Annotated in this window: 39 protein-coding genes, 1 other RNA gene and 3 pseudogenes (1 of these 43 running past the window's edge); 25 read left to right on the top strand and 18 right to left on the bottom strand. The window is 59.3% G+C overall.

Features of this window, described 5'->3' with window-relative positions; translation table 11 throughout:
- On the top strand, window positions 1-214 hold a 214-nt coding region (locus tag M5B99_RS16380), incomplete at its 5' end, for a hypothetical protein (protein ID WP_248805018.1).
- Window positions 215-536: 322 nt separating this feature from the next.
- Here the strand turns inward: M5B99_RS16380 and M5B99_RS16375 are convergent.
- On the bottom strand, window positions 537-1,901 hold the full coding sequence (locus M5B99_RS16375) for a Fic family protein (protein ID WP_248805017.1): 1,365 nt from the start codon (window positions 1,899-1,901) through the stop codon (window positions 537-539).
- Between the two features lie 199 nt (window positions 1,902-2,100).
- Window positions 2,101-2,676, bottom strand: a complete 576-nt coding sequence (locus M5B99_RS16370; protein WP_248805016.1) for a Fic family protein — start codon at window positions 2,674-2,676, stop codon at window positions 2,101-2,103.
- Window positions 2,677-2,743: 67 nt separating this feature from the next.
- Here M5B99_RS16370 and M5B99_RS16365 point away from each other — a divergent pair.
- The 8 genes and pseudogenes from M5B99_RS16365 to M5B99_RS16335 all read left to right on the top strand — a co-directional run bounded on the left by M5B99_RS16365 (window position 2,744) and on the right by M5B99_RS16335 (window position 10,372).
- Window positions 2,744-3,770, top strand: a pseudogene (locus tag M5B99_RS16365) (IS30 family transposase).
- A 28-nt stretch (window positions 3,771-3,798) separates the two neighbouring features.
- A pseudogene (locus tag M5B99_RS16360) lies at window positions 3,799-4,094 on the top strand (YqaJ viral recombinase family protein); the annotation flags it as partial.
- A gap of 344 nt (window positions 4,095-4,438) precedes the next feature.
- Window positions 4,439-4,582: pseudogene (locus M5B99_RS30275) on the top strand (Tn3 family transposase); the annotation flags it as partial.
- A 291-nt stretch (window positions 4,583-4,873) separates the two neighbouring features.
- The gene (locus M5B99_RS16355; protein WP_318654572.1) at window positions 4,874-5,095 is read left to right on the top strand and encodes a CopG family transcriptional regulator; all 222 of its coding nucleotides are present in this window, start codon (window positions 4,874-4,876) and stop codon (window positions 5,093-5,095) included.
- Entirely contained in the window at window positions 5,025-6,587 is a 1,563-nt protein-coding gene (locus M5B99_RS16350) for a DNA cytosine methyltransferase (protein WP_248805014.1), read from the top strand. Before M5B99_RS16355 ends, M5B99_RS16350 begins: the two co-directional genes overlap by 71 nt.
- On the top strand, window positions 6,553-8,232 hold the full coding sequence (locus tag M5B99_RS16345) for an McrB family protein (RefSeq protein WP_248805013.1): 1,680 nt from the start codon (window positions 6,553-6,555) through the stop codon (window positions 8,230-8,232). The genes M5B99_RS16350 and M5B99_RS16345 overlap by 35 nt, the downstream gene beginning before the upstream one ends.
- Before the next feature lie 2 nt (window positions 8,233-8,234).
- Window positions 8,235-9,890, top strand: a complete 1,656-nt coding sequence (locus tag M5B99_RS16340; protein ID WP_248805012.1) for a DUF2357 domain-containing protein — start codon at window positions 8,235-8,237, stop codon at window positions 9,888-9,890.
- Window positions 9,891-9,901: 11 nt separating this feature from the next.
- Entirely contained in the window at window positions 9,902-10,372 is a 471-nt protein-coding gene (locus M5B99_RS16335) for a very short patch repair endonuclease (RefSeq protein ID WP_248805011.1), read from the top strand.
- A gap of 254 nt (window positions 10,373-10,626) precedes the next feature.
- Here the strand turns inward: M5B99_RS16335 and drmB are convergent, their stop codons facing one another.
- The 5 genes from drmB to M5B99_RS16310 are packed head-to-tail and all read right to left on the bottom strand — an operon-like array spanning window position 10,627 to window position 20,613.
- Window positions 10,627-12,564 (bottom strand): DUF1998 domain-containing protein, encoded by a 1,938-nt coding sequence (gene drmB, locus M5B99_RS16330; RefSeq protein ID WP_248805010.1) that lies wholly within the window; start codon window positions 12,562-12,564, stop codon window positions 10,627-10,629.
- On the bottom strand, window positions 12,554-16,267 hold the full coding sequence (locus M5B99_RS16325; protein ID WP_248805009.1) for a helicase-related protein: 3,714 nt from the start codon (window positions 16,265-16,267) through the stop codon (window positions 12,554-12,556). Before M5B99_RS16325 ends, drmB begins: the two co-directional genes overlap by 11 nt.
- A complete protein-coding gene (locus M5B99_RS16320) occupies window positions 16,260-17,975 on the bottom strand; it encodes a nuclease-related domain-containing DEAD/DEAH box helicase (RefSeq protein WP_248805019.1) in 1,716 nt (571 codons plus the stop codon). The genes M5B99_RS16325 and M5B99_RS16320 overlap by 8 nt, the downstream gene beginning before the upstream one ends.
- The gene (locus M5B99_RS16315; protein WP_248805008.1) at window positions 17,972-19,579 is read right to left on the bottom strand and encodes a hypothetical protein; all 1,608 of its coding nucleotides are present in this window, start codon (window positions 19,577-19,579) and stop codon (window positions 17,972-17,974) included. Before M5B99_RS16315 ends, M5B99_RS16320 begins: the two co-directional genes overlap by 4 nt.
- A gap of 2 nt (window positions 19,580-19,581) precedes the next feature.
- Window positions 19,582-20,613: a hypothetical protein gene (locus tag M5B99_RS16310; RefSeq protein ID WP_248805007.1), complete on the bottom strand. Its 1,032-nt coding sequence runs from the start codon at window positions 20,611-20,613 to the stop codon at window positions 19,582-19,584.
- 659 nt (window positions 20,614-21,272) lie between these two features.
- On the opposite strand from M5B99_RS16310, the gene M5B99_RS16305 reads away from it, so the two are divergent.
- A complete protein-coding gene (locus tag M5B99_RS16305; protein WP_248805006.1) occupies window positions 21,273-21,986 on the top strand; it encodes a hypothetical protein in 714 nt (237 codons plus the stop codon).
- Between the two features lie 147 nt (window positions 21,987-22,133).
- On the opposite strand, the gene M5B99_RS16300 is transcribed toward M5B99_RS16305, so the two are convergent.
- The 7 genes from M5B99_RS16300 to M5B99_RS16270 all read right to left on the bottom strand — a co-directional run bounded on the left by M5B99_RS16300 (window position 22,134) and on the right by M5B99_RS16270 (window position 30,006).
- A complete protein-coding gene (locus M5B99_RS16300; RefSeq protein ID WP_248805005.1) occupies window positions 22,134-22,331 on the bottom strand; it encodes a hypothetical protein in 198 nt (65 codons plus the stop codon).
- A gap of 111 nt (window positions 22,332-22,442) precedes the next feature.
- The gene (locus tag M5B99_RS16295) at window positions 22,443-22,790 is read right to left on the bottom strand and encodes a DUF6124 family protein (protein ID WP_248805004.1); all 348 of its coding nucleotides are present in this window, start codon (window positions 22,788-22,790) and stop codon (window positions 22,443-22,445) included.
- Between the two features lie 531 nt (window positions 22,791-23,321).
- Window positions 23,322-23,713: a transfer-messenger RNA gene (gene ssrA / locus M5B99_RS16290) on the bottom strand.
- Window positions 23,714-23,792: 79 nt separating this feature from the next.
- Window positions 23,793-24,071 (bottom strand): hypothetical protein, encoded by a 279-nt coding sequence (locus M5B99_RS16285; RefSeq protein WP_248805003.1) that lies wholly within the window; start codon window positions 24,069-24,071, stop codon window positions 23,793-23,795.
- A 126-nt stretch (window positions 24,072-24,197) separates the two neighbouring features.
- Window positions 24,198-27,014, bottom strand: a complete 2,817-nt coding sequence (locus M5B99_RS16280; protein WP_248805002.1) for an FAD-binding and (Fe-S)-binding domain-containing protein — start codon at window positions 27,012-27,014, stop codon at window positions 24,198-24,200.
- 80 nt (window positions 27,015-27,094) lie between these two features.
- Window positions 27,095-28,240, bottom strand: coding sequence for an FMN-dependent L-lactate dehydrogenase LldD (lldD, locus tag M5B99_RS16275; protein ID WP_248805001.1), 1,146 nt, complete (start codon window positions 28,238-28,240; stop codon window positions 27,095-27,097).
- Window positions 28,241-28,311: 71 nt separating this feature from the next.
- The gene (locus tag M5B99_RS16270) at window positions 28,312-30,006 is read right to left on the bottom strand and encodes a lactate permease LctP family transporter (protein ID WP_248805000.1); all 1,695 of its coding nucleotides are present in this window, start codon (window positions 30,004-30,006) and stop codon (window positions 28,312-28,314) included.
- 260 nt (window positions 30,007-30,266) lie between these two features.
- On the opposite strand from M5B99_RS16270, the gene M5B99_RS16265 reads away from it, so the two are divergent.
- Window positions 30,267-31,034 (top strand): GntR family transcriptional regulator, encoded by a 768-nt coding sequence (locus M5B99_RS16265; protein WP_248796119.1) that lies wholly within the window; start codon window positions 30,267-30,269, stop codon window positions 31,032-31,034.
- Between the two features lie 213 nt (window positions 31,035-31,247).
- On the opposite strand, the gene smpB is transcribed toward M5B99_RS16265, so the two are convergent.
- A complete protein-coding gene (gene smpB / locus M5B99_RS16260; RefSeq protein WP_100939616.1) occupies window positions 31,248-31,730 on the bottom strand; it encodes an SsrA-binding protein SmpB in 483 nt (160 codons plus the stop codon).
- Window positions 31,731-31,857: 127 nt separating this feature from the next.
- On the opposite strand from smpB, the gene M5B99_RS16255 reads away from it, so the two are divergent.
- Both M5B99_RS16255 and M5B99_RS16250 read left to right on the top strand, forming a co-directional pair.
- Window positions 31,858-32,292, top strand: a complete 435-nt coding sequence (locus M5B99_RS16255; RefSeq protein ID WP_248804999.1) for a type II toxin-antitoxin system RatA family toxin — start codon at window positions 31,858-31,860, stop codon at window positions 32,290-32,292.
- Entirely contained in the window at window positions 32,285-32,599 is a 315-nt protein-coding gene (locus tag M5B99_RS16250) for an RnfH family protein (protein ID WP_248804998.1), read from the top strand. Before M5B99_RS16255 ends, M5B99_RS16250 begins: the two co-directional genes overlap by 8 nt.
- 182 nt (window positions 32,600-32,781) lie before the next feature.
- Here the strand turns inward: M5B99_RS16250 and M5B99_RS16245 are convergent, their stop codons facing one another.
- Complete coding sequence (locus M5B99_RS16245; protein WP_248804997.1) at window positions 32,782-33,309, bottom strand: outer membrane protein assembly factor BamE; 528 nt, start codon at window positions 33,307-33,309, stop codon at window positions 32,782-32,784.
- Between the two features lie 97 nt (window positions 33,310-33,406).
- On the opposite strand from M5B99_RS16245, the gene fur reads away from it, so the two are divergent.
- The gene (gene fur / locus M5B99_RS16240) at window positions 33,407-33,814 is read left to right on the top strand and encodes a ferric iron uptake transcriptional regulator (RefSeq protein WP_248804996.1); all 408 of its coding nucleotides are present in this window, start codon (window positions 33,407-33,409) and stop codon (window positions 33,812-33,814) included.
- A 98-nt stretch (window positions 33,815-33,912) separates the two neighbouring features.
- On the opposite strand, the gene recN is transcribed toward fur, so the two are convergent.
- A complete protein-coding gene (recN, locus tag M5B99_RS16235; protein WP_248804995.1) occupies window positions 33,913-35,586 on the bottom strand; it encodes a DNA repair protein RecN in 1,674 nt (557 codons plus the stop codon).
- Window positions 35,587-35,828: 242 nt separating this feature from the next.
- On the opposite strand from recN, the gene grpE reads away from it, so the two are divergent.
- The 8 genes from grpE (at window position 35,829) to M5B99_RS16195 (ending at window position 46,268) form a co-directional block, all read left to right on the top strand.
- Window positions 35,829-36,395, top strand: a complete 567-nt coding sequence (gene grpE, locus M5B99_RS16230) for a nucleotide exchange factor GrpE (RefSeq protein WP_248804994.1) — start codon at window positions 35,829-35,831, stop codon at window positions 36,393-36,395.
- Window positions 36,396-36,496: 101 nt separating this feature from the next.
- Window positions 36,497-38,416, top strand: a complete 1,920-nt coding sequence (dnaK, locus tag M5B99_RS16225) for a molecular chaperone DnaK (RefSeq protein ID WP_248804993.1) — start codon at window positions 36,497-36,499, stop codon at window positions 38,414-38,416.
- Window positions 38,417-38,610: 194 nt separating this feature from the next.
- Window positions 38,611-39,735: a molecular chaperone DnaJ gene (dnaJ, locus tag M5B99_RS16220; protein ID WP_248804992.1), complete on the top strand. Its 1,125-nt coding sequence runs from the start codon at window positions 38,611-38,613 to the stop codon at window positions 39,733-39,735.
- Between the two features lie 10 nt (window positions 39,736-39,745).
- Window positions 39,746-40,552: a 4-hydroxy-tetrahydrodipicolinate reductase gene (gene dapB / locus M5B99_RS16215; RefSeq protein ID WP_248804991.1), complete on the top strand. Its 807-nt coding sequence runs from the start codon at window positions 39,746-39,748 to the stop codon at window positions 40,550-40,552.
- A gap of 346 nt (window positions 40,553-40,898) precedes the next feature.
- Complete coding sequence (gene carA, locus M5B99_RS16210; protein WP_248804990.1) at window positions 40,899-42,035, top strand: glutamine-hydrolyzing carbamoyl-phosphate synthase small subunit; 1,137 nt, start codon at window positions 40,899-40,901, stop codon at window positions 42,033-42,035.
- Window positions 42,036-42,140: 105 nt separating this feature from the next.
- Window positions 42,141-45,362, top strand: a complete 3,222-nt coding sequence (carB, locus tag M5B99_RS16205) for a carbamoyl-phosphate synthase large subunit (RefSeq protein WP_248804989.1) — start codon at window positions 42,141-42,143, stop codon at window positions 45,360-45,362.
- Window positions 45,359-45,835, top strand: a complete 477-nt coding sequence (gene greA, locus M5B99_RS16200) for a transcription elongation factor GreA (protein WP_248804988.1) — start codon at window positions 45,359-45,361, stop codon at window positions 45,833-45,835. The genes carB and greA overlap by 4 nt, the downstream gene beginning before the upstream one ends.
- 28 nt (window positions 45,836-45,863) lie before the next feature.
- On the top strand, window positions 45,864-46,268 hold the full coding sequence (locus tag M5B99_RS16195) for an MFS transporter (RefSeq protein WP_248804987.1): 405 nt from the start codon (window positions 45,864-45,866) through the stop codon (window positions 46,266-46,268).
- 12 nt (window positions 46,269-46,280) lie between these two features.
- Here the strand turns inward: M5B99_RS16195 and yhbY are convergent, their stop codons facing one another.
- The gene (yhbY, locus tag M5B99_RS16190) at window positions 46,281-46,589 is read right to left on the bottom strand and encodes a ribosome assembly RNA-binding protein YhbY (protein WP_100939603.1); all 309 of its coding nucleotides are present in this window, start codon (window positions 46,587-46,589) and stop codon (window positions 46,281-46,283) included.
- Between the two features lie 105 nt (window positions 46,590-46,694).
- On the opposite strand from yhbY, the gene rlmE reads away from it, so the two are divergent.
- The 3 genes from rlmE to folP all read left to right on the top strand — a co-directional run.
- On the top strand, window positions 46,695-47,324 hold the full coding sequence (gene rlmE, locus M5B99_RS16185; RefSeq protein WP_248804986.1) for a 23S rRNA (uridine(2552)-2'-O)-methyltransferase RlmE: 630 nt from the start codon (window positions 46,695-46,697) through the stop codon (window positions 47,322-47,324).
- Between the two features lie 203 nt (window positions 47,325-47,527).
- Window positions 47,528-49,438, top strand: a complete 1,911-nt coding sequence (ftsH, locus tag M5B99_RS16180) for an ATP-dependent zinc metalloprotease FtsH (RefSeq protein WP_248804985.1) — start codon at window positions 47,528-47,530, stop codon at window positions 49,436-49,438.
- 8 nt (window positions 49,439-49,446) lie between these two features.
- Window positions 49,447-49,591 carry the start of a dihydropteroate synthase gene (gene folP / locus M5B99_RS16175; protein ID WP_248804984.1) on the top strand. Its footprint extends 707 nt past the window's final position, so only the first 145 of its 852 coding nucleotides appear in the window; its start codon is at window positions 49,447-49,449; its stop codon lies off the right edge, out of view.

Genomic DNA, 49,591 nt, shown 5'->3' with positions numbered 1-49,591 from the left:
AGGGCTACGTATTAATAGGGAGTTTCCTCGGCTCGAGATCGCGCGGGCTTATCGGGCCGCGTTGGGCGGCGAGAGCCAGAATGGTGTGATGCGAGGTTTCCATGTCGCCATGATGTTGCATTACGTCGGCAGTTATAAATATCTACCGACAAAACACAACGGCGTCGTTATGTGCGAGCGAGTGATCCAGAGCTACCACGAAGGACAGCTTTAACCCGAGCCGCCATCTCAAGAGCCTGGGAAGTAGCGACAGATCCCACTGATCAAGCAACCAGCGCTGGATGACTAGCGCTCCACGCGGCGCGCGCAGTTGTCTCCCTGTACCTGTGGCGAAAATGTGCCAAGCGTCGCATTGTGCTGGCGCAAAGGCGTGGTTGCCCGGGCTCAGTCGTCCGAGGGGCGTTGTTCAGCCTTTAGCGCTTGGCCGGCGGCGGTCAGGCGATAGCGTTGCTTGCTGCTGTTGTGAGTGAAAACGGGACGATTTATTTAGGGAGGGCGTGCAGATGGGGTGGTGTGATCGAGATCCACAGTGCTCATCAATGCCCACGCGTCGCTTTCCAAGTGCTGTACTCAGACGGTCGCAAGCCATAACGTGCCAGCATTCCCTCATGCAGACGCCGAAGTTCTTCAATGAGCAGAGCCTTGACGCTGGGCTGTTCGGGTTCCGGAACACTATCGCTCACGACTTGCTGAATCACGGTGAGTGGGTCAAGTTCCGGATGTTGGATAACGCTACGGATCGCGTGCTTGATGAGGTCGCGCCAAGCCAGTCGCAAAGGGTCTGGTTCGGCCAGGTCCTGTTTGATGGCCAGATACTCCTGCGTCGAGCGCTCATAGGCCCACACATACAGGTCTCGCAGCAATTCCACTCGGGTCATTTCATACACGCCGAGTGTGGCCCGGCTGTAGGCTTGCTCCGGTACGTCCAGAAATGTCAGTGGGCACAGGTTGGCGTGGAACAGCGGCAGGTTCGCGGCCAGTCGGGAGGTCCGTTTGTTGATGTCAGCGAAGGGTTGCAGATAGGGCAAGTGCACCATCATGAAAAAGGATTGTTCGAACGGGTCACGAATCTGGTTGGCCTTGCCGAGCAGTACGTCCAGGGCATCTTGGATTTGCTGGGGGGTAGACAGCGGGCGATAGACACTTTGGCCGATATCGACGGCATGTTGGCGAACCCGTCCTTCATCCGAAGGGTTGGGTAACAGGTTTTCCGCCAGGGCACTGTGCAGGTTCATTACGGTGTAGCGGTTGAACTCGGCACTGTCGATATTTTCCACCAACAGTTCGATTGCCGTCTTATGGTTCAGAATCATCTGCGTTTCGAGGGCCGCTTTGCCTGGCGCCGTCTTGCCATGCTCGATGAGTTCACGCGTATCGAGACGTGAATAGGTGTTGCCTTCCAGGTGGCTGGATGCCCAAGACAAATCGACGAGCAAGCGATTGAGAATGGCGCGGCTGTAGGTGCCGGCAGGCTCATTGAGATCGGCGGTTTTGCCCATCTTGTGCAATTGGCGGCGCAGCGATTCGGACAAATACCACGTCTCATTGGGATGGTAGGCGTCCAGAAAGTCACGCTGGTAGCCCACGGGCTTGCGCGCTTGCGGGGGCAGGTTGATGTAGGCAAGCACTTCTTGGCTGTCGGCCGAGAGGGGGATGGCGCTCGGAAAACTATCGAGTGGGGCGTTCAGTGGCTCAGTCGTGGCTGCTGGGGAGCCAGCGCTGAAATAGCGGCGCGCCCGGCCATCACCTTGTGCGGTGACTTGACCGCTCTCGATCAGCTTCGCGATCAGACGCTGGGCAGTGCGCCTGGCAATGCCGTCGTGTTGTGCAAGTAGCTCGGCCAACGTCAATCCGTGGCTGGATGCCTGAATGCTGCTCAGTAATTCGATGCTGGATGACATGGCTGTGTTGGCGCAGTTTGAGAAGGGGATGGCGCGATTGTGGCGCGGTTTGTAGAACTGCGCCAGTTATGTTGGCGCAGGTGGCGCGGTTCTAGACTGATCCGCGTGCTTCGAGATGCTGATCCGGTACACCCTGTACCTGTGGCGAAAATGTGCAAAGCGCCGCATTGTGCTGGCGCAAAGGCGTGGTTGTCTGGGCTCAGTCGTCTGAGGAGCGTTGCTCAGCCTTTAGCGCTCGGCCGGCCGCAGTCAGGCGATAGCGTTGCTTGCTGCTGTTGGGCTTGTCTGGAATGGTCATCTCGACCACGCCAAGCGCCAGCAGCGGGGCCAAAACCTGTTCGCGGAACTTGCTGCGGTTGCTGCGCCCGACGAAGGTCATCAGCTCGGGCGCGGCGTGGTCGCCAGTCATCCTGCACAGCAGCGTAACCTGCTCTTGCTGCAAGGGCGGGCCTGTTTCGGCTTCTTTTCCTTCGGCGGTGGACTCGATTCCTGCTTGGTCCCTACTTGGTCCCGAAAGAGGCCCGCTTTCTACGGCCCGCTGAATCACCACCCTGAACTGGTTACCCTGCCGGTCGTAGTCCAGCCTGATCATTGGCCAGGCGTCGATCGCACGCGGGATGCCCGTGCCCAAACCGCGATAGGGGAAGATGTGCACAGCATGGGAGGTGAGCGTCGGGTTACGACGGTTGGACAGGTCGAATCGAATTTTCTCGGTATCGAGCACGTCAGGCAGGTGTCCGGGGCTGATCAGTTCGATGCGATCGGCGAAGATCATGATCCGGATCGAGGCGCTGAGCGAACGTCTGAAAGCCAAAGGCAAGGCTCCCGGCGGTGTCGTCGCTATGTCCTATCACGAACTCAGCATTGAAGAACGCGTCACGATCCAACTGGGCCTGGAACAAGGCTTCAGCCAGAGAAAGATCGCCCGCTTGATCAACCGAGCCCCCTCGACCATCAGCCGAGAACTGCGACGCAATCGAGAGGACGGTAGTCGCTATGGGGTACAAACCGCTCAGCAACGCATGCAGGTCCGCCGTCGCCGCTGTCGACCCCCGCGCAAGCTGTTGCCCGGCAGTGAACGTTTCGATTTGGTGGTCCTGATGTTGCGCGAACGTTTGTCTCCCGAACAAATTAGCGGCAAGCTTCGCCACATGAACATACCCAGCCTCAAAGAAGCCTACATCTGCCGTGAGACGATCTACAGCGCGATCTACGCCCTGCCGGTCGGTGAGCTGCGCAAGGCTGATCATCTGCTTGCGCCAGGGCAAAACCGCCCGTCGGCCACGTTCCGGTGGCGTGGACCGACGTGGGCAGATCCCCGAGATGCTCAGTATTCACGTACGCCCGCCCGAGGTTAACGACCGGCTGACGCCGGGACATTGGGAGGGCGACCTGATCAAGGGCAAGGCCAATGCCTCGTCGGTAGGCACCTTGGTGGAGCGCACCAGTGGTCATCTGATGCTGGTGAAAATGCACGATGCGACGGCGACCTCGGCGATGGAGGGCTTCAGTGCGGCGCTCAATCGCATGCCTCTGGCGATACGCAAAAGCATGACCTACGACCAAGGTCGAGAGATGACGCGACATGCCGAGATCACCCAGAAGACAGGTGTGGCGATTTATTTCTGCGACCCGCACAGCCCTTGGCAGCGTGGCAGTAACGAGAACATCAACGGACTGATCCGCCAATACCTGCCCAAGGGAACGGACTTGTCGGTACACAGCCAGGAAGAGCTCGACGCCATTGCCTTGCAACTGAACATGCGCCCCCGCAAGCGCTTCGATTTCAAGTGTCCGATCGAAGTCATGAGCGAAGTGATGCAAAAGGCCGTGGTCATGCGTCATGATGCCCCGGCTTCAATTCAATAACTGTGTTGCACTCAGCTCCTGCAACCGCCCTTACAAATCCCAGTTGGAGCGGTGGCTGAAAAAACCGGCTGTGACACCTCACTGCCCAAGCTCGATCCGCAAGATGAGGAAAGCCCAGCTTACCGGGGCAACATCCTAGAGCCTATTGTCGCAACACATTACACCCGGCGCAGTGGTCATAGGGTCCGCTAGGTCAATGCGGTGCTGCAACATCCTGATCTCAAACTGGCCTACATGCTGGCCAACATCGACCGTGAAGTGATCGGCGCGCCAGAAGTGCAGATTCTCGAATGCAAAACCGCCGGCATAAATGGCGCACGCCTCTGAAAAGAGGGTGTGCTCGAGTATGTACAGTTGCAAGTCATGCACCAGGACAAACAATCAGGGTACCCTCGAAAGCCAGACGCCTCACTGCACGACCCGTCCCCGGCCTACCTGCGAGGCCTTCTGGAGACAGCAGGTATCACCCAAGAAGCAGCAGCGACCGCACTCGGCATCACTGACCGGGTTATGCGCTACTACTTGAGCAGCCCAGAGTCGGCTACCTACCGACCAGCGCCCTATGCAATCCAGTACGCGCTTGAGCAGCTGGCGGCATACGCTGCGAAGAAGCGAAGCGTTAAACACGCCTGAGTTCCTGGGTGGAAAACCGACCACCACATACCCGGGCCATGCGCGAGCTCGGCGGGATCGAGCGCACGCTGTTCATCCTAGACTGGCTGCAAAGCGTCGAGCTGCGCCACCGTGTACATGCAGGGCTGAACGAGGGCGAGGCCCGCAACTCCCTGACTAGGGCGGTGTTCTTCACCCAGCCCGCCAACACCCACCTGCCAATAAGACTCCCCCCACGAGCAAGGAAATGCTATCTTTATCACTGTATGAAAAAACAGTACAATGCAAAGCATTCATGGACAGGACTTCCACCTGATCTCGATCAGTAGCGCTGATAAAAAATCTCAAACCGCTCCAGTAAGCCAACCGGCCAACTGGCTGCAGTCAGCTCCCGGCCCCTAACAACCAAGCCAGAACACCTCTTCTAATGATGTAAGAATATGCATAATGGTGCACAATCGCACCATACAATCAAACGATGAAAACCGTATATGGCACCTAGCCCCGCTACCACCGGCCGTAAGACCGTTAGGACTTCCGTCATGCTGCCTGAAGATGCTCACCTTCAGGTCCAAGCGCTGGCAGACGCTAACAACGTCTCATCCGCATGGGTCATCCGCATGGCCATCCAACGCTTTCTAAATGAATACCAAGGTCAGCTGGAATTGCCTCTACGGCTGTCCACACGATCAGGATCTGACTCAAATGACTGAAGACGTCATTCTCCGCAAGCTAGCGCGCCTGAAAACCGGAGCAAAGCCACGTGTTTTGGACCTTTTTTCCGGTTGCGGAGGAATTTCCCTCGGATTCGAGGCCGCTGGCTTCGATATGCGTGCCGCTGTCGAATTTGAACCAAATGCAGCCAAATCTCATGGACTGAATTTCCATGATGGCGCCGAAGTTCATAGTCAGCCTATCGACATCACCCAGACTTCCCCTGCAGAACTTTGCTCCCGCCTTGGCGTTGGCGAGGTGGCAGATGCTTTTGACGTTGTGGTTGGCGGACCTCCGTGCCAAGCATTTGCACGGGTAGGTCGCTCTAAACTGCGAGAAATAGAGGCTCATCCCGAAGCATTCATCCATGACCCCAGAGCACAGCTTTACAAGAAGTACCTGGAGTTTGTTGACGCGTTTCAACCTCTTGCCGTTCTAATGGAAAACGTACCCGATATCCTGAACCATGGCGGACAGAACATCGCAGAAGAAACGTGTGAAGTGCTGGAAGCCAAAGACTATGTCTGCGGCTATACGCTTCTGAATGCGGCCTTTTATGGCGTCCCCCAAATGCGTGAGCGGATGTTCCTGATTGGTTATCGCCGGGAGCTTAGACAACAGGTATCGTTTCCCTCACCAAGCCACTGGCTGGTGCTGCCGCCAGGATATGAGGGGTCACGCTCAGTGGCGCTGAAGTCGCTTCGTGGTCTCCTTGACGAAGCACACTCCTATATCGAGCCACCGGCCGCCACCCCTGACCTGCCTCCGGCGATAACTGCCGAGGACGCGTTGAGTGATCTACCAGCGATCTACGCCAGGGAGCTCCTGGCCGAAGGGAAAATTGCCCGAGGTGCCCGGCGCTTCGATACGCCAGCGGGCTACAACCGCAAGAACCCTTCTACTTACGCAACGCTTATGCGTACGTGGCCCGGTCACGAGGCTGCTAAAGAAGGCCCGAAGGATCACGTCATACGTTATCTCCCACGAGACTACGAACTGTTTTCTCGCATGAGCCCGGGCGACCAGTATCCCCAGGCGTACGCACATGCAGTAGCGATGTTCGAGGAGCGTCTCGTTGCTGCGCGAGCGAAGGGCGAAATTCTCACAGAAGGCTCTGCTAAATACAAAGCTCTCTGGGATTCAATTGTACCGCCGTACGACGCCAGTAAGTTTCCAAATAAGTGGCGAAAAATGTGGCGCAACCAACCTGCCCGTACGCTGATGGCACATCTTGGCAAAGACGGGTACAGCCATATCCACTATGACAGCAAACAGTCGCGGACGATCTCTGTACGCGAAGCTGCCCGGCTGCAGTCCTTCCCAGATGGATTCTTATTCAGCGGTACAATGAACCCTGCGTTCAAGCAAATTGGTAATGCGGTTCCACCGCTGCTGGCGAAAGCTATCGCCACACAAATGATGACTGCGCTCACACAAAAGGAAAGGGAGACCGGGGATGAACCTAGAAGAGCGGCAGCGACAGTTTCTTGAGGCAACGCATAAGTATTTCGGGGGTACCAAAACCACTCGCACGAGTAAACTTTTCGGAGTCTCGAACAGCGCGAAAATCGTAGAAGGCGGAGTGCAGATCGGGGTACCGAACCTCAAAGCCGTCCGTGAGGATGCAGATGCAGATGCTTTCACCTTTGCTTGCGTGATGAAGTTCCCCCCAGAGGACGAAGTCTATTTCTCGGTGCTGATCCGGAAAGACAAAGCGAACTTCCTAAAGCGCCTCGCTGAAATGATGCGTCTGGGTGCGGCCGCAAAAAAGACCTCCGGAGAAAAATGCGACGAGGAGATCGAGGAAGAAGCCGATGAGCCAGAGAAACCAGAGAAGCCGTTCAAGTACAGTCATTCCAACAACCTCGTAGCTATCTACTTAGCAGGGGACGGCCGGCTGTGGATGCGTAACTCTGGCTTCTGGAACAGCATGAAATTTGATTTAACTCCGTTCGGACCTGGAGTTGAGCCAGATGAGATCGTTGTAGCGCTGTATCCACCAACAGCGTCGGCACGTCGGAGTCTATTGGCCCGCGAATTCATTGGTTGGCTCGGAGCTCTTGCTGGACAGGAGAAGATTCACGAGCTTTCGGTCTGGGCCGATACAGCGACTCTCAAGCCCTCTATGTACCGGATGCCGTCGAGTATCCCCGTAGCGGACATTGAAGCCGCAGTCAAATCGCAGGGCGGTCACTATCCGAACGGAGAAGTGCGCCGCTTCCATGCTGCGCTGAACTTTCTGAGTCACAAACACTTCGTCATCCTCTCTGGCCTGTCGGGGACAGGTAAAACGCAGCTCGCGTTGAAGTACGCCCGTGCGGTCCATGGACTGACAATGGAGACAGAATCCGATCCTCTGATTTTTGAATGCCCAGTACGCCCCGAGTGGACCGATCCAACCGGACTGACGGGCTATTACGACGTGCTGACTAACCGGTACGTCGTCCCGCCTTTCCTTGAGGCTGTACTGGTGGCCACTGCACACCGCGAATCACCTGTGTTTGTTGTGCTCGATGAAATGAACTTAGCTCGGGTCGAATATTACCTTTCCGATGTTCTGTCGTGCATGGAGACCAAGGGAGCGCTACAACTTCACTCCAACGGTATACCTTTGGAAGGTACCACGGGAGCCAGTATTCGCGCCGAGCTGCCATTGCCCCCGAACTTGTTCATCATCGGCACTATTAATGTTGATGAAACGACCAATCCAGTCAGCGATAAGGTGCTCGACCGGGCATCGGTAATCGATATGTCGATGGTGGATGTACCTGGGTTCCTCACATCTCTTGAGGCTCAGCACCCAGATCTCAAAAATGCACGCGTAGCAACCGAAGCGAAGCTGACGGAAATTCACCAACTAATGCAGCCACATGGACTGGGGTTCGGTTACCGGCTCATTGAAGAGTGCGTGCGTTATCACGCCTTCGATGCGGAACACCTCAAAACCCCTTCGGCAGAGGTAACCGACCAGCTGTTGGTGCAAAAAGTCTTAGTCAAGTTGCGCGGTGCCGAGCGGCAGCGCTCACTACTCACCAGCCTCGAAAAGGCCTGTCAAGGCCTGCCTAGAGCAGAGTCTTATGTCCGAAAACTACTGACGGATCTAGACGATTTCGGTTCCTTCCAGGCGATGCGCTAACTGTGACGGAGCTCTATATCCAGGCCCAAGGTGTCGGGCCAGCTTGGCAGGTCTGGCCGATACCGGATTTAATCCCCCCGGGAGTAGTGCGGGAAGGTACCTTTTATCTTTTTGAACTGAGAGACAGCGACGACGCCCTGAACGCTGATCTACTGATAGACGACGTACCGGCTGAAGCGCTGCGGTCTCGTCAACCGAACGTGGCGCGCTGGCGCTGGGAGCCGGGCTTTCACGCCGGCGTTGTAGAGGCGGTGCTCCGTCTCCCTGGTACAGGCACACGCCGCTTTGAAATTACAACCGACCCTGATCTGCGTAAGCTCACAAGGGACGACTTCGATACAATGGTGCGCGAAGTGCTGGAAGACACCTTCGCACTGTTCTCACTCAGCGCATTCCGCAAAAGCATAGCTCGCCAGCGCGGTAACAAACCTCCTCCACTCGCACGACTCGAATTCCTGCGCTCGCGCGTGGAAAAGATCGCTGAAGCGATTGCCGCAATTGCCCGCTCGCCGCGCCACTTCCTACGCTCCGAGGAGGTCACCGTGCCAGCGCACCGAGCAACGCGTGCGACGGGACCTGAAATCATCAAATCGTTCCGGTCCGGCGCAATCCGTACCGAAACGGTTCGACCTTCACGACTGCCTGCCGCACTGAAAGGTCGCTTGCCTGCTCAAATCATGTTACGGCAGAGCCGAAACAGTGTGGACATACAGGAGCATAGGCAGATCAAAGCATGCCTCAAGTCATGGTCAGCATGGCTTGCAAGTGTTGCCGAAGTCCTCGCAAAAACCGATACATCTTACGATTCGGATGTCAGAACGACCGCGAGTAACTGGGCACTCCGCACGCGAAAAATTGCCCGCCGTCTCAACGACCTCTCTGGCTCGGGCTTCATGACTGACGTTGGAGAGGGGCCAGCGCTACTGCGCATGAGTTCACTGTTTCGTAACGATCCAGTCTACCAACGCTTTTACCTGCTTTGGCAGGATATGAACCTAGGGCTTGCTGCGCTCTTCGGCGACTTCTTGCAGATGCCATTGGCGAGAACATATGAGCTATACGAGCTCTGGTGCTTCCTGCGACTTCTGCGCGCAGCTGTTGAGGTGTATGGGCCTACCGGCGTGGATCTGAGCAGTCTATTTATTTCCACCGCCGAGGGGAGCGTGACAATTGCAGCCGGCGCTGTAATAGTCCCGATCGGGGCAGGCAAGGTACTGTGTTTTCAGCGGAAGTATTCCGAATACTGGATAGAGTCCGATGGGGAAGGAAGTTTCAGCCGTTCGATGATTCCAGATATCGTTCTCGCCGGCACGGGTCTCGGCAGCAGCCCGGAGCGGCGCGTCATTGTCCTGGATGCTAAGTACCGCATAAACAGCGGATTAAACGAGGCGCTAAACTCGATCCATACCTATCGCGATGCATTGGTTCAAGAAACCTCAAGCGGGCAGGTCGAAGGTGTCGTGACGGCGGCTTACCTGCTCACGCCACATGTGCCAACTCTGAACACCGACTTCCGTACCACGCCTGTACCAGGTCGTCTTTTTCATCCGCAGTATCGCAAAAAGTTTCGCTTCGGCGCGGTTAAGTTAAGACCCGGCATGAGCCAGAGTGAGCTGAAGGACTGCCTAAAATCCATAGTCGAGGATGCTGCCTCGTAGAGGAGTAATGAATGGCTGACGTACTTACTGCCAAACAGCGCCAACTCAACATGAGCCGCATCCGTAGCCGTGATACCAAACCAGAAATGCTGATTCGGTGTGGACTGCACGCGAGAGGGCTGAGGTATCGACTATATGACAGAACCCTGCCCGGACGTCCCGATCTTGTTTTTCCGCGATATCGCACAGCAGCATTCATCCATGGCTGCTTCTGGCATTTCCACAGGTGCGCACTTTCAAAACTGCCAGAAACACGAAAGGACTTCTGGCGCCAAAAGCTTGAACTTAATGAAGCCAGAGACCAAAAAGCAGTAAGCGACCTTTTGGCCGCAGGTTGGCGCGTCCTTGTGATTTGGGAATGCGCACTGCGAGGGCAGCAGCGCATGTCTCAGATCGATCTACTTGATCGTGCGTCTAGATTCATTCGTGACACAGAGCCTGCGATGCTGATCATTTCATCACTAAACGAACCATCTACTTGAAACCAAGTATTACAACCACTGCTAAAATCTATAGTCAGACTGTAGCCGTTTTCCTGACTGTTCGACCGCGTCGGTTTGGGTAAAGATCTTGGATGAGCAGTCAGGGTCCTTCCTTACCAGCTAAACAAAAAAAGCGGCATTTCGACGGCGAGGCGGTGAGTAAAAAAATGGGCAATCGTCGGGCCAAGTTCAAAAATCGTAGCCCCCACCTCGAGCAGACATCATGACTGCCATGTCTACCCCTCAGACAATCACTAGTCGTATGGAGCTCCCTGAATCAAATCGGACAAGAACCCATACTTCGGAACCTGCGGGGTCCCGATGACCATGGCACGATCCAATCCACTATTGACCGTCTCGCAGGCAGTCTCTGGCAGCAACACGCAGGCATGACAGGCGGCCTTGTTCACCCGCCGCGAACCCGTACCACCCAGATCCTCCGAGCACACAGGATCGGCGGAACACCAAGACGCACGCGAGAGAGCCCTGTGCACCAAGGGCCCGAACAGCTCAGGCCGGCCAATGCGGACCAGTCCGCCCAGACTCCCTTCCGAATCCCCGGCGGCCGTAAAGATGAGAAATGCGGCCATTGGGGCCTTCGGATCGCTCGACACGAAGATTCGTTCTTTCAGCGCGGCTGACGAGTAACCGCACTCGAACACCATTTGGTTAATCATGATGTGCGCCAGAGTATGAACCAGTAGGTAGCGGGCGGCCCATTGCGGCGTCCAGGCGTTGCTCTGGAGAGGCGGCAGGAGATTCAGTTCGTTGCCCATGCGGTCTACAAACGCTTGGTCGAGTCGCTCCTCTAGCCAAGTCGCGTTATCAATGAGCCATTGTTCTACGGCGAACTCGTTCAGCTCAATATAAATTCCTTCGCCGTAGTTCTTGACTGCGGGTAGCCACTGAATTGCAGATTCTGGCGGATGCAAGAAAAGTTGGTTCATGGCGGATGTCGGCATGCCCGCGAGTGGGTCTCGCGCCCGTATCAAGCGCTCGAACCCGCAAAACACTCGGGTCTCGCGCAATCGCTCAACCAAGTTCACCCGTCCAAACCACTGTTTCAGCTCATCCGGAACCAAGCTCTTGATGACTCGGAGTTCCTCGTCCACGCCAAGTTCGACTTCATGACGCAGTACGTTGTACTCGGCCCGCCTGAATGTCAAAGTTTGGGATTCAGACGAAACAGGCTGGGGAGCATCGCTGGATAGAGAAGTCCCTCGGCTGAGGGATTCGATAGCCTGCATGATCGACTCGTCATCAGGAAGGCTTTGGTAATGTGGTTTCAGTATTTCTTTAAGCTTCATTAGGGCAGTCGAGCGATCTCCCATCTGGAGGAGGAGTTTGGCCGAGGACAGATCCATGTCATCCCGCCGCAGAACCTTCTGTATGTCTGCGACAGTTCGTTCGCTGGTCATATCAGGCAGGTAGATCGAGGACAGGGTCTTGCCGAAATAGATGTTCGACTGGTTGATCAGCACGGCCACCGGAAGTGCGCCACAAGGCTGAACTGACTGGCCTAGCCACGGGCGTTCACCGCCGCAGTTGATGTCTGCGGAACGAAGTCCAGACTTCACAACTTGATCCCGTTGCGGATTAAGCTCCATTCCCATAGAGCCCGCCAGTGTTCTTGACTTTTCGCAACGCTTGCAGGAGACCCTTACGGACCGCAGATCCGGGCCGCCCGTATCGCTCAGAACCAAATCACTGTCACTTGGGCATTCGCACCCACACCAAGCCTTCCACGGAAAATCCGCGATATGTCCTTCGCTGCAAACGCTGATGAAGCGAACCGGACGCCAGCGAGCCTGTTTTTCACCCTTTTCTAAAGGGGCCAACTTCTGCGTGTCGAGACTGACCCGGCGCATTTTCCCGCTCAAAATGTCGACATACCAGGTGGGAAAGCGGTGTGTCTGAACCTCCAGTCTGGAGAGACCCGGGTTCTGGTCGTCGAAGCAGTACTCCGGCGGCTGACGGAATTGAGGAACATGGAGTAGCGCGGAAAGTCGGGGCTCGTCGATCACATGCTTGCGCACGGCGGACTCGTCTGCCTTCCAGCCGTGCCGCTCATCCCTCTGCATATGCCAGAAATCCAAGCCACAGACGATGTTGGGAGTGCCGTTCTTGTCGGTGTAGATGCTTCCCGAGCCAAAGGGAGCGATCAGTTGCCCCAGCCGAATCTCACTGGCCATGTTCTGTATGCTCCTCCGCGAAATAGAAATAGTTGCTGCTGATTGCCGCTCGGGCAGTACCATCGACGTTGCGCATGCTGCTGAGAACCCGTGTCCCCTTCAGCTTCTGTTCGCGGGTCGCAAACACGCCGGACCAAAGCATCAAATACTCACCGTCTTTTTTTTGCGGGTACGACCACCATTCCTGTGGGCTGGCCTGCCATTTTCTGCGGAGGTCGCTGTATACCTTGCACATGGCTTTTTGCACGCGAGCCGATTCCGCCGGCTGCTTTTCCATAATGGTTTCGCAGCGCTCGAGTAGTAGGTCAAACGCGTCATCCAGATAGCCGACGTAGTCGCCATAGGACTCGCCGGGGGATTTAGCGTCATGGCACTGCCTAGCCCAGACCAAGAGGACGCCGGCCAGGGCACGCTCCACTGCCTCGACCGAGAACGGAGTGGCCGAGGTGGGCTCGACACGTTCATACAGGCGGCGGTGATAGCTGTGGAACTGCTCGAAATGCGAACGGTCACGACTCTTGCTCGGATTGAACATGCTCAGAATCAGTCCTGGTCGGTTATCCCACTTCCGGCCGACTCGGCCCGTGACCTGGATGTATTGCGCGGTTGACTTGGGCTGGCCGACAACAGCCATTAACGCCAGTCGGTCGATGTCGACCCCTACCTCAATGATGTTGGATGCGAGGCAGGCATCGATGGATTTTTTGTCACTCCAATCCAGCGCCAGCCGGTCCATAAGCTCTACTAGTTGGGCCTGACTCTGGCGGCTGGTCAGTTCTTCCACTTTATTGAGGTAGCGTTGCGTGCTGCCTTTAAGTCCATAGCGAACCGAGTAGTCTTTCATGCGCGCGGCAATGTCAGACTGGAACAAGGTCTGAGCACCACCTAGTTCGCGAAGGCTATTGTAAAACGCCAGAAGCGTCCACCAAGCGTCCTTTCGCTCCTCGAACATCCCAGCCCTGAACATCGCTGCCGAAAACGTGCGGACCTGCGCAGTCAGGAAGGACCGGTAACCACTGGCATGAATGCCAAGGTAGAGGCGTCCCTCTGAAAGCTGGTCATTGTCACCCTTGGCGTAACGGCCAAAAAACGAGTCCCCCATCGCCAGCCCCGGATTGGGAAATAGCTGCAGACTCTCGCGAGCATAGACAGTGCGTACCTGTTCCGTTGCGCCGCGAATGGTGGCCGTCGAGGCAATGATTTTTGGCCGGATCAGGTGCCGGCCTTCCTCTGCAGTGCAAAACCGTTCGATCACGCCTTCATACAGGCCGTAGATCGTACCTAGTGGTCCGGAAATTAGATGAAACTCATCTTGGATGATCAGCCCAGGTGGCTGTCTGACGGGGGAAACATTTCCTTTGCCATCACGACGAAAACCAAACAGTGCGCCTGTTTCCGGCTTCCAAGCCATCATCGCAAACTTATCTGCCGTACCGATAAACATGGACGGCGGCTCGTTATAGATCGCCTCGTCAATCACCTCGACAGGAAGCCTGTCACGCTCGCCACCATATTCACAGTTGACGTCGGAACACTTCAGGTACGGGCGTTTTTCGGAAAAAGCCAGTCCAGCTAGGTTGCTGCCGTTGCCTCTGTTTTTGACGGGGCGGCCGGCGGCATCCTGCTCCAGCCGGCCGATTGTGCTTCGGCACCAAGGACATTCGGTAAGCACCAACGGATTGCCTGCCACGTCGTTGCGGTTGTATTTCTGGATGGCAGTGCTAGCGTCTGCCCAAGTGTTCGGCGAGCCACTAGCTCCAACCCACAACCCAAGCGTAATTCTGGCTTCCCCAATCAGAGGGCGGGCGAACTCCGCATTGCGGCGTAAGCGGATCTGCTCCATCGCGCAGATTAGGCTGGCGGCGCGCTGAAACTGCTGTGTGGTCAACATGCGCAGGGTATAACGCATGAATACGTTGGTGCCGTCGCGACGAAGTTTGTCGTCGGGGCGCGCAATCAGGCGCTGGTGAAACATGTAAAAGGCTGCGACCGCGAGATAGGCTTCGGTCTTACCCCCCCCTGTGGGGAACCAGATCAGGTCAACGATTTCTCGGTCGTCACTACGCCCGTCTATAAGACCGACAATACTCATCAACAGAAAGGCCGCTTGGAAGGCGCGCCAATTGCCGATGTGAGGTTTCTCTGAACTGTCGACCCAGACTTTCCACGGAGTGCGGGGCTGACCTTCCAGTACGTCAGCTGCTACCACGTGGCCGTCGAAACGGACCAAGGGGCGGCGTGAAATCTGTTTGGAGGCTATCTGTTGCAGCATCATCGCCTGATTCGCCAAGCGGAACGCCTCTAGTGCCGTTTCATCTTCCTGCAAAACGGCGATACCTTTGCCTATGCGCACGAGGCACTGCCGACAGCCCTCAAGATGGCGTGCGGCTACCTCATGCAAATGGGGCTCCAATCCTACGCATTCCGCCTCACGCGCCTCGATCCAGGCCGCATACTCTCCGGCGAGACGGTCGAGCGCCTCCCAGCCTGCGCCGCCCCCGGCAAAGGACGATAGGCCTGCCAACTCACGCATTGACAGGGTAACCGGCTTGCCGTCCCGGTCCCTGATGTCGGGCGTCATACTCGGCAGTTCCACAGCCGGCATCACATCGGCGAAAACCGCTTCCGGTGTCGCACCTTCAACACGATCCCATCCCGCAGCACAACCATGCCCGATTGCCCAAGTAGCCTCGTCACGGTAAAGCAGGGAGAGCGTCTGCTCGTCATCGTCGAGCTGCCGAAACGGTCTTACGCCCTCAGGGTAACGGCTGAAGGCCGCGCCGCCTTGCACGCGTACCTCGAAGCAAGCCTGGAAGAGTATGCCCCGCCCTCGTTCCACCCGGCTATTCATGACGCTAGCGTCCAGTTGGTTGCGCAGCACGCAGGTAATGATCCACTTGCCATGCATGCGCCGCGGAAATACCTGAATCTGCAAGGCCAGCCCCCCCGACAGAACAAGGTTCCTCGATACTGTTTTACCAGGCTCCAAGCTGGACAGCGGAAACCGTTCGCACGTGTCGACAGTGGTCGCCGGAACGCGCCGCCAAGCCTCGGCCCGGTGTTCACTAGCTTCCTTGGGGGTGATCTTGATACAAGGCTCATAACGTCCGTTGACCTGGAACGGCGCCGCCTCCGGCAGCTGCCAGAAGAACTTTTTCATTGGGGGCAGCGACACCACAAATTCGCCGTCCCCCTCCTCAAGGCAGAAGCTGATGCCCATTACCGACGGCTGGAACATGTCGGCGCTGCCGACCTCGAAATCATCGTCATCCGCCTCCTCCCCACCACCGTCTAAGACACCGGCGTCAGCGTTTTCGAACACCGTAGACGAGGGTGGCTCATCCGGATCGGAGACCACTGCCTGTACAGTTTCAGCCGAAGCGTCGTTGTCCGGTTCGCGGCCGGATGGTTCGGCACCAACTGGTTCGTCAATCACTACCCCGCGCACATCGTTGCGTGGGTGCAACAGACCTGCTCCATACCGCTGCATGGGTGTTTCGCCACGATGGTGGACAAGCTCCTGAGGAATGTTGCTTCCATCGCATAGGTAGTACAGGGTCCCGTCGGTATCCTCGGTCAGCCGAAAGCAGCCCTGCGCATCCAAGGTCACCGTTGTGCCAGGGCGAACCGCTTCCAATGGACGCGCAGGGCCTACCAGCTCACCGCGCAGGAATTCAATTTCGGCAGACCGTTCTTTATTCATATTCCTTCCCTGCGTTTTTGACCCATTCGGCCAACTGTGAGGAGCCCGACGCGTGACAAAAAAGATGGAGCCTCTCCTGCGCCCGGGTAATGCCCGTGTAGAAACGGCTGCGGTCGAACCCGCTGTCTGAAGGAGTCACATCAGTGATGATGATGACTTTGTTCTCAAGGCCTTTGTAGGCGGGAACAGTGGAGCAACGGATCCCCTTGACACCCTTTGGCCCCGAAGTGACAAAGGGGCGCCGGCACGTCTCATAAAGCAGAGGCAGCACCGATTGGTGTTCAGCCCCAAAGGAGAGCACTGTGATGTCCTCTGCACTAAATCCGCTGGCCAAGGCCGAATCAATGCACGTGATGATTTGACGGACCTGATCTGTCGCATCTTGGTACAGCCCTAGGTTCCATGCATGTAGGCCTCCGCCCTGACGCAGGTACCCGGAGTACGTACTGCGGTCAGCCTTCGAGAGCTTCATCGCGATCTGACCAATGGCCTTGTAGTTCCGACAATTTTCCGTGAGAACCCAGCGGGCGGCATAGCACCGCATCGCTGCAAGGGTTGTCTCGAGCGCCGCAGCGCCAGTCAGCACTTGGTTGCGGAAGTCGCCCAGCATCAAATAGCGGCCGCCGTCCAGGCCTCCGTCTAGCAGCAGACGGATGCAATCCAGCAGGTCCGGACGCCCAATTATGTCCTGCGCCTCGTCGATGATTAAGTAGTCAAACTGTGCATCATGGGCACACGACGGATCCGTGAGGCGGTCCTGAATAGCCAGAGGCAGGTCGGACCAGAAATCATCGTTGGGATTATCTGGCACACTGATCCCAGTCAGGGACATCAGCACGCTCAGGGCGGAGCCGCCGACCAGGAGCGGATGGTGGTCGCACTCAAGCTGACTGGCAGCCCATTGGCCGATCAGCCTGTTGAAGCACAGATAGCCCACACGGAGCCCTTGGGCGGCCTTACGCCGGGCGACCTCGATACCAATCAGCGACTTGCCGGTGCCGGCCCCACCTTCCACAAGCACCCGGGGGTTGTACTCCGTCAAATGAAGCACAGGACGCTGCTGTTCTCGCAGGAGTTGCTCGAGCTCCTCCTCGCGGTAGCAGATTTCGGCATTCTTTTCGGGCCGACGAGTGCGGATGGGAAAACAAAAATTGACGAAGTCCGTCACTTGCGGCGCTGACAGCGGCGCCTTTAGCGGGGTGATCGTCGGATCTGCATCGATGATCCGAAGGACCATGGTTTTCAGCCCATCACACAGTGCCTCGCCCGTGGCACAGGCCTCGAACCGGCCACGGTCCATCACCTCGAAAGGCTGAATCGACAGGTTGGGCGCTACGGCAAAGTCTGCCCGGGGGAATATGCAACAGTGCACCACCGGGACTTGTGAGAAGGACGCTAACCGGTCTAACAGCCGGCGACGTAGGGCAAAGCGCGCATCCTGCGCTTGGCGGAACGGTGATTTGGTGATGCTTTCCGGGTACCAGTGATCACCGTCGAAGCCGATCTCGCGGTGCGACTTGACCTCTATGCAGAGAATGCCGACGTCAGGTATCAAGATCACAAAGTCAAGCTCGGTACGTCTGTTGTGGTTGCTCGGGGCCAAGTCCAGCGAGTGGATAACGGTCCAGCCGTACTGCGCACTTTCAAGTTTGCGGTATAGATCCACCTCGCCGGGCGGGGCCGACTCATCGATAAATCCGGGAATCATGCGCACAGATGATCGCCTCCATGGTTCACTCGATACTGTTCAGAAACCAGCAACTTCAGCGGTTTTTCCAACTGCTCTGCCGGCGCAGCGAAGTCCGGCGAGATGCTTAGCACAGGCTTAAATGCCACGCTGCCAGTTAGTCCAGTTTCTGGCTTGAGCAGGTGACGATAGACTTCATCTAGTGAGATCATGTGACGGATGGCCGGCAATTCCTTGCGTAGCTCTGCGACAAGTTGTTCGTTGACGATGGCATTCTCCACAGCCCCGTGCTGTATCGCGTTTACCCGCGTCGACTCGACCTCCGCCCAAGCCCGGCGCCAGCCTGGAACCGTCCTGCCATCCGCCACCATCGGGGGAATAAGCTCCGGATCAAGCACCTTTGTCAGCAGTGCCTCGAAATGTTTCTTACGCAGGGGGGCGCGAATCACCGTGCCATTCATTGCCGTCCATTTCTGAACTGCACGAGACAGGTCCTGTAGTCCGATGCCGGCTTGCTGCATTCTCTGAGCGCACACACCGGGGTGTCGCTTCCAAGCGTCAGCCAGCGCCTTTTTCCACAAGACAGCCAGCGGCGCCTTGGCGGCATCGACGCTGACCTCGCCGAGGTCAGCATCAGCGTCATGGACGAGAAGGTAATCGCCGGCATCAAAGTCGCCGATATGTCGGTAGCCAATGGCCTCCGCATCGGTGCAATGGGGACTGAATACCAGCAAGCGGGAACCAGGACGCAGAAGCACACTGTACTCGGAGGGAAACTCTACCAGCACACAACCAAGCAGGGATTTGCCGACGGGCGTTTTCTGGTCAAGGAACACAAGATCATCCCCAGGTTCCGTCTCCGCCGACACAGGCACCGCCCCCAGATTTCCGATTACTGTGGTTCGGAGCGAGCGAAGTGTGGCCAGATAATTGTGGGTAGGCAGCACCGGATCGTCGGCAAATCCTTCCTCATCCGCCAGTCCCGTCCAGATAAGGCGGACCAGCCGGCGATATATCGGTGAAGTGATCAGCGCCTCCGGCGCATTACCGAAACCGCGCGTGCGTAACGGTCCGAATCGGATCAGTACATCGGTCGGAGGGCTCTTGCGATACTCTGCAAGCGTGCTTACGAATACTCCGTCATCAAGCTCGGTCAAACCTTCCAGCAGGTCGCGAAAGAGATCGCGTTCCTTGTGGTGGCACCAGATTTTTATGCGGTCTTCCTCGTACTCGCACGCAAGGTCGATGAACAGCCGGACGAACTCTGTGTTGAGCACGGAGCCCTCCTCCGCGTAGCAGGTGATCAGGTCTTTCAGCAGCTCGACGGTATGCGCGGCCTGCCCTCCCCACTGCCGGCGGGTCCGCCCGTCATCGGAAAGACCGCAGCGCATGAACAGGCCGATATCGGGCATCAAGGGGGACGTCAGCCACTTCTGCATCTCGAACCGAAGCATCAGTGCCGATTCGTTATGGTAAGCATCTCCTTCCGGCTGGGAGAGCGCAGAATACAGCGCCCGCATATGGTGGCGGATCGCAGAAAAAAGCGGAGATTCGCCGATGTAGAGTTCTTGGACCGGCGGATTGCTCTCTAGAAACTGCAAACGAGCGGTTGTCGCGACAGGCATGTTCATGTCCTTCGTTGCAGCACGCGCAGCATCATGCCGCTTGGCATCTCGCCTGCCATGCAGTGATTGGCGTCCATATCGGTGTAATAGCGACTGATATCGTTCAGCCAGTCCTTTAGCTGGATGATGGCCTCGACAGACGCATCGCGGTTGCAGACACCGATGATGTCGCTGGTAGGAAACAGCTTCTCCGCACAGAGCAGCGCGGATATACCATCTGCCACCACCAGCCAGGCAGCGTGTGCTGCTTCGTCCTGAAGTGCGCGCTCGTTGAGGAAACGCAGACGCCGTATATATTTCCGCTCGCTGTGATGCAGGGTCAGCAGATCGCCCAGCGGAAGCCGATGGTCAGCGGACGCGAAGCCCGCCGTATAAAACTTCTGCATATAGGTGGAGTCACGCGCGGCCCCCTGTCCGACCAGCACCAGACCGTCATAGGACCGGCGAAGGTTTGCCTCCAAGATAGGGCCGACGCAGCCTGGCAGGCTGCTGTACGCGGAGGGCTCCAGCGCCTTCCCGTCCGGAGGCAGCTGCGGTAAAGGACAATTGCGCAACTGCCAGCCGATGGCATTGTCCCGCATGATGTAGCGGCTGCAGGCCCCGTTCGGGTTTGGGATGCTTTTGCCCTTGCGTTTGATGACCGGCCGGTGTGTGGCGATCTCGAGAACAATGATATCCAAGTCGCCATCGTAGGCAACAAAACGCCAACGGGTATCGTCAACGGTATTACGCACATCCCACGAGAGCTCCTCTGAAGAGTTCTCGCGGTGCATATGGACTGCCACACGCTCGCGGCACGCCCGCGATAGAAGATCGAAGTGCGTATCCACGTGGTTTGATGTCGTGCGTTCAAGGTCGCGCCGCAGCGCGCCCAGCGCGATGATACCTGCAGCCTCCGAGTCGCACGGCATCGACAACAGGCCGATCCGACGAGCACTACTGACACTCAGGCGCCATCGGTAACCCAGACCAAGCGCGGCAGATGCCCATGTAGGGACAGCGTCATGTACCGTATGCGCTTCAAAATACTGCATCCAAGCATCCTGAGGTTCTCTAGCATCCTAAGCAGCTGTGATAGCTCCATCCAGTCGCATCAATGGGAATTCACCACCACGCGTTCTATAAGCTGCGCCATCATCAGCTTTTTCTCACGTAAACACGAGATCCCTGGGAACTATTGTCACCGGCGTACCGCTTGAATCCAATCTACACGGCGCACAAGAGCAGCAAGGCGACACCGGGTCCGCTGTGCACCGCACCTGGCTTCCAATCTTTACCCTTAAAAAGGTTTAACCGACTACGATGTCTCTTTGCAGGACCTCTCCCATATGCTTTCTATCTACAAGGAACGCCGACTCCGCCCTCCCATACGCCACCCCCCCCCCCGGAATGGTCAGGTGTTGCACTCAGTTTTTGCGGCCGCCCTGTTAAAGAAAGGATCGATTTGTTGGAGGCGATACTCAGAGAAGGGGCTGAGTTAGTCTAATGTCCGAGTTCTCATTGAATTTTGATGATTTTTCCAGCGAGCTCGATGCTCTGTCTGAGGTGGTCATAGGTCCTACTGAAGGGGTATCCATTACTCTTTCGCCGAAGGCTAGGATCTCCGCGGGTGAACGAGCCCCATGAAAGACAGGACACCGGGCCGATTAAAGTATGCCGCGTCCAATACAGACCCTACAGAAATGAGAATGCAATGACCATTTACATAAAAACAATGCCCAGAGAGCGCTACCGTGCGGGCCTGATTCACAGCACCAATAGCTACAACTACTCAAAGTCGGCCGGCATCGAAAATCTGGCTGATCGAAGCCTTTTCAACCTGCTCTTCGATATCTCCAGAACGACGGATACGGGATTCGGCCTTCTCGTCGCCTTTGCCATAAATGCCTATCATCAACGCCTATCTCGCCAGGTACTTGATGCAATCGCAGAAGGTAGCCCTGTCGACCTATTACACAACGAATCGGCAGGAGCTCAGGCCTCTGGTCGGATGGTCGAGGCCGAACGGTTACGTGCCGTTCTAAATGTCGCGCTGCGCGCTGATCTTAGCGCTCCAACGCACACTATCGCCTGCCGATTCTGGGAGCACCTCTATGAGACAGTCCGGGCAGAGGAATTTCCTGACAAGCCAAAGCGACTGAAGTCATTTTTTGTTTTCAAAGACGAAGAGACAGCCGCTTGGTACCGGAACACCCATAATCAGGGCGAGTTAGTTTGCAAGGTCGAGTTGACTCAGCGTCGAGTAGCCTTTGAGGCGGACATGACCATCTTGGATGACATAGACGAAACCAAGAACTATGCAGAGGCATTACCGGAGATCCGTCGTTACTGGCGGCAAGAAATGAATGAAGCACCACGGATTGAGGTCCTCATCCAAGGTCAAGTCAAGTTGCTGGGTACCCTCTGATTGCCTTAGGTTCCGATCACGAAAAGGGCCCCGTAAGTCCTTCCAGCAAGAAAGACTTTTCATCCGCGACACAGTGAAATGCTGTCGCGGATGGCTGCGCCGACCAAGGCCATCGTTAGGGCTGGCGCTGCATGAGTGTGGCGCCGGTTACGCCAAGGAAATGTTCAGGCCTGCCTTCCTCAGGTTATCGGCGAGTTCCTGCGTCTCCGTATCGCCTAGGGTGTTATCGCGCAGCCACGGCACCGGCGCGTCGTATATCTCAATACTGGTGGTGCTGCGCTGGACCTTGTGGCTGCGCGGAACGGCGAAATCTGCGCTTCGGATCTTCTTGAGAATTCCGCTCACCAGGTACTCACCAGCGCCAAGCGCAGATAGTACGTGGCGAAATGGGGACGGATCTATTTGTTGTCGGGCAATGACGGGGAGGCTTAGCCTCCCCTGGTGCAGAAGTCCTCGTTAGCTTGTTACTCCCGTCGGTATCTCCTCTATCACCGAGTCCACCAACCCAAGCGCCAGTTCGATCAGATGAACCACACCCATACCCACCTTGCGGTTGGCACCCGTGAGGTTATCGGCGTTTTCATAAGCAGTGGCCGCAGCGGATTCCAGAATTGAGCTGGCGTTCAGCAGCGCTTCTTCACGATTTTGAGCGGTAGTTATCTGGTGTCGTGCTGCCGTGACGCTTGCACGTTTCAACGTGCTGCCTTCCGGCAAATTATAGTGAGCCAGCGCCCGGTCGGCGGCTTGCGGGTCGATGATGCCTGGGTCGAATGAGACAGGCGGATTGGGTGTGATCTTGAACATCGCGGTAACTCCTAACGTAAATGAGAGCCGCCAATATCACTGCTAAATGATGGGTGGCGGCCGTACGCAGGTTAGCAGACCGGTACGTTAGGAAACCGGCGCACCCGAAGATGCCCTGCGCACAGCCACCATAAAACTCCGGGCATGAAAAAGCGCCGGCTAGATGAGGTGGCGCTGTGCGCCTAACGGTTTCCGGGCTGCTAAACCCGATCACTGATTTGCAGTGACGGGTCGAAGACTAGTCAGCGGAATTGGCAGGCGCAAGCGAACGGGAGTTTCTAGGAAATTTCAGGCAAGGGAAAGGGAGCTGTCTTGCAGGTTGTGAAAAATTGAGCAGAAAGGGCGGGGTTTTTGGCTGGTTTGGGGGCAGGGAGAGATCGTGCGGAAGGGGGATTGAGGTTGTTGCGGCTGGCCTCTTCGCGGGCAAGCCCTGCTCCTACAAGGGGGGGCGAGTGGCGGCAGGGATGGCTCGAAAAGCCAGGGGCCAGATGCAACAAAGCCCGCACAAGGCGGGCTTTGTTTTGCTTCGTTTGGTGGAGCCGGGGGGATTTGAACCCCCGTCCGCCAGTACTCCGCTGTCGGTACTACATGCGTAGCCGTGTCTATTAAGTTAACCCGCAGCGACCCGACGGGCAGGGTGCTTTGGGCGAGTTGTGTAAGTTTTAGCCGCTTCGTCCACAACGTACTGCACGGCGATTCTGTTCTATATGACAATCATTTTGGGTTTACAGACATCCCCTGATGATTGCTGGCACCGAAGTAGCCAGGAGGAAGGCTAGCGCCGCTTACGCAGCGAGAGCTTGTTCCCCGTAATGGTCGTCATTGGCAACTATAAGTAGTTGCAACAGTGGATTTACGAGTTCTGTTACCAACTCGGCATGCACCTAGAGTTTCGCGACCGGCGTCGAATCCTAAACGGCCCCGTGCCTGCTGTACGTAACCAGCAGGCATGCACAGTGTACGCCAATCTGGCTCGCAAGGCCATCCCGATGCGGGCCAGGTTTACGGGGTGCTTTTCGGGCTGCTCTGGATTTCCTGGAGCGTCCGGTCGGCGATGGCGATGCACTCCCTGGCGCCGTCAAGGGTGTTTTTATCCCCGGCGGCCCTGGCTTGCTGGATGTTGGTGTCGAAGTTGGCCTGCTGATTGGGGGCCAACTGGGTTCTGGCAGTGTCGAGCGCCTGCAGTTTGATCGCGCAAAGATCCTTCTCCGCCGAGGCAAACGCAGGCGCGGCCAGGACGCAAGCGCTGACGAACAGACCCAGCAGCACAGAACGATTCATGCATGACTCCTTGAACTGAGTAGCCCGACGTCATCGGCCATCAGCACAGACTGTCGAGTAGGGGAGGAAGTCCCGCTTTCGCGAGACTTGGTCTATAGACTGCCGCCGGCAGCCAAGGTTCTGTTTCTATCCGTGCGCCGACCTGGCCCGGGTCACCCGATCCACCAGGTACACCAGCCCGTGGTAGTCGATCCCGCCATGCTGGCTCAGGCCGATCTCGCAGGTGCGGCTGGTGGAGATGCCCTCTTCGCAATACTGCACGGCATCCTTCAAGGTCCGCAGCGAGTGGGCATTGAGCTCCGGGGTGGTGAAACCCTTGTCGCCGGCAAAACCACAGCAGTGAATGCCTTCCGGAATCACCACGTTATGGCTGCAACGCCGCGCCAGGTCGATCAGCGCCTGGCTCTCGCCCAGGTGCTGGGTGCTGCAGGTCACGTGCACCGCAATCGGCGCGTCCTGCGGCGTGAATTCCAGCCGCTCTACTAAATGCGTGCGAATGAAACGCACCGGATCGTAGAGATCGAGGCGGGTCTCGCCCAGGTCCTGCACCAGGCGCAAGGTGCACGGGCTGGTGTCGCAGTAGATCGGGTCGAGGCCGCCACGGCTGGCGTGCAGCAGCGCGCCGATCAGTTCCTGGCGCTTGTGTTCGGCCTGCTCGGCATAACCCTTGGAGGCAAATGGTTGGCCGCAGCAAAGCTGGTCGGTGTTGTCCGGGAACACCACCTGGTAACCGGCTTTTTCCAGCAGGCCCCGGGTCTTGTCCAGTAGCGACATCTGTTCCTTGTCACCGGCCGCCGGCCCCATTACCCGCGAGACGCAGGCGGCCAGATAGACCACCCGTGGGCGTGCATCGCTGACCGCCGGACTGAAGCGCACCGCCCGTTCCGGCTGCGGCATGGCACTGGTCCATTGCGGCACGCGGCCCTTGGACAGGCGCGTCAGGCTTGACGACAGTTTCGCCAGGCGCGGCGCCCCGAGCAGCATGCGCGCGCCATTGGCGACATGCAGGGTAAAGCGCGCGCCCTGCAATACCGTATCGAAATGCGTGCCGAGCCAGTCGGCGGTTTTGCCATGGCTGGCTTGCTCGCCCCGGAGCTTTTTCACCAGCTCACCGGTATTGATCCCCACCGGGCAACGTTGCGCGCACAATCCGGTCGCGGCGCAGGTATCGATGCCCTGGTACTGATAGGCCGCTTCCAGTTCCGTGGTGTCCATTCCGGCGCGTTTTTTCGCCTGGATATCGCGCCAGATCACGATCCGCTGGCGCGGGCTCAAGGTCAGTCCCTTCGACGGGCAGACCGGTTCGCAGAAGCCGCACTCGATGCATTTGTCGACGATCTCGTCGGCGGCCGGCAACGGCTTGAGGTGCTTGAGGTGTATCTGCGGGTCGTCGCTGAGCACCACGTCCGGGTTGAGAATGCCCTGGGGGTCGAGCAGGCGCTTGATCGCCCACATCAACTGGTAGGCATCCTGGCCCCATTCCAGTTCGACAAACGGCGCCATGTTGCGCCCGGTGCCGTGCTCGGCCTTGAGCGAACCGCCGAACTCGACGGCCACCAGATGCGCGACGTCATCCATGAACGCCTGGTAACGGGCCACTTCGGCGGCGCTGTTGAAACCCTGGGTGAAGACGAAGTGCAGGTTGCCCTCCAGGGCATGGCCGAACAGGATCGCTTCGTCGTAGTGGTGCTTGTCGAACAGCGCGATCAGGCGGTTGACGCCGATGGCCAGCTGTTCGACCGGGAAGGTCACGTCCTCGATGATCACCGTGGTGCCGGTCTTGCGCACGGCGCCGACGGCGGGGAAGGTATCCTTGCGGATCGCCCAGAGCCGGGCGTTTTCGCTCGGGTCTTCGGTAAAGTCGACCTGCTTTTCCACCGGGAACGACGCCAGCGATTCCATGATCTGCAGCAATTGCTCCTGCAACAGCGACGAGGAGGCCGCGCGGGACTCGATCAGCAGGGCGCAGGCGCCGTCGGACAGTTCACGCACGAACGCCGGCATGCCCGGCTTGTCCTGCACCGAGCGCAGGCTGCGGCGGTCGAGCAGTTCCACGGCGGACACCGGCTGGCTTTTCAGTACGGTCACGGCGGTGCAGCAGGTCTCCACATCGGGGAAGACGATCAGCGCCGAGGCCTTGTTCGGGTGGTCTATCACCGTGTCGTAGGTCACCGCGCTGATAAACCCGAGGGTGCCTTCGGAGCCCACCAGCAGATGGCTGAGAATCTCCAGCGGTTCATCGAAGTCCACCAGGGCGTTGAGGGACAGGCCGGTGGTGTTTTTCAGCCGGTATTTGTGCCGGATCTTGGCCGCCAGTTCGGTGTTGGCGCGGGTTTCCCGGGCTAACACCGAAAGTTGATGGAGCAGCGGGCCATGGCTCTGGCGAAAGGCCGCGACACTGGTCGCGTCCTCGGTATCCAGGCGGCTGCCGTCGGCCAGGATCAGGCGCATTCCGGCCAGGGTGTGGTAGGTGTTCTGCGCGGTGCCGCAGCACATGCCGCTGGCGTTGTTGGCAACGATGCCACCGATCTTGCAGGCGTTGATCGACGCCGGGTCCGGACCGATCTTGCGCCCGAACGGCGCCAGCCAGGCGTTGGCCTGGGCGCCGATGACGCCGGGTTGCAGGCGGATCTGCGCGCCCTGGTGACGAATCTCCCGGGCATTCCAGTGGTCGCCGAGTACGATCAGTACCGAGTCGCTGATGGCCTGGCCCGACAGGCTGGTGCCGGCGGCGCGGAACGTCACCGCGACCTGGTCGCGGCTTGCCAGCTTGAGCAGGGCCACCACTTCGTCTTCGGATTCGACGCGGATCACCAGTTTGGGGATCAGCCGGTAGAAGCTGGCGTCGGTGCCGAAGGCCAGGGTCGAGAGCGGGTCGTCGAAACGACGCTCGCCGGGGATCAGGCGTTCGACCGCGTGGAGGAACGGTTGGGGCAGGCTCATGCAAACTCCTCACGGGGTCGCGGCGTCGGGTGCGCTACGTGCCCCGTTCAATCAGGCGGTGATTCGTCTCGGCGCGATGTTCAGGCGCCCAGTTCACGAACCAGCGAATCACGGTTGATCTCGCTGATGGATTTGGCGCCGGTGAGCACCATGGCCACGCGCATTTCCTTCTCGAACAGCTCCAGCAGATTCTTCACGCCGGCTTCGCCAGCGACGGCGAGGGCGTAGAGGAACGCGCGGCCGATCAGCACGGTGTCCGCGCCCAGGGCGATCATGCGTACCACGTCCAGGCCGCTGCGGATGCCGGAGTCGGCGAGGATCTTCAGGTCGCCTTTCACCGCATCGGCGATGGCCGGCAGTGCGCGGGCGCTGGACAGCACGCCGTCGAGCTGGCGACCGCCATGGTTGGAAACCACGATGCCGTCGGCACCGAACTTCACCGCGTCCCTGGCATCCTGCGGGTCGAGAATGCCCTTGATGACCATCGGCCCCTCCCAGAACTCGCGGATCCACTCCAGGTCCTTCCAGGAAATCGACGGGTCAAAGTTGTTGCCCAGCCAGCCGATGTAGTCGCCCAGGCCGGTCGGGTTGCCGCGATACTTCGAGATATTGCCGAGGTCGTGGGGCTTGCCCATCAGGCCCACGTCCCAGGCCCACTGCGGGTGAGTCATGGCTTGCCAGACACGCCGCAGTGGCGCGTTCGGGCCGCTCATCCCGGAATGCGCATCACGGTAGCGGGCGCCGGGCACCGGCATGTCCACGGTAAAGACCAGGGTGGTGACCCCCGCGGCCTTGGCGCGCTCCAGGGCGTTGCGCATGAAGCCGCGGTCCTTGAGCACGTAAAGCTGGAACCACATGGGTCGGTCGATGGCGGGGGCGACTTCCTCGATCGGACAGACCGACACGGTCGACATCGTAAAGGGAATGCCCTTGGCCGCCGCCGCGCGGGCCGCCTGGACCTCGCCGCGCCGGGCATACATGCCGGTCAGGCCGACCGGCGCGAGGGCCACCGGCATGCTCAAGGTCTCATTGAACAGGCGGGTTTCCAGGCTCAGCTCGGACATGTTCTTCAGTACGCGTTGACGCAGGGCAATGTTCGCCAGGTCCTCGACGTTATGGCGCAGGGTGTGCTCGGCGTAGGCACCGCCGTCGGCATAGTGGAACAGGAACGGCGGCAGCTTGCGTTGGGCGGCTGCGCGGTAATCGGTAGAGGCGGAAATAATCATGGGGGCTCGCAGCGTTGGTTGAAAGGGAGCGGTTGCCGGGGGCTTCGACAGGCCCCCGGGCCCTTGTCACTTTAGTGCACCAGCATGCCGGTGAAGATATAGGCCTGGAGCAGGGTGATCAGGCCGACAATCGTGGCGAAGAACAGGCTGTGCTTGAGGGTGAAGCGGAACAGATCCGACTCCTTGCCCACCAGCCCGGTGGCCGCGCAGGCCACGGCGATCGATTGCGGGGAGATCATCTTGCCGGTGACGCCGCCGCTGGTATTGGCCGCCACCAGCAGGATGTCGTTGACGCCGATCTGGTGGGCGGTGGTCGCTTGCAGCGAGCTGAACAGGGCGTTGGACGAGGTGTCGGAGCCGGTGAGGAACACCCCGAGCCAGCCGAGGAACGGCGAGAAGAACGGGAACGCGGCACCGGTCGCGGCCAGGACCAGGGCCATGGTCGAGGACATGCCCGAGTAGTTGGTGACGAAGGCGAAGGCCAGCACCATGCCGATGGACAGGATCGGCCAGCGCAGCTCGTAGAAGGTCTCGCGCAAAGTGGTCAGGCCAGTTTTGATATTGATCTTCAGGATCAGCATCGACACCAGGGCGGAGAAGAAAATCGCCGTGCCGGTGGCCGCGATCGGGTCGAGCTTGAACACCGCTGCAATCGGGGTGGGGGTCGCGACGATCGGCGCGGTCTTGATCACCAGCTGGTCCAGGTGCGGGATGGCAAAGTTGAACACTGTGCCGTACATCGCGCCGCCGGTGACGAACAGTGCCTTGAACGACTTCAGGGTCCAGATCGTCACCAGCACGGTAAGGATCAGGAACGGCGACCAGGCCTTGAAGATCTGGCTCAGGCTGTAGGGCGAAGCGAGGCTGCTGCGCGGCTGGCCGAAGCCGCCGACGCTGGCGGTGCTCACCACGCCCGGGGCGGCGCCGGCGATCTGTGCGCCCGCGCTGCGCTTGGGTTGCCAGACTTTCAGGAACAGGGTCAGGGAAACCAGGCTGACCAGTGCCGAGGTGATGTCCGGCAGTTCCGGACCGATGAAGTTCGAGGTGAAGAACTGGGTCACGGCAAAGCTCAGGCCGGCCACCAGGGCCGCCGGCCAGGTTTCCCGCACGCCGCGCAGGCCGTCCATCATGAACACCAGCCAGAACGGTACGAACAGCGACAGCAGTGGCAGTTGGCGACCGGCCATGGCGCCGATCTTGAACGCGTCAAGGCCGGTGACCTGGCCCGCGACGATGATCGGGATGCCCAGGGCGCCGAAGGCTACCGGCGCGGTGTTGGCGATCAGGCACAGGCCGGCGGCGTAGAGCGGATTGAAGCCCAGGCCGACCAGCAGGGCGGCGGTGATCGCCACCGGAGCGCCGAAGCCGGCGGCCCCTTCGAGGAAGGCGCCGAAGCAGAAGCCGATCAGCAGCACTTGCAGGCGCTGGTCATCGGTAATCGACAGCACCGAGCTGCGGATGATTTCGAACTGACCGCTCTTGACTGTCAGTTTGTAGAGGAACACTGCCGCGACAATGATCCAGGCAATGGGCCAAAGGCCGTAGGCGAAGCCGTAGCCGGCGGCGGCGAGCGCCATGTCGGCCGGCATCTTGAAGGCGAAGATCGCCACCAGGATCGACAACACAAGGGTGATGCTGCCCGCCACATGACCCTTGAGGCGAAACACCGCCAGGGCCATGAAGAAGAACACGATGGGAATCACGGCCGTGAGAGCGGACAGGCCGAGGCTGCCGAGAGGGCTGTAGAGCTGTTGCCAGGTTTGCATAGTGGGGTGGCCCCTAATTGTTGTTGGTCAGGCACTGGTGTCGATTTGGATAATTGGTAATACCAATTTACAATCGCCGGACGCTAGGTTAAAAGCGTTGCTGGTGATGTGTCAATTTGCCGCCCTGAAACTTTCGTCTAAAAGTCTTCGGCGGGAGGGCTGAGCGGGTGATTTATGTTGTGCCTGGCAGGTGCTGGCGGCGTCTCGATAAGCCAGAATAGACAGTCCCGGCAAGGGTTCGGGATCGTGAGGAGTGAGTGATGGGGTTTGATCAGGTTCGTCAGCGCCGTTTGTCTGACGATATTGTCCAGCGGCTTGAGGAGATGATCCTCGAGGGCACGCTCAAGGCTGGTGAGCGGCTGCCGGCCGAGCGTGCGCTGGCCGAGCAGTTCGGCGTCTCACGGCCGTCGCTGCGCGAGGCGATCCAGAAACTGGTGGCCAAGGGGTTGCTGGTCAGCCGTCAGGGCGGTGGCAATTACGTGGTGGAGTCGCTGGGTTCGACCTTCAGCGATCCGTTGCTGCATCTGCTGGAGAGCAATCCGGAAGCCCAGCGCGACCTGTTGGAGTTTCGCCATACGCTGGAGGCGTCCTGCGCCTATTACGCGGCGCTGCGGGCGACCGACGTGGATCGCGAGCGCCTGCGCCTGGCCTTTGAGCAGTTGCAGAGCTGTTATGGGCGAGCGGGCGAAGTGGGGCGGGCGGAGGAGGGCGCGGCGGATGCGAGTTTTCACCTGGCGATTGCCGAGGCGAGTCATAACGCGGTGTTGCTGCATACCATCCGCGGCTTGTTCGACTTGCTCAAGCGCAATGTGCTGACCAATATTGGCGGGATGTACAAGCAGCGCAGCGAAACCCGGGACATGCTGATCAGCCAGCACCGCGAGCTGTACCTGGCGATTATCGAAGGGCGTGCCGACGACGCCCGCGAAGTGTCCAGCCGGCACATTCTGTATGTGCAGGAGGTGCTGGAGGAAGTGCGCCAGGAAGTGCAGCGGGTGGCGCGGGCGGAGCGGCGCAAGGGGATCTAGAAGGCGGTCGGGTCATGTGGCGAGCGGGCTTGCCCGCGCTGGGCTGCGAAGCGGCCCTGAAATCAGCGACTTCATTGTGTCAGGCAGAACGCAATCACCGGTTTTACGACTGCTTCGCAGCCGAGCGCGGGCAAGCCCGCTCGCCACAAATATCGGCCAGACTTAAGATTGCTCTTAACTGACAGGCATTGAGGCAAGCCTCCCTCGCCGCACTCAGTCTTCCTTGCCCTTGTTGCGCACGGCGCGCTGCAAGTCCCGGTTGGCGTCGCGCTCGCGCTCGGTATCGCGTTTGTCGTATTCCTTCTTGCCCTTGCCCAGGGCAATCTCGCACTTGACCAGGTGCTTGCTCCAATACAGCGACAGGCAGACACAGGCATGGCCCTTTTGCTGCACGGCCGCGTGGATCTTTTCCAGCTCGCGCTGGTTGAGCAGCAGCTTGCGCGTGCGCGTCGGGTCGGCAATCACGTGGGTGCTGGCGGTCGTCAACGGCGTGAAGTGGCTGCCGAACAGCCAGGCTTCACCGTTCTTGAGCAGTACATAACTGTCGACCAGTTGTGCCTTGCCTGCACGTAGACTCTTTACTTCCCAGCCGGCCAGGACCAGACCAGCCTCGAACCGTTGTTCGACGAAGTAATCGTGGCGCGCCTTTTTATTTTGCGCGATGGTCCCTGTGGGGTGTTTCTTCTGTTTAGCCATAGGGGCGTCATTATAGGCAGTTGCGCGTCACTCGGCTACGGTGAAGCTGCGTGCTTGAGCGCGTAGGATGAATCCCGGACAATGCGCGCACTTTTGTTTGCTGCCCAGCCGTGGAATCAACGCTGACATGACGACCCATATTCAACGTTCGGCCTTGCTGCCCTACCCGGCGCAGGCGCTTTATGACCTGGTGAACGACGTCGCGCGTTACCCGGAGTTCCTCCCGTGGTGCGCGTCGGCCCAGGTGCTGGAGAGCTCGCAGGTGCATATGCGCGCCACACTGGCAATCGCCAAAGGCGGCTTGAGCCAGAATTTCGTGACCCGCAATACCCTGGTGTCAGGACAGTCGATTGAAATGAACCTGGAAGAAGGACCGTTCAATCAATTGCACGGTGTCTGGGTGTTCAAGGCCCTGGGGGAGAAGGCCTGCAAGATCAGCCTGGACCTGACCTTCGATTACGCCGGGCCGATCGTGCGGGCGACTCTGGGGCCGTTGTTCAATCAGGCGGCCAATACCCTGGTGGATGCGTTCTGCCAGCGCGCCAAGCAGCTCCATGTCTGAGCCATTGGTGGCGATAGAGGTGGTCTACGCCGATGTCGGGCGTCAGTGCCTGCAGGCGGTTTCAGTGCCGGCGGGCACGACGTTGCGGGTAGCGGTGCGCCTGTCCGGGATCGCCGAGCAGTTTCCCGGGCTGGATGTGGAAAGTTGTCCGCTGGGGATTTTCGGCAAGGCCATTGCCGATGCCGATACCCGTGCGGTGGCGGAGGGCGATCGTATCGAGATCTATCGTCCCTTGCTGGCCGATCCCAAGGAGGTTCGGCGCCTGCGTGCGGAAAGAGCCGCCAAGGCCAAGGCGCAAAACCTGTAGCTCTTGTCTTGCGCGGGATCTCTGTTGGCGCCGGCTTGCCGGCGATGGGGGCTGCCTTGCATTGCTTATTCGGCTGTCGTCGCCGGCAAGCCGGCTCCCATAGGGTTGAGTATCAGGCCCGGAGGGTGTTTTTCAGCAGGCACAAAAAAGCCCGGACATCCGGGCTTTTTTCTGTCGCCGTTTTACTGCGGCGCGGTGTCCAGCGGTTCCGGAGACGGAACCGGCACGGTTTTCACGCCGTCGACATCTTTCTGGATCTGGTCGAGCAACGAACCCGGCTTGGCCGGCTTCTCGGGTTGCGGCTTCTCGGTGTTCTGTACCGGAGCATTCACCGTCGTGCCGCTGTCCTTGCCCAGAATCGCTTCATCGCGGCTCACGCCGGGTTTGAAGTCGCCGGACAGGCTGGCGAGTTGATCATTGGCATTGAATATCAGGCTGATCCGTTCCTGTTGGCGTTCACCGCCACCAGGCTGCAGGCTATACAGATAATCCCAGCGATTGGCGTGGAATGTGTCGGCCAACAGCGGGTTGCCCATGATAAACCTTACTTGCTTGCGGGTCATTCCCGGGCGCAACTGGTCTATCATGTCCTGCGTGACGACATTGCCCTGTTGGATGTCGATTTTGTAAACCCCGGGGAATGAACAACCGGCGAGTGCGAGCAGTCCCACTAAGGTAAAACTGGTTAGCAACAGCTTGGTGTTTTGCATCGGTGGGCGACTTCCACTATCTTGGCTGGGACAACGTAAACCCCGATCATACCCGTATTAAGAGAAGCTGCGAAGCAGCATCGCGAGAAAGCTGACCATGGTTGAAAATAGCGAACTACGTAAAGCCGGCTTAAAAGTGACTCTGCCACGGGTCAAGATTTTGCAAATGCTTGATTCCGCCGAGCAGCGTCACATGAGCGCCGAGGATGTCTACAAGGCGCTGATGGAAGCGGGCGAGGATGTTGGCCTGGCAACGGTCTACCGTGTACTGACCCAGTTCGAAGCGGCCGGGTTGGTGGTTCGCCACAATTTCGATGGCGGCCATGCGGTCTTCGAGCTGGCGGACGGCGGGCATCACGATCATATGGTCGACGTGGATACCAGCGAGGTGATCGAATTCACCAGTCCGGAAATCGAGAAGCTGCAGAAGGCTATCGCCGAAGAGCACGGTTTCGAGCTGGCGGATCACAATCTGGTCCTGTACGTACGCAAGAAAAAAACGTAAATCGTCGCGAATACCGGTTCGCGAAACGATCGAAGGCGACCTTAGGGTCGCCTTCGTGTTTTTTATTGCCAGATTTTTCTGCGGGCCGAGGTCCGGGCTCAGGCTTTGGCCGTGATCACCATCTTTTTTGCGTGAGCCAGGGATTCCTTGGTCAGGTCAATGCCCCCGAGCATGCGCGCGACTTCTTCGATCCGTTCAGCCTTGCTCAGTTTCGACACCGCCGTGCGGGTGGCGTCACTGCCGCGCATCTTGTGCACAAATAGATGATGGTGCCCTTGCGCCGCCACTTGCGGCAGGTGCGTGACGGTCAGTACCTGCCCGCGCTCGCCGAGGCGGCGCAGCAGTTGGCCGACGATCTCGGCGGTCGGGCCGCCGATACCCACGTCCACTTCGTCGAATACCAGGGTCGGGATACGCGAGGTCTGTGCGGTGATGACCTGGATCGCCAGGCTGATCCGTGACAGTTCCCCCCCGGAGGCAACCTTGGCCAGTGCCTTGAGTGGTTGGCCGGGGTTGGCGCTGACCAACAGTTCGACCTGCTCAAGGCCATAAGGCAGCAGCTCGTTGCTGGTGTTGGCATGCAGTTCGATGCTGAAGCGCCCGCCGGGCATGCCCAGGCGCTGGATTTCCTGTTCTACGGCGCTGGCGAGGCCAGTCGCCGCTTGATGACGTAGATCACTAAGTTCCCGTGCCCGTTCCTGATAATGTCGGGCATAGGCCGCGAGTTCTTCGGTGAGGCGTTCGATGGCTTCGTCGTTGGCATTGAGGGTTTCGATTTCATCCAGCAGCTTTTGCTGGAGGGTCGCCACCTCCGTGGGCTGGATACGGTGCTTGCGTGCCAGGGTGTAGATCGCGTCCAGCCGCTCCTCGAGCTGTTGCAGGCGGGCCGGGTCGGCGTCGAAGTGGTCGAGGAAACGGTTCAGTTCGCCGACGGCTTCCTCGACCTGGATCTGCGCGCTGGCCAGCAGGTTGGTGGCTTCGCCCAGGGAGCCGCTGCCGTTATTGACGCTGGACAGGCGATTGAGGCTCGCGGTCAGGGCATTGAGTACATTGCCCGAGTCGCTTTCGCTGCACTGCTCCACTACCTGGCGGCAGATGCCGAGCAGAGTTTCGGCGTTGGTCAGGTTCTTGTGTTCCTGCTCCAGGTCCCCCAGCTCGTTTTCACCCAGGCCGAGGTTTTCGAGTTCTTCGAGCTGGTAACTGAGCAGTTGGTGGCGGGCGCGCTGTTCGTCGCCGGAGTTGGAGAGGCGCTCCAGTTCCTGGCGGGTCTGGCGCCAGCGCTGGGCCGCGAGCTGGACCTGGCGGGCGAGATCGGTGGCGCCGGCGTATTCGTCGAGCAGGCGGCGGTGGGTGTCGGTTTTCAGCAGGGACTGGTGTTCGTGCTGGCTGTGGATGTCGATCAGCAGTTCGCCGAGGGCCTTGAGGTCGCCCTGGGGGCAGGGCGAGCCGTTGATATAGCCGCGCGAGCGACCTTCGGCGGTAATGACCCGGCGCAGGATGCACGGGCCGTCGTTGTCGAGGTCGCGTTCGGCGAGCCAGGCCCGGGCCTCGGGGATGTCTTCGAGGTCGAAGGTGGCGAGTATATCGGCCTTGTCCGCGCCGGGACGGACCACGCCGCTGTCGGCGCGATCGCCCAGGGTCAGCCCGAGGGCGTCGAGCATGATCGACTTGCCGGCGCCGGTTTCGCCAGTGATTACGCTCATCCCGCGATCCAGTTCCAGATCGAGATGTTCGACGATTGCGTAGTTATGTACGGACAGGTGCACCAGCATGAAGGCCGCTCCCAGGCTTTAGGTCTGGTTATTTATACAGTGTTTTTAATTGTGCTGACAATGCTTGCCCTTAGTTCGATTGGCTTGAATGTCGGGGTTTTTTAGCGCGATCGGTAATCTTGCACAGATGGGCCGGGGTGCGATTGCCGTGCTCCCGGCCCTTGAACCTGGAAATTGCGACCCCATATATCGGGGCAGAAGCGCGAGTCGAGCTCGCAGACGATATTGAAAGGAGGTTTTTTATGGCTGACGAACAGACTCTGGATTCGCAAAATCAGGAAGCCGGCTCGGCCGCACAGGCTCAGGGTGACGATTTGGCCACCCGCGTCCAGGTGCTCGAGGAGCAACTGGCGGCGGCACAGGATCAAGGGTTGCGTGTCGCGGCCGACCTGCAGAATATCCGCCGGCGTGCCGAGCAGGATGTGGAAAAAGCGCACAAATTCGCCCTGGAGAAGTTTGCCGGCGACCTGTTGCCGATCATCGACAGCCTGGAACGTGGTCTGGACCTGTCCAACCCGGACGATGAAAACATCCGGCCGATGCGTGAAGGCATCGAACTGACCCTGAAGATGTTCCAGGACACCCTCAAGCGTTATCAGCTGGAAGCCATCGAGCCCCACGGCGAACCCTTCAACGCTGCCCTGCACCAGGCCATGGCCATGCAGGAAAGCGCCGATGTCGAGCCCAACAGCGTGCTGAAAGTGTTCCAGAAAGGCTATCAGCTCCACGGTCGCCTGCTGCGCCCGGCAATGGTGGTGGTCAGCAAGGCGGTCGCGCCGGTTTCGCCGACGATCGACGAGCAGGCTTGAAATCGGCCGCAAGGCCCCCATCTACAAGTCAAGCGTTTAAGTGCTACCACAGTTGGCCATAACCGCTGCGGTAAAAAAAATCAAAGTTTCGGGAGAGTGAAATGGGCAAAATTATCGGTATTGACCTGGGGACTACCAACTCCTGTGTCTCCATTCTTGAAAACGGCAAGGCCAAAGTGATCGAAAACGCCGAGGGTGCACGCACCACGCCGTCGATCATTGCCTACGCCAACGATGGCGAAATCCTGGTTGGCCAATCGGCCAAGCGCCAGGCCGTGACCAATCCGCATAACACCCTGTACGCGGTGAAGCGTCTGATCGGTCGCAAGTTCGACGAAGAAGTCGTGCAGAAAGACATCAAGATGGTCCCTTACAAAATCGCCAAGGCTGACAACGGCGATGCTTGGGTCGAAGTGAACGGCCAGAAAATGGCGCCGCCACAGATCTCGGCTGAAATCCTGAAGAAGATGAAGAAAACCGCCGAAGACTACCTCGGCGAGCCGGTCACTGAAGCGGTCATCACCGTTCCGGCCTACTTCAACGACAGCCAGCGCCAGGCCACCAAGGACGCCGGTCGTATCGCCGGTCTGGACGTCAAGCGCATCATCAACGAACCGACCGCGGCCGCTCTGGCCTACGGTATGGACAAGGCCAAGGGCGACCACACCGTCATCGTTTATGACCTGGGTGGCGGTACCTTCGACGTGTCCGTGATCGAAATCGCCGAAGTCGATGGCGAGCACCAGTTCGAAGTGTTGGCCACCAACGGTGACACCTTCCTCGGCGGTGAAGACTTTGACATTCGTCTGATCGACTACCTCGTCGACGAGTTCAAGAAAGAAAGCGGCATGAACCTCAAAGGTGACCCGCTGGCCATGCAGCGCCTGAAAGAAGCCGCTGAAAAAGCCAAGATCGAGCTGTCCTCGGCTCAGTCGACCGACGTCAACCTGCCGTACATCACTGCCGATGCCACCGGTCCCAAGCACCTGAACGTGAAGATCTCCCGCGCCAAGCTGGAAGCGCTGGTCGAAGACCTGGTTCAACGCACCATCGAACCTTGCCGCATCGCGCTGAAAGACGCCGGTATCGACGTTGCCAAGATCAACGACGTGATCCTGGTCGGCGGCCAGACCCGTATGCCGCTGGTACAGAAGCTGGTGACCGATTTCTTCGGTAAGGAAGCGCGCAAGGACGTCAACCCGGACGAAGCCGTCGCCATGGGTGCCGCTATCCAGGGCGCTGTTCTGGCCGGTGACGTGAAGGACGTTCTGCTGCTCGACGTCAGCCCGCTGACCCTGGGTATCGAAACCATGGGTGGCGTGATGACCGCGCTGATCGAGAAAAACACCACGATTCCTACCAAGAAATCGCAAGTGTTCTCGACCGCCGACGACAACCAGGGCGCCGTGACCATTCACGTCCTGCAGGGTGAGCGCAAGCAAGCCGCGCAGAACAAGTCCCTGGGCAAGTTCGACCTGGCCGAGATTCCGCCGGCTCCACGTGGCGTGCCACAGATCGAAGTGACTTTCGACATCGACGCCAACGGCATCCTGCACGTCGGCGCGAAGGACAAGGCCACCGGCAAAGAGCAGAAGATCACCATCAAGGCCAACTCCGGCCTGTCGGATGAAGAAATCCAGCAGATGGTTCGCGATGCCGAGCTCAACGCCGAAGAAGACCGCAAGTTCGAAGAGTTGGCCGGCGCCCGTAACCAGGGTGATGCCCTGGTGCACTCGACGCGCAAGATGATTGCCGACGCCGGTGACAAAGTGACCACCGAAGAGAAAACCGCGATCGAAGCCGCCGTGGTTGCCCTGGAAGCCGCTGTCAAAGGCGACGACAAGGCCGCTATCGAAGCCAAGGTCGAGGAGTTGTCCAAGGTCTCCGCGCCTGTGGCCCAGAAGATGTACGCCGAACAGGGCGCCAAGCCTGAAGCCGGTGCACAGCCTGCCCAGGAAGAAGCGCATCACAAGGATGACGTGGTCGACGCTGAGTTCGAAGAAGTCAAAGACCACAAGTAATTCACTTGTAGGTCAGCCGGTTGACTGCGCTTGAGCGGTGACTGGTAGGATGTCGCCGCGCGGGAGCTTGCTCCCGCGTTGGCGTGTCTGGAATAGGCAAATTTTTATAGCATGCGACAGCGTTCGGGTGCTGATGGTCGGGGCGGGACTGCTCCAGTCGGGAGTCCCGAACATCCTCAAGAGTGCAAAGAATCATGGCAAAGCGTGACTATTACGAGGTTTTGGGGGTCGAGCGTGGCTCCAGCGAATCGGACCTGAAGAAAGCTTACCGTCGCCTCGCGATGAAGCATCACCCGGACCGTAATCCGGATGACAAAGCGTCGGAAGAACTGTTCAAGGAGGCCAATGAGGCCTACGAAGTGCTGTCCGACTCCAGCAAGCGTGCAGCCTACGACCAGTATGGCCATGCGGGCGTCGACCCAAGCATGGGCGGCGGCGGTGCCGGCTTCGGCGGGCAGAATTTCTCCGATATCTTCGGCGATGTATTCAGCGATTTCTTCGGCGGCGGTCGCGGCGGTTCCCGTGGCGGCGCCCAGCGCGGCAGCGACCTGCGCTACACCCTGGAACTGAACCTGGAAGAGGCGGTACGCGGTACTACCGTCAATATCCGCGTGCCGACGCTGGTGAACTGCAAGCCGTGCGACGGTTCCGGAGCCAAGAAAGGTTCGGCGCCGATCACCTGCCCGACCTGTGGCGGTATCGGCCAGGTGCGTATGCAGCAAGGCTTCTTCTCGGTGCAGCAGACCTGCCCGCGTTGCCATGGTCAGGGCAAGATCATTTCCGATCCGTGCGATGCCTGCCATGGGCAGGGGCGTGTCGAAGAATACAAGACCCTGTCGGTGAAAGTGCCGTCGGGCGTCGATACCGGTGACCGTATTCGCCTGTCCGGCGAAGGCGAGGCGGGTACGCAGGGCGGTCCGACCGGCGACCTGTATGTGGTGATCAATGTCCGTGAGCACGATATTTTTCAGCGTGACGGCAAGCATCTGTTCTGCGAGGTGCCGATCAGCTTTGTCGACGCAGCCCTGGGCGGCGAGCTGGAAGTGCCAACCCTGGACGGTCGCGTCAAGTTGAAGATTCCGGAAGGTACCCAGACCGGCAAGCAGTTCCGCCTGCGCGGCAAGGGTGTTGCGCCGGTGCGTGGCGGTGGCGCGGGTGACCTGATGTGTCGCGTGGCCGTCGAGACCCCGGTGAACCTGAGTCGTCGCCAGCGTGAGCTGTTGGAAGAGTTCCGCTCCTCCCTGGCTGGCGACAGTTCTCATTCGCCCAAGGCCAGCGGCTGGTTCGAAGGGATGAAGCGTTTCTTCGGCGACCTGTAAGGAGCGAGGCATGCGACGTATAGCTGTAATGGGCGCCGCCGGGCGCATGGGCAAGATCCTGGTCGAGGCGGTGCAGCAGCGCGCGCCGCTCACCGGGTTGACGGCGGCGATCGTTCGTCCCGGCAGTTCGCTGGTCGGTGCGGATGCCGGCGAGCTGGCGTCGTTGGGGCGTATCGGCGTGCCGTTGTCCGAGGGGCTGGAGGCGGTGGCGGATGAGTTCGACGTCTTGATCGACTTCACGCTGCCGGAAGTGATGCTGAAAAACCTGGCGTTCTGTCGCAAGGCGGGCAAGGCCATGGTGATCGGTACCACCGGCCTGGACGCGGCGCAGAAGGCCTTGCTGGCCGAGGCGGGCAAGGATATTGCGATTGTCTTCGCGGCCAATTTCAGTGTTGGCGTCAACCTGTCGTTGAAGTTGCTCGATATGGCGGCGCGGGTGCTGGGCGATGATGCGGATATCGAGATCATCGAGGCGCACCATCGGCACAAGATCGACGCGCCTTCGGGTACGGCGTTGCGCATGGGCGAGGTGATCGCCAAGGCGCTGGGTCGCGACCTGGAGAAAGTCGCGGTGTATGGTCGTGAGGGGCATACCGGTGCGCGCGCGCGGGAAACCATCGGTTTTGCCACGGTGCGTGGCGGTGATGTGGTCGGCGATCACACCGTGCTGTTCGCCGCCGAAGGCGAGCGCCTGGAGATCACCCACAAGGCCTCGAGCCGCATGACCTTCGCCAAGGGGGCGGTGCGCGCGGCATTGTGGCTGGATGGCAAGGCGCCAGGCCTGTACGATATGCAGGATGTGCTCGAGCTGCACTGATCGGCGCAGGATTTGACTGTGCCGCTAAACTGTGGGAGCAGAGCTTGTTCGCGAAGAGGTCCTTGAGATCGCCAAGAGCTTCGCTGGCAAGCCATGCTCCAGCAGGTTCGACGTTCCCCATTTGAGCCTGTTCACACCACCTGGCGACGCCCTGTCGCATTCCCTGGCCTTTTCGGCTCATTAGCGGTGGATTAAAAAAGCCTTTTTCTGTAAGCTACAGCTTTAGTGTGTCCACTAAAAGCGCGCAGAATAATTCAGTGAACGAGCGGGGTGACGTGTCCATACGTCATTCCGCTTTTTTACAACCTGCGATCGCCCTTTCAGGCTTTATTTACGGGAGGTCTTCTTGACTAAGCCAGCCATACTCGCCCTTGCTGATGGCAGCATTTTTCGCGGCGAAGCCATTGGAGCCGACGGTCAGACCGTTGGTGAGGTGGTGTTCAACACCGCCATGACCGGCTATCAGGAAATCCTTACCGATCCTTCCTACGCCCAGCAAATCGTTACCCTGACCTACCCGCACATCGGCAACACCGGCACCACGCCGCAAGACGCCGAGTCCGATCGTGTCTGGTCCGCCGGTCTGGTCATTCGCGACCTGCCGCTGGTAGCGAGCAACTGGCGCAACACGCTGTCCCTGTCCGATTACCTGAAGGCCAACAACGTCGTGGCCATCGCCGGTATCGACACGCGGCGCCTGACCCGCATCCTGCGGGAAAAAGGCTCGCAGAACGGCTGCATCATGGCCGGTGACAACATTTCCGAAGCGGCGGCGATTGCCGCGGCGCAAGGTTTCCCCGGCCTGAAGGGCATGGATCTGGCGAAAGTCGTCAGCACCACCAAGCAGTACGAGTGGCGCTCGACCGTCTGGGACTTGAAGACCGACAGCCACGCGACCATCGAAGCTTCCGAGCTGCCTTACCATGTCGTGGCCTACGACTACGGTATCAAGCACAACATTCTGCGCATGCTGGTCGAGCGCGGCTGCCGCGTGACGGTTGTGCCGGCGCAGACGCCAGCCAGCGCCGTCCTGGCCCTGCAGCCGGACGGCGTGTTCCTGTCCAACGGCCCCGGCGACCCGGAGCCTTGCGACTACGCCATCCAGGCGATCAAGGATGTGCTGGAAACCGAGATCCCGGTGTTCGGTATCTGCCTGGGTCACCAGCTGCTGGCCCTGGCCTCCGGCGCCAAGACCCTGAAAATGGGGCATGGTCATCACGGTGCCAACCACCCGGTCCAGGACCTGGATACCGGCGTTGTCATGATCACCAGTCAGAACCACGGGTTCGCGGTGGATGAGGCGACCCTGCCGGCCAATGTCCGGGCGATCCACAAGTCGCTGTTCGACGGCTCCCTGCAGGGCATCGAGCGCACCGACAAGAGCGCCTTCAGCTTCCAGGGTCACCCTGAAGCCAGCCCGGGCCCGAACGACGTTGCACCGCTGTTCGATCGCTTCATCAATGAGATGGCCAAGCGCCGTTGATCGCCTGGATGCCCAGGGCGGCCCCACGACGCGGCGGCCCCCTCGGTCTCTTCAAGGATTGTTCAACGGCTTGCCGACTGACCTGCGGATTTGAGTGACAAACCCATGCCAAAACGTACAGACATAAAAAGCATCCTGATTCTTGGTGCCGGCCCGATCGTGATCGGCCAGGCCTGCGAATTCGACTACTCCGGCGCCCAGGCCTGCAAGGCCCTGCGCGAAGAGGGTTACCGCGTCATCCTGGTGAACTCCAACCCGGCCACCATCATGACCGACCCGGCCATGGCCGACGCCACCTACATCGAACCGATCAAATGGCAGACCGTGGCCAAGATCATCGAGAAGGAGCGTCCGGACGCCCTGCTGCCGACCATGGGCGGCCAGACCGCCCTGAACTGCGCCCTCGACCTGGAGCGCGAAGGCGTCCTCGAGAAGTTCGGCGTGGAAATGATCGGTGCCAACGCCGACACCATCGACAAGGCCGAAGACCGTTCGCGCTTCGACAAGGCGATGAAATCCATCGGCCTGGACTGCCCGCGCTCCGGTATCGCCCACAGCATGGAAGAGGCCAATGCGGTCCTCGAGAAGCTCGGTTTCCCGTGCATCATCCGTCCGTCCTTCACCATGGGCGGCACCGGTGGCGGTATTGCCTACAACCGTGAAGAGTTCGAAGAGATCTGCGCCCGTGGCCTGGATCTGTCGCCGACCAAGGAACTGCTGATCGACGAATCGCTGATCGGCTGGAAAGAGTACGAGATGGAGGTGGTCCGCGACAAAAAGGACAACTGCATCATCGTCTGCTCCATCGAGAATTTCGACCCGATGGGCGTGCACACCGGTGACTCGATCACTGTTGCGCCAGCACAGACCCTGACCGACAAGGAATACCAGATCCTGCGTAACGCCTCCCTGGCGGTGCTGCGCGAGATCGGCGTGGAAACCGGTGGTTCCAACGTTCAGTTCGGCATCTGCCCGAACACCGGTCGCATGGTCGTGATCGAGATGAACCCGCGGGTATCGCGTTCTTCGGCCCTGGCTTCGAAAGCCACCGGCTTCCCGATCGCCAAGGTTGCCGCCAAGCTGGCGGTGGGTTACACCCTGGATGAGTTGTCGAACGACATCACCGGCGGCAAGACCCCGGCGTCCTTCGAGCCGTCCATCGACTACGTCGTGACCAAGCTGCCGCGCTTCGCCTTCGAGAAATTCCCGAAAGCCGACGCCCGCCTGACTACCCAGATGAAGTCGGTGGGTGAAGTCATGGCCATCGGCCGGACCTTCCAGGAGTCCCTGCAGAAAGCCCTGCGCGGCCTCGAAGTGGGCGTCTGTGGTCTGGACGAGAAGCTCGACCTGAGCAACCCGGAAAGCATCAACGTGCTCAAGCGCGAGCTGACCGTGCCGGGCGCCGAGCGCATCTGGTACGTGGCGGACGCCTTCCGCGCCGGCATGAGCGTCGAAGATATCTTCGGCATGAACATGATCGATCCGTGGTTCCTGGTGCAGATCGAAGATCTGATCAAGGAAGAAGAGAAGGTCAAGACCCTGGGTCTGTCGGCCATCGACCGCGACCTGATGTTCCGCCTCAAGCGCAAGGGCTTCTCCGACATGCGTCTGGCCAAGTTGCTGGGCGTGACCGAGAAGAACCTGCGGACCCAGCGGCACAAGCTGGAAGTGTTCCCGGTCTACAAGCGCGTCGACACCTGCGCGGCCGAGTTCGCCACCGACACCGCCTACCTGTACTCGACTTATGAAGAAGAGTGCGAGGCCGCGCCATCGGGTCGCGACAAGATCATGATCCTTGGCGGCGGTCCGAACCGTATCGGCCAGGGCATCGAGTTCGACTACTGCTGTGTGCACGCGGCCCTGGCACTGCGCGAAGACGGGTACGAGACCATCATGGTCAACTGCAACCCGGAAACCGTGTCCACCGACTACGACACCTCCGATCGCCTGTACTTCGAGCCGGTGACCCTGGAAGACGTGCTGGAAATCGTCCGTGTCGAGAAGCCCAAGGGCGTGATCGTCCAGTACGGCGGCCAGACCCCGTTGAAGCTTGCGCGTGCCCTGGAAGCGGCCGGTGTGCCGATCATCGGCACCAGCCCTGACGCCATCGACCGTGCCGAAGATCGTGAGCGCTTCCAGCAGATGGTCGAGCGCCTGAATCTGCGCCAGCCGCCAAACGCGACCGTGCGCAGCGAAGACGAAGCGATTCGTGCCGCCAGCAAGATCGGTTACCCGCTGGTGGTGCGTCCGTCCTACGTATTGGGCGGCCGGGCGATGGAAATCGTCTACGAGGAAGAAGAGCTCAAGCGCTACCTGCGTGACGCGGTGAAAGTCTCCAACGACAGCCCGGTGCTGCTGGACCACTTCCTCAACTGCGCCATCGAAATGGACGTGGATGCGGTCTGCGACGGCACCGACGTGGTGATCGGCGCGATCATGCAGCACATCGAGCAGGCCGGTGTTCACTCCGGAGACTCGGCCTGTTCGCTGCCGCCGTACTCGCTGCCGGTGCACATCCAGGACGAGATGCGCGACCAGGTCAAGAAAATGGCCCTGGAATTGGGCGTTGTCGGCCTGATGAACGTGCAGTTGGCCCTGCAAGGCGAAGATATCTACGTCATCGAAGTCAACCCGCGCGCCTCGCGTACCGTGCCGTTCGTCTCCAAGTGCATCGGTGTCTCCCTGGCCATGATCGCCGCTCGCGTGATGGCCGGTAAGACCTTGAAGGAGCTGAACTTCACCAAGGAAATCATTCCGAACTTCTACAGTGTGAAAGAGGCGGTGTTCCCCTTCGCCAAATTCCCTGGCGTGGACCCGATCCTGGGCCCTGAGATGAAGTCCACCGGTGAAGTGATGGGCGTCGGCGACACCTTTGGCGAAGCCTTCGCCAAGGCCCAGATGGGTGCCAGCGAAGTGCTGCCGACCGGCGGTACCGCCTTCATCAGCGTTCGTGATGACGACAAGCCACTGGTTGCGGGCGTGGCCCGTGATCTGATCAACTTGGGCTTCGAAGTGGTGGCAACCGCCGGCACGGCCAAGGTGATCGAAGCGGCCGGCCTGAAAGTTCGCCGGGTCAACAAGGTGACGGAAGGTCGTCCGCACGTCGTCGACATGATCAAGAATGACGAAGTCACCCTGATCATCAACACGACCGAAGGCCGTCAGTCGATCGCTGACTCGTACTCCATTCGTCGTAACGCGCTGCAGCACAAGATCTACTGCACCACTACCATTGCTGCTGGCGAAGCCATCTGCGAAGCGCTCAAGTTCGGTCCGGAGAAGACCGTGCGTCGCTTGCAGGATCTACACGCAGGATTGAAGGCATGATCAAATACCCCATGACCGTCCAGGGGGCCAAGGCCCTGGAAGAGGAGCACGCTCACCTGACCAAGGTCGTCCGTCCGAAGCTGAGCCAGGACATCGGTACGGCCCGCGAGTTGGGTGACTTGAAGGAAAACGCCGAATACCACGCTGCTCGCGAGCAGCAGGGTATGGTCGAGGCGCGGATCCGTGATATCGAAGGCCGCATGCAGAACGCGGTGATCATCGATGTCACGACCATTGCGCATACCGGCAAGGTGATTTTCGGTACCACCGTGGAAATCGCCAACGTCGAAACCGACGAAAGCGTGGTTTACCACATCGTGGGTGAGGACGAGGCCGACTTCAAGCTTGGCAAGATCTCCGTCGGTTCGCCGCTGGCCCGCGCCTTGATCGCCAAGGAAGAGGGGGATGTGGTGGCTGTCAAAACGCCAGGTGGCGTTATCGAGTACGAGATTGTCGCAGTCCGTCACCTCTGAACGAAGGCGCCCGCTGCGTGCGGGCGCCATGCTCTGGCAACTGACCCAGATGCTCTGGGTGGGCGGCCTGTGGCTGCTGCATATCGGGTTGTTGCCGGTATTGGCGCAAATAGGCCTGGCACCGCTGTTGATCGACGAGATCAATAGCCTGCTGGGCTCTTTATTGATAGGGTTTGCCACGGTGTGTGTGATCGTGCAGATCCTGGTGTTGCTCCAGGCCGAAGGTCGGGCAAGCCTCTGGCGCGATACACGCGGGCATTTGCTGTTGATGTCGTTGTATGCGTGCGGGATGTATTTCGCGGTGCGCGCCTGGATGCCGGAGGCATCGCGCTGGCAGTTGTTCAGTTACCTGGTGCTCGGCCTTTGCGGCCTGGTGCTGGTGCTGCAGCCGGTGCCCGGCGAGAGTGGCAGGGTACGCACCGCGTACCCTTGACCCGTTCCTACGTCACTTGAAGCGATGGACGTTGGACAGCTGCTTGTTGACGCTGAAGTTCTTGCGATACAGCAGCGCCATCTTGCCGATGACTTGCACCAGATCCGCCTTGCCGGCCTTGCACAGCTGCGCAATGGCCTCCAGGCGCGATTCGCGGTCGAGGATATTGAGCTTGATCTTGATCAGCTCATGATCGCCCAATGCGCGTTCAAGCTCGGCTAACACACCTTCGGTCAAGCCGTTGTCAGCCACAGTCAATACTGGTTTCAGATGGTGGCCAATGGATTTGTACTGTTTCTTCTGCTCTTGAGTGAGCGGCATAATCTGACCCCTGCGTCTGATCTTGTAAAAAGCGGCGGCCAGTTTACCCGAGCGCGTCCGGGACCGCCCAGTTAATCGCGATTCGACTATTTTTTGAGGTGGCCCGTGGCCCGTTCCAAGACTAGCCTTAACTGGCTGAAAGAACATTTCAACGATCCGTTCGTCAAAATGGCGCAAAAAGACGGCTATCGCTCCCGTGCCAGCTACAAATTGCTGGAGATCCAGGAGAAGGACCGGATCATCCGCCCGGGCATGACCGTGATCGACCTCGGCGCGGCGCCGGGTGGCTGGTCCCAGGTGACCAGTCGTCTGATTGGTGGCAAGGGCCGCCTGATCGCGTCCGACATCCTGGATATGGACAGCATCCCCGATGTGACCTTCATCAAGGGCGACTTCACCGAGGATGCCGTCCTGGCGGAAATCCTCGCGGCGGTGGGAAATTCCGAGGTGGACCTTGTGATTTCCGATATGGCCCCCAATATGAGTGGTACACCCGAAGTGGATATGCCACGTTCGATGTTCCTTTGCGAACTGGCACTCGATCTCGCCGGACGCGTCCTACGCCCCGGTGGTGATTTTTTGATCAAGGTTTTCCAGGGCGAAGGCTTCGACGAGTACCACCGGAACTTCCGCAAGCTGTTTGACAAGGTCCAGACGCGCAAGCCGGCGTCTTCCCGTGATCGGTCCCGCGAGCAGTATCTGCTGGGTCGTGGCTTCCGCGGACGGATCGAGTAAGACGAGGTTCTTGGCCGGGGCGATAGGTTTTTCATATTTCGCCCTGTGAGAATAAGCGCATATTGTGTAGTGATTGTTTCACAAAGGGTTACAGACGGCGCCTGCAGGATCTGTAGGTAATGTAGTAAGTTATGCCGGTGAATATCATGCGAAGCGCGCGCCAGTAGCGGATCCCGCTTCATGAGGGTAGTTAATTGAACGATATGGCAAAGAATCTGATCCTGTGGTTGATCATCGCGGCTGTCCTGGTGACGGTGATGAACAACTTCTCCAGCCCTAACGAGCCGCAGACCCTCAACTACTCCGACTTCATCCAGCAGGTCAAGGATGGCAAAGTCGAGCGCGTTGCCGTGGACGGCTACGTGATCACCGGCAAGCGCAACGATGGCGACAGCTTCAAGACCATCCGCCCGGCCATCCAGGACAACGGCCTGATCGGCGACCTGGTGGACAACCACGTCGTGGTCGAAGGCAAACAGCCTGAGCAGCAGAGCATCTGGACCCAGTTGCTGGTGGCCAGCTTCCCGATCCTGGTGATCATCGCGGTGTTCATGTTCTTCATGCGCCAGATGCAGGGCGGCGCGGGCGGCAAGGGCGGGCCGATGAGTTTCGGCAAGAGCAAGGCGCGCCTGCTTTCGGAAGACCAGGTGAAAACCACCCTGGCTGACGTCGCCGGTTGCGACGAAGCCAAGGAAGAAGTCGGCGAGCTGGTCGAGTTCCTGCGTGATCCGGGCAAGTTCCAGCGCCTGGGCGGGCGGATTCCTCGCGGTGTGCTGATGGTCGGTCCTCCGGGTACCGGTAAGACCTTGCTCGCCAAGGCCATTGCCGGCGAGGCCAAGGTGCCGTTCTTCACTATTTCCGGTTCCGATTTCGTCGAGATGTTCGTCGGTGTCGGTGCCAGCCGTGTCCGTGACATGTTCGAGCAGGCGAAGAAGCACGCGCCTTGCATCATCTTCATCGACGAAATCGATGCGGTCGGTCGTCACCGTGGTGCCGGCATGGGCGGCGGTCACGACGAGCGCGAACAGACCCTCAACCAGTTGCTGGTGGAGATGGACGGTTTCGAGATGAACGACGGCATCATCGTGATTGCCGCCACCAACCGTCCTGACGTGCTCGACCCGGCGCTGCTGCGTCCCGGTCGTTTCGACCGCCAGGTGGTGGTCGGCCTGCCGGATATCCGCGGTCGCGAACAGATTCTCAAAGTGCATATGCGCAAGGTGCCAATGGGCGAAGACGTCGCGCCAGGGGTGATTGCGCGGGGTACGCCGGGCTTCTCCGGCGCCGACCTGGCCAACCTGGTGAACGAGGCGTCCCTGTTCGCCGCGCGCGCCGGCAAACGCATCGTCGAGATGAAAGAGTTCGAATTGGCGAAAGACAAGATCATGATGGGCGCCGAGCGCAAATCCATGGTCATGTCCGAGAAGGAAAAACAGAACACCGCGTATCACGAGGCCGGTCACGCCATTGTCGGTCGCGTGGTGCCCGAGCACGATCCGGTCTACAAGGTCTCGATCATCCCGCGCGGTCGTGCGCTGGGGGTGACCATGTTCCTTCCGGAAGAAGATCGCTACAGCCTGTCCAAGCGTGCGCTGATCAGCCAGATCTGTTCGCTGTATGGCGGCCGTATCGCCGAAGAGATGACCCTGGGCTTCGACGGTGTCACCACCGGCGCTTCCAACGACATCATGCGTGCCAGCCAGATTGCCCGGAACATGGTTACCAAGTGGGGCCTGTCCGAGAAGCTGGGCCCGCTGATGTATGCCGAGGAAGACCAGGAAGTGTTCCTGGGTCGTGGCGGCGGCGGTCAGAACGCCAGCTTCTCTGGCGAAACGGCCAAGCTGATCGATTCGGAAGTGCGCAGCATCATTGATCAGTGCTATGGCACGGCCAAGCAGATCCTGACGGATAACCGCGACAAGCTCGACGCCATGGCGGACGCGCTGATGAAGTACGAAACCATCGATGCCGAGCAGATCGACGACATCATGGCGGGTCGCCCACCGCGCGAACCGCGCGACTGGGAGGGCGGTTCGGGGACTTCGGGGACTCCGCCGGTGATCCAGAACGAACGACCAGAAGCGCCGATCGGCGGCCCTGCGGCTGATCATTAAGGTTTGAAATGACTTCTGTTCAGTCCTCGACCCGGTTGCCTTGCGGCAACCGGGTTCTTGATTTGGCCCAGACGCATGTCATGGGCATTCTCAATGTCACTCCTGATTCCTTTTCCGATGGCGGTCGTTTCAATCAGCTCGAGGCGGCCCTGC

This window comes from Pseudomonas sp. MWU13-2100 (assembly GCF_023242365.1).
In the GTDB taxonomy this organism is placed as follows: domain Bacteria; phylum Pseudomonadota; class Gammaproteobacteria; order Pseudomonadales; family Pseudomonadaceae; genus Aquipseudomonas.
The sequence above is the reverse complement of the archived record's forward strand: the minus strand, read 5'-3'. Positions and strand labels throughout refer to the sequence as shown.

Excerpts from the sequence above, each read along its gene's own strand:
- M5B99_RS16265 (WP_248796119.1), top strand. The coding sequence starts at position 30,267 with ATGGGGTTTGATCAGGTTCGTCAGCGCCGTTTGTCTGACGATATTGTC.
- dnaJ (WP_248804992.1), top strand. The coding sequence starts at position 38,611 with ATGGCAAAGCGTGACTATTACGAGGTTTTGGGGGTCGAGCGTGGCTCC.
- M5B99_RS16245 (WP_248804997.1), bottom strand. The coding sequence starts at position 33,309 with ATGCAAAACACCAAGCTGTTGCTAACCAGTTTTACCTTAGTGGGACTG.
- M5B99_RS16375 (WP_248805017.1), bottom strand. The coding sequence starts at position 1,901 with ATGTCATCCAGCATCGAATTACTGAGCAGCATTCAGGCATCCAGCCAC.
- grpE (WP_248804994.1), top strand. The coding sequence starts at position 35,829 with ATGGCTGACGAACAGACTCTGGATTCGCAAAATCAGGAAGCCGGCTCG.
- M5B99_RS16320 (WP_248805019.1), bottom strand. The coding sequence starts at position 17,975 with ATGATTCCCGGATTTATCGATGAGTCGGCCCCGCCCGGCGAGGTGGAT.
- M5B99_RS16305 (WP_248805006.1), top strand. The coding sequence starts at position 21,273 with ATGACCATTTACATAAAAACAATGCCCAGAGAGCGCTACCGTGCGGGC.
- M5B99_RS16370 (WP_248805016.1), bottom strand. The coding sequence starts at position 2,676 with ATGATCTTCGCCGATCGCATCGAACTGATCAGCCCCGGACACCTGCCT.
- recN (WP_248804995.1), bottom strand. The coding sequence starts at position 35,586 with ATGCTGGTGCACCTGTCCGTACATAACTACGCAATCGTCGAACATCTC.
- ftsH (WP_248804985.1), top strand. The coding sequence starts at position 47,528 with ATGGCAAAGAATCTGATCCTGTGGTTGATCATCGCGGCTGTCCTGGTG.
- yhbY (WP_100939603.1), bottom strand. The coding sequence starts at position 46,589 with ATGCCGCTCACTCAAGAGCAGAAGAAACAGTACAAATCCATTGGCCAC.
- M5B99_RS16280 (WP_248805002.1), bottom strand. The coding sequence starts at position 27,014 with ATGAGCCTGCCCCAACCGTTCCTCCACGCGGTCGAACGCCTGATCCCC.
- drmB (WP_248805010.1), bottom strand. The coding sequence starts at position 12,564 with ATGGCCAGTGAGATTCGGCTGGGGCAACTGATCGCTCCCTTTGGCTCG.
- M5B99_RS16355 (WP_318654572.1), top strand. The coding sequence starts at position 4,874 with ATGGCACCTAGCCCCGCTACCACCGGCCGTAAGACCGTTAGGACTTCC.
- M5B99_RS16350 (WP_248805014.1), top strand. The coding sequence starts at position 5,025 with ATGAATACCAAGGTCAGCTGGAATTGCCTCTACGGCTGTCCACACGAT.
- smpB (WP_100939616.1), bottom strand. The coding sequence starts at position 31,730 with ATGGCTAAACAGAAGAAACACCCCACAGGGACCATCGCGCAAAATAAA.
- M5B99_RS16310 (WP_248805007.1), bottom strand. The coding sequence starts at position 20,613 with ATGCAGTATTTTGAAGCGCATACGGTACATGACGCTGTCCCTACATGG.
- M5B99_RS16250 (WP_248804998.1), top strand. The coding sequence starts at position 32,285 with ATGTCTGAGCCATTGGTGGCGATAGAGGTGGTCTACGCCGATGTCGGG.
- dapB (WP_248804991.1), top strand. The coding sequence starts at position 39,746 with ATGCGACGTATAGCTGTAATGGGCGCCGCCGGGCGCATGGGCAAGATC.
- M5B99_RS16255 (WP_248804999.1), top strand. The coding sequence starts at position 31,858 with ATGACGACCCATATTCAACGTTCGGCCTTGCTGCCCTACCCGGCGCAG.
- carB (WP_248804989.1), top strand. The coding sequence starts at position 42,141 with ATGCCAAAACGTACAGACATAAAAAGCATCCTGATTCTTGGTGCCGGC.
- M5B99_RS16295 (WP_248805004.1), bottom strand. The coding sequence starts at position 22,790 with ATGTTCAAGATCACACCCAATCCGCCTGTCTCATTCGACCCAGGCATC.
- M5B99_RS16285 (WP_248805003.1), bottom strand. The coding sequence starts at position 24,071 with ATGAATCGTTCTGTGCTGCTGGGTCTGTTCGTCAGCGCTTGCGTCCTG.
- M5B99_RS16325 (WP_248805009.1), bottom strand. The coding sequence starts at position 16,267 with ATGAATAAAGAACGGTCTGCCGAAATTGAATTCCTGCGCGGTGAGCTG.
- greA (WP_248804988.1), top strand. The coding sequence starts at position 45,359 with ATGATCAAATACCCCATGACCGTCCAGGGGGCCAAGGCCCTGGAAGAG.
- dnaK (WP_248804993.1), top strand. The coding sequence starts at position 36,497 with ATGGGCAAAATTATCGGTATTGACCTGGGGACTACCAACTCCTGTGTC.
- M5B99_RS16335 (WP_248805011.1), top strand. The coding sequence starts at position 9,902 with ATGGCTGACGTACTTACTGCCAAACAGCGCCAACTCAACATGAGCCGC.
- M5B99_RS16195 (WP_248804987.1), top strand. The coding sequence starts at position 45,864 with ATGCTCTGGCAACTGACCCAGATGCTCTGGGTGGGCGGCCTGTGGCTG.
- fur (WP_248804996.1), top strand. The coding sequence starts at position 33,407 with ATGGTTGAAAATAGCGAACTACGTAAAGCCGGCTTAAAAGTGACTCTG.
- M5B99_RS16315 (WP_248805008.1), bottom strand. The coding sequence starts at position 19,579 with ATGCCTGTCGCGACAACCGCTCGTTTGCAGTTTCTAGAGAGCAATCCG.
- M5B99_RS16270 (WP_248805000.1), bottom strand. The coding sequence starts at position 30,006 with ATGCAAACCTGGCAACAGCTCTACAGCCCTCTCGGCAGCCTCGGCCTG.
- M5B99_RS16345 (WP_248805013.1), top strand. The coding sequence starts at position 6,553 with ATGAACCTAGAAGAGCGGCAGCGACAGTTTCTTGAGGCAACGCATAAG.
- lldD (WP_248805001.1), bottom strand. The coding sequence starts at position 28,240 with ATGATTATTTCCGCCTCTACCGATTACCGCGCAGCCGCCCAACGCAAG.